Annotated in this window: 52 protein-coding genes; 29 read left to right on the top strand and 23 right to left on the bottom strand. The window is 40.5% G+C overall.

Going from position 1 to position 51,474, the window contains the following annotated elements:
- From W7W_RS0110805 to W7W_RS23790, 4 genes are all read left to right on the top strand, one after another.
- Positions 1 to 1,203 (top strand): Lcl C-terminal domain-containing protein (locus W7W_RS0110805; RefSeq protein ID WP_010663780.1); only part of this gene is annotated, 1,203 nt, incomplete at its 5' end.
- Positions 1,204 to 1,447: 244 nt separating this feature from the next.
- Positions 1,448 to 3,022 carry a carboxylesterase/lipase family protein gene (locus W7W_RS0110800; RefSeq protein ID WP_010663779.1) on the top strand — a complete coding sequence of 525 codons (1,575 nt, stop codon included), beginning with the start codon at positions 1,448 to 1,450 and terminating at the stop codon, positions 3,020 to 3,022.
- Positions 3,023 to 3,055: 33 nt separating this feature from the next.
- Entirely contained in the window at positions 3,056 to 3,382 is a 327-nt protein-coding gene (locus W7W_RS0110795) for a DMT family transporter (protein ID WP_010663778.1), read from the top strand.
- 3 nt (positions 3,383 to 3,385) lie between these two features.
- A complete protein-coding gene (locus W7W_RS23790) occupies positions 3,386 to 4,039 on the top strand; it encodes a GNAT family N-acetyltransferase (protein WP_010663777.1) in 654 nt (217 codons plus the stop codon).
- A gap of 127 nt (positions 4,040 to 4,166) precedes the next feature.
- On the opposite strand, the gene rsgA is transcribed toward W7W_RS23790, so the two are convergent.
- The 3 genes from rsgA to W7W_RS0110775 all read right to left on the bottom strand — a co-directional run bounded on the left by rsgA (position 4,167) and on the right by W7W_RS0110775 (position 7,894).
- Positions 4,167 to 5,222 (bottom strand): ribosome small subunit-dependent GTPase A, encoded by a 1,056-nt coding sequence (gene rsgA / locus W7W_RS0110785; protein WP_010663776.1) that lies wholly within the window; start codon positions 5,220 to 5,222, stop codon positions 4,167 to 4,169.
- A gap of 288 nt (positions 5,223 to 5,510) precedes the next feature.
- A complete protein-coding gene (locus W7W_RS0110780; protein WP_010663775.1) occupies positions 5,511 to 6,593 on the bottom strand; it encodes an SGNH/GDSL hydrolase family protein in 1,083 nt (360 codons plus the stop codon).
- Positions 6,594 to 6,700: 107 nt separating this feature from the next.
- A complete protein-coding gene (locus tag W7W_RS0110775) occupies positions 6,701 to 7,894 on the bottom strand; it encodes a M24 family metallopeptidase (RefSeq protein WP_010663774.1) in 1,194 nt (397 codons plus the stop codon).
- A gap of 227 nt (positions 7,895 to 8,121) precedes the next feature.
- On the opposite strand from W7W_RS0110775, the gene W7W_RS0110770 reads away from it, so the two are divergent.
- Positions 8,122 to 8,565: a GNAT family N-acetyltransferase gene (locus W7W_RS0110770; protein ID WP_010663773.1), complete on the top strand. Its 444-nt coding sequence runs from the start codon at positions 8,122 to 8,124 to the stop codon at positions 8,563 to 8,565.
- Between the two features lie 38 nt (positions 8,566 to 8,603).
- Positions 8,604 to 9,128 (top strand): macro domain-containing protein, encoded by a 525-nt coding sequence (locus tag W7W_RS0110765; RefSeq protein WP_010663772.1) that lies wholly within the window; start codon positions 8,604 to 8,606, stop codon positions 9,126 to 9,128.
- A gap of 68 nt (positions 9,129 to 9,196) precedes the next feature.
- Here the strand turns inward: W7W_RS0110765 and W7W_RS23500 are convergent, their stop codons facing one another.
- Together W7W_RS23500 and W7W_RS0110755 are read right to left on the bottom strand one after the other, a co-directional pair.
- On the bottom strand, positions 9,197 to 9,478 hold the full coding sequence (locus tag W7W_RS23500; RefSeq protein ID WP_157202468.1) for a T9SS type A sorting domain-containing protein: 282 nt from the start codon (positions 9,476 to 9,478) through the stop codon (positions 9,197 to 9,199).
- 187 nt (positions 9,479 to 9,665) lie between these two features.
- Entirely contained in the window at positions 9,666 to 12,170 is a 2,505-nt protein-coding gene (locus W7W_RS0110755) for a glycoside hydrolase family 9 protein (protein WP_010663770.1), read from the bottom strand.
- Between the two features lie 64 nt (positions 12,171 to 12,234).
- On the opposite strand from W7W_RS0110755, the gene W7W_RS23495 reads away from it, so the two are divergent.
- Positions 12,235 to 12,405 carry a hypothetical protein gene (locus W7W_RS23495; protein WP_157202467.1) on the top strand — a complete coding sequence of 57 codons (171 nt, stop codon included), beginning with the start codon at positions 12,235 to 12,237 and terminating at the stop codon, positions 12,403 to 12,405.
- A 74-nt stretch (positions 12,406 to 12,479) separates the two neighbouring features.
- Entirely contained in the window at positions 12,480 to 12,764 is a 285-nt protein-coding gene (locus W7W_RS0110745; RefSeq protein WP_010663769.1) for a hypothetical protein, read from the top strand.
- Positions 12,765 to 12,810: 46 nt separating this feature from the next.
- Here the strand turns inward: W7W_RS0110745 and W7W_RS0110740 are convergent, their stop codons facing one another.
- Together W7W_RS0110740 and W7W_RS24060 are read right to left on the bottom strand one after the other, a co-directional pair.
- Entirely contained in the window at positions 12,811 to 13,359 is a 549-nt protein-coding gene (locus W7W_RS0110740) for a CIA30 family protein (RefSeq protein ID WP_010663768.1), read from the bottom strand.
- A 1-nt stretch (position 13,360) separates the two neighbouring features.
- Positions 13,361 to 13,540, bottom strand: coding sequence for a Lacal_2735 family protein (locus W7W_RS24060; protein ID WP_010663767.1), 180 nt, complete (start codon positions 13,538 to 13,540; stop codon positions 13,361 to 13,363).
- A 341-nt stretch (positions 13,541 to 13,881) separates the two neighbouring features.
- On the opposite strand from W7W_RS24060, the gene W7W_RS0110730 reads away from it, so the two are divergent.
- From W7W_RS0110730 to W7W_RS0110690, 9 genes are all read left to right on the top strand, one after another.
- The gene (locus W7W_RS0110730) at positions 13,882 to 14,889 is read left to right on the top strand and encodes a metal-dependent hydrolase (RefSeq protein ID WP_010663766.1); all 1,008 of its coding nucleotides are present in this window, start codon (positions 13,882 to 13,884) and stop codon (positions 14,887 to 14,889) included.
- 43 nt (positions 14,890 to 14,932) lie between these two features.
- On the top strand, positions 14,933 to 15,874 hold the full coding sequence (locus W7W_RS0110725) for a sensor histidine kinase (RefSeq protein ID WP_010663765.1): 942 nt from the start codon (positions 14,933 to 14,935) through the stop codon (positions 15,872 to 15,874).
- Positions 15,871 to 16,503, top strand: a complete 633-nt coding sequence (locus tag W7W_RS0110720; protein WP_010663764.1) for a response regulator transcription factor — start codon at positions 15,871 to 15,873, stop codon at positions 16,501 to 16,503. Before W7W_RS0110725 ends, W7W_RS0110720 begins: the two co-directional genes overlap by 4 nt.
- Before the next feature lie 108 nt (positions 16,504 to 16,611).
- Positions 16,612 to 17,433 carry an ATP-binding cassette domain-containing protein gene (locus W7W_RS0110715; protein ID WP_010663763.1) on the top strand — a complete coding sequence of 274 codons (822 nt, stop codon included), beginning with the start codon at positions 16,612 to 16,614 and terminating at the stop codon, positions 17,431 to 17,433.
- Between the two features lie 16 nt (positions 17,434 to 17,449).
- Positions 17,450 to 18,178 carry a GTP-binding protein gene (locus W7W_RS0110710; protein WP_234408975.1) on the top strand — a complete coding sequence of 243 codons (729 nt, stop codon included), beginning with the start codon at positions 17,450 to 17,452 and terminating at the stop codon, positions 18,176 to 18,178.
- Between the two features lie 10 nt (positions 18,179 to 18,188).
- Entirely contained in the window at positions 18,189 to 18,866 is a 678-nt protein-coding gene (locus tag W7W_RS0110705) for a (Fe-S)-binding protein (RefSeq protein ID WP_051536320.1), read from the top strand.
- A gap of 11 nt (positions 18,867 to 18,877) precedes the next feature.
- Positions 18,878 to 19,903 (top strand): inorganic phosphate transporter, encoded by a 1,026-nt coding sequence (locus W7W_RS0110700; RefSeq protein ID WP_010663760.1) that lies wholly within the window; start codon positions 18,878 to 18,880, stop codon positions 19,901 to 19,903.
- Positions 19,904 to 19,987: 84 nt separating this feature from the next.
- Positions 19,988 to 20,497, top strand: a complete 510-nt coding sequence (locus W7W_RS0110695) for an RNA polymerase sigma factor (protein WP_010663759.1) — start codon at positions 19,988 to 19,990, stop codon at positions 20,495 to 20,497.
- A gap of 1 nt (position 20,498) precedes the next feature.
- Positions 20,499 to 21,098: a hypothetical protein gene (locus W7W_RS0110690; RefSeq protein WP_010663758.1), complete on the top strand. Its 600-nt coding sequence runs from the start codon at positions 20,499 to 20,501 to the stop codon at positions 21,096 to 21,098.
- A 431-nt stretch (positions 21,099 to 21,529) separates the two neighbouring features.
- Here the strand turns inward: W7W_RS0110690 and W7W_RS0110685 are convergent, their stop codons facing one another.
- Both W7W_RS0110685 and W7W_RS0110680 read right to left on the bottom strand, forming a co-directional pair.
- Positions 21,530 to 21,979 carry a hypothetical protein gene (locus W7W_RS0110685; protein WP_010663757.1) on the bottom strand — a complete coding sequence of 150 codons (450 nt, stop codon included), beginning with the start codon at positions 21,977 to 21,979 and terminating at the stop codon, positions 21,530 to 21,532.
- 85 nt (positions 21,980 to 22,064) lie between these two features.
- Positions 22,065 to 23,255 carry an App1 family protein gene (locus tag W7W_RS0110680; RefSeq protein WP_010663756.1) on the bottom strand — a complete coding sequence of 397 codons (1,191 nt, stop codon included), beginning with the start codon at positions 23,253 to 23,255 and terminating at the stop codon, positions 22,065 to 22,067.
- Between the two features lie 83 nt (positions 23,256 to 23,338).
- Between W7W_RS0110680 and W7W_RS0110675 the strand changes: the two genes are divergently transcribed.
- From W7W_RS0110675 to W7W_RS0110660, 4 genes are all read left to right on the top strand, one after another.
- Positions 23,339 to 24,262: a diacylglycerol/lipid kinase family protein gene (locus W7W_RS0110675; protein WP_010663755.1), complete on the top strand. Its 924-nt coding sequence runs from the start codon at positions 23,339 to 23,341 to the stop codon at positions 24,260 to 24,262.
- Positions 24,263 to 24,471: 209 nt separating this feature from the next.
- Positions 24,472 to 25,488 carry a sodium:calcium antiporter gene (locus tag W7W_RS0110670; protein ID WP_010663754.1) on the top strand — a complete coding sequence of 339 codons (1,017 nt, stop codon included), beginning with the start codon at positions 24,472 to 24,474 and terminating at the stop codon, positions 25,486 to 25,488.
- Between the two features lie 46 nt (positions 25,489 to 25,534).
- Positions 25,535 to 26,326, top strand: a complete 792-nt coding sequence (gene otsB / locus W7W_RS0110665; protein ID WP_010663753.1) for a trehalose-phosphatase — start codon at positions 25,535 to 25,537, stop codon at positions 26,324 to 26,326.
- A 68-nt stretch (positions 26,327 to 26,394) separates the two neighbouring features.
- Positions 26,395 to 26,592, top strand: a complete 198-nt coding sequence (locus W7W_RS0110660; protein ID WP_010663752.1) for a hypothetical protein — start codon at positions 26,395 to 26,397, stop codon at positions 26,590 to 26,592.
- A gap of 491 nt (positions 26,593 to 27,083) precedes the next feature.
- Here the strand turns inward: W7W_RS0110660 and W7W_RS0110650 are convergent, their stop codons facing one another.
- The 5 genes from W7W_RS0110650 to W7W_RS0110625 all read right to left on the bottom strand — a co-directional run bounded on the left by W7W_RS0110650 (position 27,084) and on the right by W7W_RS0110625 (position 33,843).
- Positions 27,084 to 28,601, bottom strand: a complete 1,518-nt coding sequence (locus tag W7W_RS0110650; protein ID WP_010663751.1) for an AbgT family transporter — start codon at positions 28,599 to 28,601, stop codon at positions 27,084 to 27,086.
- Between the two features lie 184 nt (positions 28,602 to 28,785).
- A complete protein-coding gene (menB, locus tag W7W_RS0110645) occupies positions 28,786 to 29,604 on the bottom strand; it encodes a 1,4-dihydroxy-2-naphthoyl-CoA synthase (RefSeq protein ID WP_010663750.1) in 819 nt (272 codons plus the stop codon).
- Between the two features lie 332 nt (positions 29,605 to 29,936).
- On the bottom strand, positions 29,937 to 31,625 hold the full coding sequence (menD, locus tag W7W_RS0110640; protein ID WP_010663749.1) for a 2-succinyl-5-enolpyruvyl-6-hydroxy-3-cyclohexene-1-carboxylic-acid synthase: 1,689 nt from the start codon (positions 31,623 to 31,625) through the stop codon (positions 29,937 to 29,939).
- Complete coding sequence (locus tag W7W_RS0110635; protein ID WP_010663748.1) at positions 31,603 to 32,775, bottom strand: chorismate-binding protein; 1,173 nt, start codon at positions 32,773 to 32,775, stop codon at positions 31,603 to 31,605. Before W7W_RS0110635 ends, menD begins: the two co-directional genes overlap by 23 nt.
- A gap of 225 nt (positions 32,776 to 33,000) precedes the next feature.
- On the bottom strand, positions 33,001 to 33,843 hold the full coding sequence (locus W7W_RS0110625) for a hypothetical protein (RefSeq protein ID WP_010663747.1): 843 nt from the start codon (positions 33,841 to 33,843) through the stop codon (positions 33,001 to 33,003).
- Between the two features lie 141 nt (positions 33,844 to 33,984).
- On the opposite strand from W7W_RS0110625, the gene W7W_RS0110620 reads away from it, so the two are divergent.
- Entirely contained in the window at positions 33,985 to 35,283 is a 1,299-nt protein-coding gene (locus W7W_RS0110620; protein WP_148660940.1) for a YncE family protein, read from the top strand.
- A gap of 72 nt (positions 35,284 to 35,355) precedes the next feature.
- Here the strand turns inward: W7W_RS0110620 and W7W_RS0110615 are convergent, their stop codons facing one another.
- The 5 genes from W7W_RS0110615 to W7W_RS0110595 form a co-directional block, all read right to left on the bottom strand.
- On the bottom strand, positions 35,356 to 35,649 hold the full coding sequence (locus tag W7W_RS0110615; RefSeq protein WP_010663745.1) for a hypothetical protein: 294 nt from the start codon (positions 35,647 to 35,649) through the stop codon (positions 35,356 to 35,358).
- 153 nt (positions 35,650 to 35,802) lie between these two features.
- A complete protein-coding gene (locus W7W_RS0110610; protein WP_010663744.1) occupies positions 35,803 to 36,399 on the bottom strand; it encodes a fibronectin type III domain-containing protein in 597 nt (198 codons plus the stop codon).
- A 236-nt stretch (positions 36,400 to 36,635) separates the two neighbouring features.
- Positions 36,636 to 37,412, bottom strand: a complete 777-nt coding sequence (locus W7W_RS22055) for an ion transporter (RefSeq protein WP_010663743.1) — start codon at positions 37,410 to 37,412, stop codon at positions 36,636 to 36,638.
- A 3-nt stretch (positions 37,413 to 37,415) separates the two neighbouring features.
- Positions 37,416 to 38,669 (bottom strand): hypothetical protein, encoded by a 1,254-nt coding sequence (locus tag W7W_RS23785; protein ID WP_010663742.1) that lies wholly within the window; start codon positions 38,667 to 38,669, stop codon positions 37,416 to 37,418.
- A gap of 19 nt (positions 38,670 to 38,688) precedes the next feature.
- Entirely contained in the window at positions 38,689 to 39,861 is a 1,173-nt protein-coding gene (locus W7W_RS0110595; RefSeq protein WP_010663741.1) for an IS4 family transposase, read from the bottom strand.
- 199 nt (positions 39,862 to 40,060) lie between these two features.
- On the opposite strand from W7W_RS0110595, the gene W7W_RS0110590 reads away from it, so the two are divergent.
- On the top strand, positions 40,061 to 40,543 hold the full coding sequence (locus W7W_RS0110590; RefSeq protein ID WP_010663740.1) for a hypothetical protein: 483 nt from the start codon (positions 40,061 to 40,063) through the stop codon (positions 40,541 to 40,543).
- Between the two features lie 101 nt (positions 40,544 to 40,644).
- Here the strand turns inward: W7W_RS0110590 and ltrA are convergent, their stop codons facing one another.
- A complete protein-coding gene (ltrA, locus tag W7W_RS0110585) occupies positions 40,645 to 41,961 on the bottom strand; it encodes a group II intron reverse transcriptase/maturase (RefSeq protein ID WP_010663739.1) in 1,317 nt (438 codons plus the stop codon).
- Between the two features lie 782 nt (positions 41,962 to 42,743).
- Here ltrA and W7W_RS0110570 point away from each other — a divergent pair.
- The gene (locus W7W_RS0110570) at positions 42,744 to 43,316 is read left to right on the top strand and encodes a hypothetical protein (protein ID WP_010663738.1); all 573 of its coding nucleotides are present in this window, start codon (positions 42,744 to 42,746) and stop codon (positions 43,314 to 43,316) included.
- On the top strand, positions 43,313 to 43,786 hold the full coding sequence (locus tag W7W_RS0110565) for a hypothetical protein (RefSeq protein WP_010663737.1): 474 nt from the start codon (positions 43,313 to 43,315) through the stop codon (positions 43,784 to 43,786). Before W7W_RS0110570 ends, W7W_RS0110565 begins: the two co-directional genes overlap by 4 nt.
- Positions 43,787 to 44,136: 350 nt before the next feature.
- Here the strand turns inward: W7W_RS0110565 and W7W_RS0110555 are convergent, their stop codons facing one another.
- Positions 44,137 to 45,273, bottom strand: coding sequence for an IS91 family transposase (locus W7W_RS0110555; RefSeq protein ID WP_010663736.1), 1,137 nt, complete (start codon positions 45,271 to 45,273; stop codon positions 44,137 to 44,139).
- A gap of 1 nt (position 45,274) precedes the next feature.
- Positions 45,275 to 46,153, bottom strand: a complete 879-nt coding sequence (locus W7W_RS0110550; protein ID WP_010663735.1) for a tyrosine-type recombinase/integrase — start codon at positions 46,151 to 46,153, stop codon at positions 45,275 to 45,277.
- Positions 46,154 to 46,408: 255 nt separating this feature from the next.
- Between W7W_RS0110550 and W7W_RS0110545 the strand changes: the two genes are divergently transcribed.
- The 4 genes from W7W_RS0110545 to W7W_RS0110530 all read left to right on the top strand — a co-directional run bounded on the left by W7W_RS0110545 (position 46,409) and on the right by W7W_RS0110530 (position 50,785).
- Complete coding sequence (locus W7W_RS0110545) at positions 46,409 to 47,155, top strand: hypothetical protein (protein ID WP_010663734.1); 747 nt, start codon at positions 46,409 to 46,411, stop codon at positions 47,153 to 47,155.
- Positions 47,156 to 47,266: 111 nt separating this feature from the next.
- The gene (locus W7W_RS22045) at positions 47,267 to 47,806 is read left to right on the top strand and encodes a helix-turn-helix domain-containing protein (protein WP_010663733.1); all 540 of its coding nucleotides are present in this window, start codon (positions 47,267 to 47,269) and stop codon (positions 47,804 to 47,806) included.
- Between the two features lie 226 nt (positions 47,807 to 48,032).
- Positions 48,033 to 49,052 (top strand): glycoside hydrolase 5 family protein, encoded by a 1,020-nt coding sequence (locus tag W7W_RS22040; RefSeq protein ID WP_010663732.1) that lies wholly within the window; start codon positions 48,033 to 48,035, stop codon positions 49,050 to 49,052.
- 38 nt (positions 49,053 to 49,090) lie between these two features.
- Positions 49,091 to 50,785 carry a DUF4980 domain-containing protein gene (locus W7W_RS0110530; RefSeq protein WP_010663731.1) on the top strand — a complete coding sequence of 565 codons (1,695 nt, stop codon included), beginning with the start codon at positions 49,091 to 49,093 and terminating at the stop codon, positions 50,783 to 50,785.
- Positions 50,786 to 51,125: 340 nt separating this feature from the next.
- On the opposite strand, the gene W7W_RS23165 is transcribed toward W7W_RS0110530, so the two are convergent.
- Positions 51,126 to 51,287: an ORF6N domain-containing protein gene (locus W7W_RS23165; RefSeq protein ID WP_010663730.1), complete on the bottom strand. Its 162-nt coding sequence runs from the start codon at positions 51,285 to 51,287 to the stop codon at positions 51,126 to 51,128.
- Positions 51,288 to 51,474: the final 187 nt, after the last annotated feature.

Below are 51,474 nucleotides of genomic sequence, written 5' to 3'. Positions count from 1 at the left end.
GCCGGTACCCCCGGGCTGGGAAAATTTCTTACTTTTACATTACGTGGGAGGCCGAGGGCTTACGCTCAAACCTTAACTTTTCCTATTGTGGGTACAAACCAAACGAAGTTTTATAACAATCGAGTGGAAATTGAAGCGCCAGGTCCTAATGATCCATTTTACGGTCAGGATGCAACATACGCCGATTCCGGCACAAGTTATACCGATAATGGTGACGGAACAATTACTGATAACATTACTGGATTGATGTGGGTTAAAGCACGTGGTTCAAAAATGACGTGGGACGAAGCGGTAGCAGGTGCAAGCAAAAACAACACTGCCGGTTATGACGACTGGCGTATGCCAAGCATTCAGGAATTGTATTCCCTGTTTCTGTTTAGCGGCCAAAATGGCTCCAGCGTTTATTCAACAGAGGGCTATACTCCGTATATTGACACTGCTTTTTTTGAATTCGAATATGGCAGTGGTATTGGCAGAGAAAGGGTAATGGAATGTCAGGACTGGTCGGGAACGGAATACGTGAGTACAACGCAACACAATCAGCCAACCGTATTTGGTGTTAACTTTGCCGACGGACGTAGCAAAGGCTACAAAAAATACCTTCCACCTACCTGGACTGAACTGAACGATGCCCTTTATGTTCGCTATGTCCGTGGCAATGCTGAATATGGCAAGAACAATTTTATGAACAACAACGATGGCACCATTTCCGATTTGGCAACAGGACTAATGTGGTCAGAAGAGGACAGTAAAAAAGGCATGAATTGGAAAGAAGCGTTGGCTTGGGTTCAAGAAAAAAATTCTGAAAATTTCCTCGGCCATAACAACTGGCGACTTCCAAACATAAAAGAATTGCACAGCATAGTAGATTATACCTGTTCACCTGAGAAAACATCTTCTGCAGCAATACATACAGATTATTTTAAGTGTAGTACAATAATAAATGAAGCAAATCAGGAAGATTATCCTTATTACTGGACAGGAACAGTTTTAGTTGCTGGTGGACCAACCAGAGAAGCATGTTATATCCCATTTGGCAGAGCCATGGCAAAAATGGATGGTGTTTGGCAAGATGTTCATGGAGCCGGATCACAAAAATCAGATGTTATGATAGGCGACCCAGCCGACTACCCCAAAGGACACGGCCCTCAGGGTGATGCTGTACGCATATATAATTATGTGAGGTTAGTAAGAGATATTTAATAAACCAAGCTTATTCTGTTGAAAAGAATATTTATAGAATAACGAAAACCTCATGATTGATAAAAAAATAAACGGAGCAATAATATTACAACCATGATATCCAGAGCACACTGAGTATTTCGCTATACCTCTCTTATACGCTCAAGGTGATAAAGCGATAGTGCAACCTTACATCTCAAATAACACCATTATTTATTCTTCAGAAACCTGATAAACAAATATGAATTAAATATTATTACAGTCTATGAAACAACTAAAAACCCTTTTTTCCTGCTGCTTAATAGTATTAGGACTTTCCTTTTCAGGTTGTAACCAGAAAACAGACCAAAGCCGTGAACCAATTGCCAGAACCTCGTTTGGGGATGTATCCGGCACGTTTAGTGATAGTGTTTTTTCTTTTAAGGGAATACCCTATGCCAAAGCCGAAAGATTTATGCCACCACAAAATCCTGACTCCTGGGATGAAGTTCTTAAATGTGAAGATTTTGGTCCCGTAGCCAAACAAAAAGTGGCCTGGATTCCCGACTCGACGATGGACGAAAAAAAATTATTTAACGTCAATGTCTGGACACAAGGAATAAATGATAACGAAAAACGTCCGGTAATGATATGGTTACACGGCGGAGGATTCCATGTAGGCAGCAGCAACGACCCCATGACCTACGGACAAGCTTTAGCAAAAAAAGGGGATGTTGTTATGGTATCTGTAAATCACAGATTAAATATCCTTGGCTTTCTTGATTTGTCGGTTTATGGTAATAAGTATGCTCAATCAGCGAATGCAGGCATGTTGGATATTGTAAAAGCCCTTGAATGGGTGAAAAATAATATAGAGAACTTTGGTGGAAATCCTTCCGATGTAACCATCGTGGGAGAGTCAGGAGGCGGTGGTAAAGTTGGCACTCTCATGTGTATGCCGGCTGCAAAAGGGTTATTTCACAAAGCAATTATTCAAAGTGGAACCCTGCTCAATACAATGACAAAAGAAAAGTCACAAATACTGGGTAGTGAAGTTCTGGAAAATTTAGGAATTACTGCAGATAATATTAACAATCTGGATACCATCAGTTATACAAGCCTGGTAAAAGCAGGAAATGAAGCAATCAAAAAAATATCCGGACCGAGAAAACCAGGATCACCAACAATGTTTGGTTTTGCCCCCTCTGTTGATGGAGACGTGTTACTCCAACAGCCTTTCAGTCCGGGATTTGCAGATATTTCAAAAAACATTCCTTTAATGATGGGTACAACATTGAATGAACTGATACCTGTAGCTTATGCTGAAAAGGACCTGACAATGGAACAGGCAAAAGAACGATTAGCTGAAAAATATGGTAACAAAACCGAACATTTCATCGAATTGTTTGCAAAAACATATCCGGAATATACACCACAGGATCTTCTTTCTCTTGATACTGTTTTCAGACCATATACCATAATAACTGCTGATGCAAGAGCAAACCATGCAAACGCACCGGTTTATACTTACTTTTTGGCATGGAAAAGTCCTGTTGACAATGCAACCAAGGGCTCATTTCACGGGTTGGATATTCCACTGGCATTCAACAATGTTGATCTGAGGCCTGACTGGACCGGAAATTCAGAAGAAGCATGGGAGTTAGCTGACAAAATGAGTTCTGCCTGGCTTAACTTTGCAAAAACAGGCAATCCCAATGTGAAAGGTGTGCTGCCAACCTGGGATCCTTATACCCCGAAAAATGGTGCTACAATGTATTTTGACAATGAATGCAGAATTGTCAATAACCACGATCGTGAATTAATGGATTTCATTAAAACACCGGCCATCAAGCGAAATTAAGGCCAGATACAACAACAAATATCCCCCCTGAAAATGAATTGGGTAATACTTACTATAGCAGGATTTTTCGAAGTAGCCTTTGCATTCTGTTTGGGAAAAGCCAAAGAATCCACCGGCAATGAGATGTATTTATGGTATGCAGGATTTTTTGTAGCCCTGAGCTTGAGTATGGGACTACTAATAAAAGCAACCCAGACGTTGCCAATCGGAACAGCCTATGCCGTATGGACAGGAATTGGTGCAGTTGGAACCGTTTTGGTCGGAATTTTTGTATTTAAAGAACCCACAACCTTTTTACGATTGTTTTTTTTAACAACGCTGATTCTGTCATTAGTGGGTTTGAAAGCTGTTTCAAATTAATAAATGAAATACACGAATGCTCTTACAAGTCTGGGGGCAGTCTGGATGAATAATACACTCTATTTCCACCCACCTCAGACCCGGCATGGTCTCTATCCTTATCCCGACGATATGCGTCACGGTTTGTATTCTGTCACCAAAAGCTTGGCGGGTGCTCTGGCGCTCTTGTATTTCGAAGAACAATATGAAGATGATGTATTCAGTGCCCTGATTACGGACTATGTTCAGACACTTGCTAATCATGCCGGCTGGCAAGAGGTTACTTTCTCTCATACGCTTAATATGGTTACCGGAACCATTGGTTGCGAAGATGACGAGCATTTATTCAGCACACTTATCCTCGCCGAAACGGCAAAAGATGCGATCAATAACATTGCCAGGCTCGGCGACGCCCCTCCCTGGGGAAAACTGAATGATAAAGCCCTTTATATTCATTCATTAGTAGTTTCTGAAAAGTACACAGGGAGAGGCATTGGAAAGAAAATACTTCAACCCATTGAAGCGGATGCACGGCAAACAGGATACAAATATCTGAGACTCGACTCGGATTCAAAAAACCCAAAACTTTGTTATTACTACGAAAAACAAGGCTTCGAAAAAGTGGGAATAAAGTCTTTACCCCTTTCAACCTACAATCTTTATCAAAAAAAGCTATAAAACAAACGTCGGAGAATAAAAGACAATACATTATCAATCTCACTCCTTTACATTCAATGATAGAATATAATACAATTCTGGCAGCAGCGAACATCAAATCCCGCTACTGCCAAAAAATCAGTCATCATCAATACTTTGATGATTTCTTTTTCACTTCCTTCACCATTTTAGCAAATGTTTTTCCCTGCCTTCTTTTTTCATACACCGAAGTAGTAAAATGTCGGGCTTCCTTCCGCAATTTGAGGTAATTTTCATAAACACCTCTGTCGAGCAGCCCCTGCTCCACTGCTTCAATTACGGCACAACCTTCTTCGTAAAGATGCTGACAGTCTTTAAATCTGCATTTCCCTTCGAAACGGGAGAAATCCATCACTTCATTCAGTGAAGCGGTATCATCATTGGTTACCCCAAAAACTTTAATTCCAGGAGTATCGATCAAAATCCCACCGCCTTCCATCAGCACCATTTCGCGACGTGTGGAAGTGTGGCGCCCCTTGCCGGTAGATGAACTAATTGTGGCAGTTTTGAACACCTCCTTCCCGCATAAAGCATTTATGAGGGTACTTTTCCCAACCCCGCTGGACCCGGTAAATACAACTGTTTCTCCGGACTGAATATTTGCACGAAGGGCTTCAATACTATCAGAATCATGAATGCTGGTGTAAAGCACAGGCACTTTACCTGCAATATGTGTCAGCCCCTTTTCAACCTTTTCCTTGTCAAATGCCAAATCGGATTTGGTAAGGATCAACGCCGGCTGAACCTTCTCACCGGTAAGCTGAAGCATAAAACGTTCAATTCTTCTCACGTTGAAATTATCATCAAGACTCTGAACAATAAAGGCTTTATCAACATATGCGGCAATAGGCTGTTTTTCCGAAACAGCTCCGCTTTTCAGCCGAAAAAGTGTTTTTGCCCGGGGTAAGAGATCCATAATCAACCCCTTTCCTTCATCAACTGGCTGAAACAACACCCAGTCGCCGGTGCATGGGTATTCTGAAGAATCTCGCCCAAACAGCATATTCCCCGTTAATTCGCAGGAAAAAAATCCCCGCTCTGAAACTACTTCATAGCGGGTTTTATGCGTGACAGAAATACGTCCGTGAAGAAAGTTTTTAAATTCAGAAGCCTCCTTTTGTTCTTGCAAAGCCGGAGTCCATCCATAATATTGCAGATTATTCATGATGTTTAAATAAAAAATGGTTTCAACCTGGTTCCCGTTATTTCCAGATAAGAAAATAACTGAAAAAGTAAATACATAACAATAACTCCGACAGGAAAATGCCTGAGTTTTCAGAGGAATAACCTATAGTCAAGGCTACAGGTTATTTACTTCACCAAATCCATTTTTGTTTTAAACATACATATCAGATTACATCTACAAAGGTAAATAATTCAGACAAAAACATAAAGGAATCTTTTTCATGCCACTAAATCTGAATAACCTATTTCCATTGTAAAACCCCAAAACTTACCACTTCATAAGGTCTCTTAGATAAACTGATAGTTCCTGAGCAATTTCAGTATGTTGGGTTAAATCGGGATGATCATCGCAACCATTGTTGTAACTTCTGGAAAAGAAAAAAGTATGAACATTTGAATCCCCCTGATCATGCAAAGAGTTGCGAACAGAAGTGAGATAGTTCTTTAATACAGCGGTCAGTTCCTCATTGCCCATAGGACTTGTAAGCAATACTATTTCAGCATCAGGATAGTGCATCCTGAGAGTTTGAACAAATTCCACATAACGGGAACAAAACGCCGTGGAATCCTGAATACCATCATTCTGGCCCAAAGCCACCGTCACCACATCAGGCTGGTAACGCGAGAAGTCCCACTGGTATTTGTTATCGCGCATATTCAACTTATCATAAACATCGGGCATCACAATATCCATATCACAGCAACTGTGCATCAATCCGATTCCGGAAACTGATGACAACATCCACTGAGTATCGAGCATCCGTGCAGTGACGGGGCCATAGCTCATATAAGCATTATGCTGGTCATGCCATTCACCTTCACCACATGGAATCTCAGAAACATCGCTTCCTGTTCCGCAGGTAATGGAATTGCCATAAAATTCAATTTTTCGTTCAGGTAGAGCTTCCGGCTCTATCAACTTTTCACAATGGAGTCCAACAAATTCCAGATATCCAATCCCTGATTCTGTACTCTTACTGATGACAAGATGATGCAGCCCCTCTCCCATAGCATCTATCTTTATCACATTGTTTTTCCCCGTTAACTTTATCCGCCGAACCGGCTGATTATCGACTTGCAGGGAAACATAATTATGATTACTTCCAGACAACACCTCATCATTGAGTTCTATCAGGCAGGAATCTCCTTCGAAACGGGCCTGTATATAAACTCCGGGGGCCCAGAATCGGGGAAACTCAGGATTGGAAAAATCGATCCGCCCCGTATATTGAAAATGGGGATGGTCTGCTGAAAAGAATTTTGCTTGAGAATGGGAACAACTTCCCAGGATGGGAGCAACCAACACCAACGTTAAAACCAATATCAAAGAATCAAAACTGTAAGTTTTCATAGCTGTAGTATCAAAAATAAACCTTCAAAACAAGCAAAAATTTGAAAATTACAGTCTCTTTAAATACTTCAAAAGCCTCTACAAATCAATCAATCTCTGATATTTTCTTACTCAACCATGATCAACCCCGGATGATCTCCTGTGATGCAACGCCCCCCATCGGGTGTAACAACAAAAGTATTTTCTATCCCTACCATCCCCACACCTTCGATTCCTTTTTTGGGCTCCACGGCAAATACCATATTTTCTTCCAGCGGATCTTTGAACCCTTTGGCCAGCACAGGAAGTTCGTCCACAGTGAGGCCAATGCCGTGCCCCAGAAACTTCACGTAACGATCGCCAAAACCCATAAAATTCTCTTTGAAATCCGGGCTGAGACCATCCATTATGGTTTCATAGATATTTTCCGGAATATTGCCGGGTTTCAACATCGAAGCCACCTGGTGTTGAATATCTACACACTGTTTATGAATGTTCTGAACATCTTCCGGGAGCGGCTTCCCAAACATATAGGTCATGGTTTTATCCGAGTGATAACCATTCACCCCCATTCCCATATCCACAAATACCAGATCACCCTTCTGAAGTTTTCGCTTTCTGCTGCCCAGGCCCGGAACAGCGGCATTCAATCCGCGATTTCCTCCTGGGCCGTCGAAATTGGTGGGATACAACGAACTCTCCCCAAACCCCAGTTGGGCAACCACAATTTCTGTATCAAACATGGAAAAACGGGCGGTCCCCTGATGCCCTTCCAGGACCATCAGCCGGTAAAGTTCACCGGAGAGATCAGCCTCAGTCATTCCTTCTTTCAGAATATTGGGAACCAGATTTTCAAGCACCCGCTGGTGAATGGCTCCCGCTTTTTCCATAAAACTCAATTCCAAATCACTCTTCACAGCTCTGGTCATTGACACCTGCAAATCGAGGGACTGAAACCGTTCAAAAGGAAAATGTTTGCGAATGCGGTTAAACATTGCCAGAGGCACAAATTCTGCCTCCAGATATACCTCTTTGGGAGTCTGAGGGTAAACAGCAGCAGCATCCCTGTAGCTACCCATGAGGCGGATATCAGGAAATTCTGATTCTTTGGATGTCCGCTCAAAACTCTTTCTAACCCATAAAGTAGCCTCCCCGTCCCGGGGAATAATCAACATCCCGTCGGGCATTGATCCTGTGAAATACAAAAGATTGATTTTACTAAAGATAATTCCCATCTCCCATTCCGGATTTTGGGCATTCATTATTTCACGAAAACGAACAAGTCGCCGATTGAGCTCTGAAGCGGGGATAATAGATTCCATAAAAATATTTTTTGATAATGCTGTTCCCAAATTAAACTATATGGGATGGCATATAAATACGATTCATTTTATCATTCAATTAGCCAAAATTAAAGAAAAACGATAAATTAGGAGTGTTTCCTTATCTTTAATTGTGGTTTTAGAACATAGAAGGAAGATTCCCAATTCCTCCATTACGAATAATCTGCTGTTGGTTGGTGTTTGATTTGAATAAAAAACATACAATAATGAAAATAGAAAAAATCCCCAGCAACAAGAAGCAACACATTGACTTACTGCTCTTAGCAGACGAGTCTGAAGATATGATAGACCGATATCTGGAAAGGGGCGATATGTTTGCATTATACGACCAGGATTTAAAGACAGTTTGTGTTGTTGCAGCAATTGACGAAGCAACCTGCGAACTGAAAAATATAGCAACCTATGAAAAGTATCAGAGGAAAGGATATGCAAAAGCGTTGATAAACTTCATCTCACATTACTACAAAGACAGCTTTGAAACGATGCTTGTCGGAACAGGGGATACTCCGGCAATCCTGTCGTTTTATGAAAGTTGCGGATTTGAAAAGTCTCACATTATTGTAAATTTTTTTACTGATAATTATGACCATCCAATGTTTGAAGACGAGGTACAGCTTATTGATATGGTCTATTTGAAGAAAATATTATAGCAAAATAAAAGATTTCTAAGAACTAAAAGCACAAGACAATGAAAAAGACAATTGCCAACACAACGATCGAAATCGGCCGGGGAGACATCGCCTCCCAACCGGATATGCAAGCCATTGTCAATGCAGCAAACGCACAGTTATTGAATGGAGGAGGTGTGGCAGGAGCCATTCACCGGGCTGCCGGTCCCGGACTGGAAAAAGAGTGCAAACCCATGGGCCCCATTCAACCGGGAGAAGCGGTAATTTCGGGGGGACACAATCTTCCGAATAAATACGTTATTCACTGCCTGGGCCCCGTTTACGGAAAGGACAAACCTGAGGATAAATTGCTGGCTGATTGTTACAGAAATGCATTGCAGCTGGCGGATAAAAAAGAAATTGAATCCATCGCATTTCCGGCTATTTCGACCGGTATTTTTGGTTACCCCACCAAAGATGCAGCCAGGGTGGCGCTCGAAACGATTATCAATACCATTCCGGGACTCAAATATTTGAAAACTGTTCGGATAGTCCTGTTTGGCCGGGAAGATTTTGAAATATGGAAAAATGCATTGGACGAATAAAAACTAAAAAAGGGCCGCCCGGTTCAAACCGGTGCAGCCCTTTTATTCACACACAATCAAAAAACTTCTTACTTTCTTAATTTTTTTACCTGTCCAACTATAGTACCATTGGCCAGTTGAATAAAGTATATCCCTGAGGGCAGAGCATCAAAGGACACCCGTGAATAATCTCTGAAGCTTCCACCGGCTTCTCTATTTCCGTTGGTATCATAAACCCTGTAAGTTGTTTCAGAACCTTCAAATTCAGCTATCTCTGATATTTGCAGCTCATCTCCCACAGGATTGGGCCAGGCATTGTAATAACGGGAAGTATCCTGAGCAGACCCAAAAACAGGTGTAGAATCGCTCACCACTACCAGAACAGAACAATACGCAAAAATAACATTTTTAACCGATGTACGACAATCCTGGCTGCATGAGGAAGAAAATATTTTATGAAATACGTTCTTTTTTAGACAGACGTAAATAAACCGGTAAAAAAACAAAACCCCGTCAAAACAAGAGGCCTTGACGGGGGAGCTTAACATCCTTACAGAATTACTCTTGCAACAACTCCTGCACTGCATTGGCCAGATAAATATACGCCCCGCCAACAGTAATAACATATTCATTCTCCCCCCACAAGAATGGCCAGTCTTCTTTGTTTTCCGGGAAATCGGGATCAAGAATCAATACCCCAGGTACAATACCCCCGGGAATGTAGGAAAAATCGGCCCGGTTCATTCCATAAGCCACCTTTTTTGTATGGAGTCCAACACCTGACACAAAAGAAATATCAGAATCGGGGTGACAGCCCAATATATAATTCAACGCCTTGAAAACATATTCTCTATCCATAACATCAGGAAATGCTTTGTAAAGCATATAATTGGTAATTCCAAAGCCAACAATAGTTCCGTTTCCGGCCCATCCGCCTTCGGTGATTGGCACGCCAAATGGATTTTGTTGCTGAAGAACCTGCAGTTCCTTAACGTAAGTTTCAGTTCTCTGTCTCACTTTAGCAACAAAAGCATCATCCATATAGTCGAGTGCCGGCAAAAGCGTAGAAGCAAGAAAAGCAAAACCTTTACTCACTTCGGGCCACAGCTCCTCTATTCTTTGAGCATATTTATCATTGCCTGTAGCAATCAAAAGTTGGGTTGCTGCGCGAAGTTCTTCAAGAATCATAGGGCCACCGGTTGTATTTCCCACATAGAAAATATCCGGTTCTTTGGACTGTTCAAGATTCCAAACCCCGATGGCAGTTTCGAGACACTCCTGAGCAAATTCGGGATTATACGTTTTCAAGGCCCTTGAAGATGCAGCCAGAGCCGCAGCACTACCATAATTAAGTGGAGTGGACTTGCTGGTAAATGCCCAGCGGTCATCAAAGGTTCCACTGTAAGGATAATCTAATTCCATGCTGTCCAGGGCAGGGTTGAAAATAAGATTATCGGTCATTGTAAGACCATCGCCCAAATGAGTATATTGCGACAAATCGGAAACAATAATCCCGGGAATGGCGTGTCCCACAGCCCGATGTTGGGCCAGCAGTCCGATGGCACCATGTTCAATCTGCTGAAGAATGTCATTTTTACCATCCGAATGATGCAAGTCCACATAGCGGTTTTCCTGTTCGACGAGCGTTTCATCGCGGTATATCTGAAAATCTTCCCAGGCACTAACAAGGTGCAAAACAGTATAATATTGCGACTGTGTCCGAATATCATAATCACCTGCATCATACCAGCCCCCCACATTTAATCCGGGAATATGCTCCCCCGGTTGATACTGAGTATTGGTTGTTGGCCCCTGGGCATACAAATCGAAATGCTCATGGTTGACGGGAGCCTGAAGGGCATCATCCAGATGCGAAGCCCCATGCCATACACGATAAGCCTCATTCACCAGCACATGATCCATTTGTACGGGAATAAAAACATCCAGAGTCGGATGCCAGATGTTATCATAAACATTTTCCCCTATTCGCAACGGGCGACTCTCCCACTCCCCATACCTGACTGTATAAATGCCAGGCTCTTTAACCTCTGAAAAATCAAAAGTCCCGTACTTATAGCGCTGATAAAAGCCCCAGCGGGCCACCTCCCCGTTATAAACGCTGGTTTTCCTTCCATTTTCATCAATCTTGTACAATGAAGCTTCGGTAAGAAAATCAGCATTCTTGTCAAGTTCTATCACAGCCTTTTTCTGTTGAGACGGATGATATCCTACCTGCGAAAAACTGATTACCGGGTCACGCATCCAGTTTTCCACTCCCGAAACATCCATTTTCCATTCAATTACTCTCCCGGTTTTTCCTGAAGGGATGATGCTTCGCAACACCAACCAGCCATTCTGGGCTTTGTTCCGGCCATCAAAAAACATCAGTTCATTCTCCGATTCAATGGCAATTCTGCGAAAGTCATCTTCAGGGGCAAATACCATTTTATGCCCTGTAGCAAGTGCTTCCGGCTCTATTTGTCCCAAGTCATTTTTTATGGTAGGCCCTGAAGGATAATGAGGAATAATCCCCGGCGTCCCATCCATCAGATAAGTCTTTTCGAAATAGGCTGAAGGCAGAAACTCCAGGTTGAATCCCGCTTTTCCTTCCAGATACTCAGGCAAAGGTTTGTCAAGGTGAACACTGATAATGATGTCATCGCCCGAAGGTTCTGTTTGAATCATATAACCAAAATCAGGATACTCAAGCCAGGCTTTCACTATGTTATTGACCAGGTCAACCTCTTTTCGGTTAAATTTGGGAATGGGATCCCACTGTTCGGGGGTACGATTCAACCGTACATCCCCATTGGTAACAGTTCGTTTGCCATGGTGAATAATTTCAATGCCACTCATTTTGGAATCACTGAAATTCTCATTGTACCAGTTGGTAAACATCAGCACATTGACTCCCGGCATTTCGTAGTAGGCAGAATCATTCAATTCCATATTGTTCTGTTCTGCCCTGGTGTTTATAAAAAAAGAACTCAAAAGAGTTACAATCAAAAAATTCCGGAGCATGGAGGGCAGGCGGCTATTGTTTGTTGTGGTCAATTTGGTCATAGCTTCTGATTTTTTGTTTATCCAAATATAACGAATTATTTTTATCCCAAATCATAGATCCTTAATGCCAACAACCATTTCTTTGGCCGGTTTAGCCCTGTTCATTTTCCCCCTGGGATTTATTTTGTGGGAGGAAATCTCCGCCCCATTGGGTGAGATCAATCCGTTTATGATTGTTTTTATGGTAATGTATGGAGATATCCCCGCACTGATTGAAACGCTTATTTTTATTTAGTATATCCCCGCTCCAAAACCAAATTTATTTTTCCTTTACTGACCGTCATCCTCTACCTCCTTCTGCTTCCGTTCATGTGGAGCATCCATTCACAAAAAGAGAAACTGCTCCTTGCCAGACATGAAGAGACAATCGAAGAAATTGCAACAGCCCTGCTTCAGGATAAGACAGGAACCATAGAGGCCAATGAGATACTTCAAAAGAAAGCAATTCACCTATCGGTAAATTGCATTCCAAAAGAAAATGAACATGTTCTCTTTCTTTTCGGAGGAATGGTCAACAATTGCTATAGAATTGCCTCATCGATTACCGGAAGTCAGCCCTCTGAAACCTGCAATGCGCTGTCATTGGAAACGTAGTAAAGCAATCTCAATATTTTAACCAAACACCAAATAATAATAACAATTACCGATAAAACTTAATCCAATCCAAAACAAGCACAAACTCTCCCACTTGTTTATCTGAAATTAAAACCCCCATTTGGGTAATATCATTTGATTTCAGTGCAGGCTTGTTTTTAAGCGTATTCCCTCTGAAAGTGGCTTCAAAGTCCTCAAATGGTATTTTAAATTCTTCCCACTCCTCATCTGAAGTCTTAATTTTGAATTGATATGCATACCCATCACCTTCTTCATGCGTTCTGAAACGGATTCCATACACTTTCCCGTCTCCTTTAGCCCGAACAACAACACCCTTAAAATTGTATTTCAAATCAGAAAATTCTATAGAAGTTCGAGCCGAAGCAAAACCACCATTATTGGCCAAAGAAACCTTTCCCTTAAAGGTCATAAAACCTCCAGGGTTGTGATGGATTTGGCTCTCTGATAAGCCGCCCATTACGCCATCATTAACAATCTGCCAATTCCCTGAGTTTTCAGGTGAATCGAAGTCGAATAATGTAGTCTCTCCATTTGTCAATATAAGTCCCATAATTACTACAAGTAAAATTTTCATATCATCCACATTGGTCGGCTTTCAGTAGCTCAATATCCCTCAAAACTAGATTCGCTTCAGCGGTCTTCTCATCACTGGCTTTACGGTTAATCGTCGATAATTTATAGGCTTCATTTAGCAACCGCTGGTATTTCTTATTCAATACTTCAATTTTTGATTTTCTCTTGAACAAATTAAACATAGTATGGAGTTTAAAAAAGTTATTATTCCGTTAACACATACAAAACACCGCATTCTCACCAGTCGCTTCGTTGTTACATCTGCTAGAAAAACATCAGTGCAATTAACAAAAAAACAGATTGTCTAATATTTATCTGTCAGTCATTAAACAAACACCGCAATGTAAAGGTTTATTTGATGAAGCAAATAATAATAGATCGTTAGATTATTAGAAATTAGAGGTTGAACAAATCGTATAACATTGACAATATGAATTTTACAAAAACCCTCATTTCAATTTAAAGATTTAACTTCCAATATTTTGAAATAATTTCACGGACTATTGAAATAAAAACATACACTATGGATTTAGTCACTCAAACGGCCCTTGGAGCTGCGGTAGGAGAAGTTGTTCTGGGTAGAAAAGCAGGAAATAAAGCCATCATGTGGGGTGCGGTTGGAGGGCTAATTCCCGATTTGGATGTATTGGTCTCACCTTTCTTCAGTGAAGTAGACGGACTATTTGTCCATCGAGGTTTCAGCCATAGCTTAATTTTTGCTTTTCTTATAGCGCCCCTGCTGGGATGGCTGATCCATCGTATCCATCAAAAGAAAATGAACATCAGTTGGCGGGAATGGACCGGGTTGATATTCTGGGCTGTCTTTACGCATCCTCTATTAGACTATTTCACCACTTATGGTACAGGTGCTTTACTTCCTTTTCACAACTACAGAGTTGAATTCTCTACCATTGCCATTGTAGATATTTTCTATACTTTGCCATTTGTATTGGTGCTTCTGGTCATTCCGTTCCTCAATCGGACTGCTCTAATCAGGAGAAAGCTCATATTGGGTATGTTTTCAATCACTTCACTCTATTTGGCAGGAACCGTTGTGAACAAACAACATGTAAATAATGTATTTGAAAAAGCTTTTTCCCAAAATCAAATATCTTATGACCGATATAGAACGTCTCCGTTGCCGTTAACCAACTTTCTCTGGATGGGACTTGCAGAAAATGATTCGGGGTTTCACATCGCACTGTATTCAAATTTTGATGATCACATACCTGATGATTTTATTTTTGTTCCCCGCAACAGAGCGTTGCTGGATGAATATTCAGGCAACGAGGAATTAAACCAGTTAATTCAATTTACCAAAGGCTATTACCATGTAAACAGAGACCATAACGGACTCTGGTTGGCAGACCTTCGCTTTGGAAAAATGGGCATAAATGAAGACAGCCAATTTGTATTTAAATTCTATCTGAAAAACAAGAGTGGAAACCTGAAAATACAACAATCAAGAGAGCCCGGGTCCATTGAAGAAAATGTCTTGTCAAACTATATAGATAGAATAAAGGGGACATAAAATCCGGAAAAATCCATAATATTGCAATAGAAAACGCATTGTTATGATTATTCAGATAGCCCTGATCTCCTCAGTCATCCTTCAGTTTGGCGCCTTTTTCAATACGCTGAAATTAATTCGGCGTACCAAATTCAATGTTTCCTGGATCACCATCTCCATTGCCTTTTTCCTGATGGCCGTCAGACGGCTAAGCGAATTTGCCATGTTTGCGAACAATGACTCGCCCGCGACTACAGATTACTTCGACAGCTGGATGGCAGTTCTCATCTCCCTTTTGATGTTTGTGGCATCCTTCTACATTCGCCGTATTTTCAATCTGCAATCACAAATAGACAATATGCGCAAAGAAAATGAAGCGCGCGTACTATCAGCCATCATTGCTACCGAAGAAAAAGAGCGTAAGTCGTTCGCCCGGGAATTACACGACGGACTGGGCCCAGTATTGTCGTCCGTAAAAATGGCATTCTCGGCTATCGACCTCAAAGCAACAGGAGCAAAAAACCGGCAAATCATTGAAAAAACGGAATTTTCTGTTGATCATGCCATTCTTACAGTCAGGGAAATATCCAATCATCTGAGTCCTCACCTGCTCGAGAAATTTGGCCTGAAAAAAGCCATCCAGACCTTTTATGAAGCCATCTCTCAGCCGGAAAAACCCATAATAAAATTCTTTTCCGATCCCGACCATATAGAAATCCCTTACAATATTGAAGTCATACTCTACCGCATCATCAGTGAGCTTATCAACAACACGCTGAAACATGCAAAAGCGTACAACATTGAAATATCCCTTTTCATCTATTCCGGACAATTGGATTTGCATTATTCCGATGACGGAAAAGGTTATGAGCCATCCGCGATCCAAAATAAAAAGGGCACCGGCTTGTCTAATATTCACTCAAGAATCAAGTCCCTGGGGGGGAAAATGGAAATTCACACCAAAAGTAACCGGGGATTCTTCCTCAAAACCAACATTCCGTTATGAAAATTTTTATCGTTGACGACCATCAGCTTTTTCGTGAAGGACTAAAATTTCTGCTCTCGGGTTGGGATTTGGTGGAAGACATTTTTGAAGCAGAAGACGGAGACCGTTTTCTAAAAGACCTTGATTCTTGCCAACCAGATGTAATTTTGATGGATATTGAGATGCCAGGAGCTAATGGCATTGATGCAACCGCTGCGTGTCTCGAAAAATATCCCGATATGAAAGTCATTGCCCTATCCATGTATGGCAATGAGAATTATTACACCGGAATGATTGATGCCGGAGCCAAAGGTTTTTTGCTAAAAAACTCCCGTTTTGAAGATGTGCAACGCGCCATAACAGAGGTAATCAGCGGCAATAACTATTTCTCGCCCGAGATACTTAATGGCATTGTTCGCAACCTCAACAAAAGAAAGAACGACCCAAAAAACAGTGAACTTACATCACGCGAGATTGAAGTATTGTACAATATATGCAAAGGTCTGTCGAATCAGGAAATTGCAAACAATCTCAATCTCAGCAAGCGAACAGTGGACAAACACCGTGAAAACATTCTGCTGAAAACTCAATCGGGAAATACCGCTCAAATGGTGGTATATGCCATAAAAAACAAGCTTTTCGAAATTTGATTTCTTCTCGATACGTTTTAAGACGTATCTGAGAATTACGACTTAGGACTGTTTTACAACTTCAACAAAGGCCGCAATTTTGTTCTGTAATTTTTATTCACAATAATTATGGTCAAAATTGAGTGCATCTCCCTGATCGGCGGAATTGATAAATCCGGAAATCCGGAAAACATCACCTCTCTGGACATCCGAAAGGGTGAAATCATTGGCATCGTTGGCCCAACAGGGAGTGGAAAAAGTCAGCTGATCGCAGATATTGAGCAATTATCCCAAAAAGACAGTTCTACCCGACGTCAGATTCTGGTCAACGGGAAGGTTCCCTCCCCTGCCCTGCGGAACGATCCCCGGCAAAAAATGGTAGCTCAGTTGTCGCAAAACATGAATTTTCTTGCAGACATGGAAGTCAGGGATTTTCTGCGTCTTCATGCCCGATGCAGAGGGAAAGACCAGATTTCTACAGATGAGATTATACAAAAAGCCAACCAGCTCACCGGAGAGCCGATCAAACCTAACGACAACCTGACGATCCTGAGTGGCGGCCAAACACGTGCACTCATGGTGGCCGATGTAGCGGTCATCAGTGAGTCTCCCATCGTACTCATCGATGAGATAGAAAACGCGGGGATAAAAAAGCATGAGGCCCTGGAATTGCTCTCCGGACATAACAAACTGATAATGATTGTAACCCATGACCCGGTGATGGCTCTCAGCGCAAAAAAACGAATCATTATGAAAAACGGAGGCATGAGCACCCTTTTGGAAGCAACACCTGAAGAAAACATAGTTTCAGAGCAGCTCACCGGTATTGATGCAACCATTCTTCAGTTACGAGAATTGCTGCGTAATGGAAAACACATCAGGGAAACTGACCTCCATAACTTACCGCAAAGCCTGTTGTGCAAAGAAGAAAATGCATCCCTCACCTTATAATTACTGAACAGATCAAATGAGCAATCAACAAAATATCAACTCTCTGCCATTGATAATCATCGCCGGAACTCCCGGGGCAGGGAAAACTTCTATACTGGTACACACCATCAGAATTTTAAAATCAGCCAACAGACGTCCGGCACTGGTTAAAATCGATTGTCTTGCCACGGACGACGACATTCGCTTTGCAAAATTGGGTCTACCTGTGCTGGTAGGTTTGTCGCGCGATATGTGTCCCGACCATTACTCGATTTACAATTTGGACGAAATGAAGGAATTTGCACAAAAAAATCATGCGGACTCACTGATTATGGAAACCGCCGGTTTGTGTCACCGGTGTGCTCCATACACCGAAAACTGTCTGGGAGTATGTGTCATTGATTCCACCAGCGGGCCCAATAATCCAGGCAAAGCAGGTCCGTTCCTCAGCTGCGCCGATATTGTGGTAGTTACCAAGGGCGACATGATTTCGCAGGCCGAACGGGAGATATTCCGCGAAAGAATTCTGGAAGCCAACCCCAGGTGTTATATTGTTGACGTGAATGGACTCAACGGGCAGGGAGCTGCAGAGCTGGCTCAGAAATTCCAGTCCTTCAAAGCAGGTTCTTCCGGAGAGGACAAGCTTCGACACAATGCTCCCTTTGCGGTTTGTACCCTTTGTATCGGAGAACAACGAGTTGATAAAAAATTCCATCGCGGTCTGTTAAGAAACATGAACGGTTGTGAACAGTATGTTGGAGAATAAATCAGATATCATGTTGGAGAGAATCAAAAACCTGCTCCCGGGATTCAATTGCGGAAATTGTGGCTACACCCAATGCGATGATTTTGCCAGATCCCTTATCAATAAAACCGAAAATCCTTCGCAATGTCCGGTTCTGTTAAGACCAAGCTATTCCGCTGACAAAAAGGCCATAGAAGAGATGCTCAGTAAAGAACCGGCATTTCATCCGGTAAAAATAATTTCCGGTGTTATTGATCACTACCTTGCAGACATAATACTGCATCCTCTAAAGAATGAGAAAAGCTGCCGTGAAACGCTGCTTCCATTCTCATCTGTCAAAGTAGAACCGGACGATGTAATTCGTTACCGCCCCCTGGGATGCCCCATAACACACATCGCCAGAGTTATAGACACAGAACACAATCTGATTACCATTGTAATAATCGGACCCCAAACCACCAGAAGTACCGATGCCACAGAAATTTTAGATCTGGGAATTTGTATGGTACTGGCTTTTCAGGGAACTTATGAAGGAAGATCGCTGAAAGTGGGTGAAACCATCCGTTTTCTGCCTCATCACTGCATGATGCAAAAAGTACATAGCGGCGTGGTGGTGAATCTCGAAAACGGAAATGTTCGCATTGAAATCATTGACCTCAAAGTATGGAGCATGCCGGAGAAATCCGGTTACATCAACAGACACAACTAAATTCAAAAACTATGCTTATTCCTTTTTTGATTCCATTTGTTATAGCTATGTTTCTGGCCATCAACATGGGCGGCAGTGGCACTGCTCCTTCTTTCTCGGCAGCATATGGAGCTAACCTCATCCGCAAAGCCGCAGTTCCCGGCTTGTTTGGCATCATGGTTTTTCTGGGAGCTATCATCGGTGGCCAGGAGACCGCTAAAACCATGGGAAAGGGACTGTTGGCCGAAGAAATGATGACCTTTACAATAGTGTCAATCATCCTTGCATCAGTAGCCATTGCCCTGCTCATTGCTAACCTGTTCGGCATTCCACAATCCACAAGTCAGGCAACTGTGCTTGCTGTTGTAGCCCCTGCAGTCTATTTCGACTCCCTCAACACCAACAAATTGTTTTTCGAAATCATTCCCACCTGGCTCATCATGCCATTCATCGCTTTCTTTCTGGCATTGTTGATCGGTAAATATATCTACAAACCCATTCGCCGAAAAGGCTATACCATATCCAAAAAGGTTAATGACAATTTCCTGTTAAAGGGGCTTATCGTATTCATGTCGATGTATGTGGCCTTCTCCATCGGCACCAACAATGTAGCCAATGCAGCCGGTCCCATAGCTATCATGTCAGTTAATGAATTAAACATCAGCGACGCTCACTTTCTGCAGGTTCTGATTCTGGCCACTCTTATTATCGCCCCCAGTTTTGGAATAGGAAGTTCTGTTTTTGGTCATAAGATCCTCCGAAACACAGGAAAGGAGATTGTACTGTTTGGACGCATTGAAGCCGTCTTTATTGCGTTTATTTCTGCAACGCTGCTTCTTTTAGCATCAGTAGTCAAAGGCATTCCCACTTCTTTAGTTCAACTAAATGTGGGAGCCATTCTTGGCATTGGCGTGGCCAAACTGGGATTTAAAAATATCTTTAGAAAAACTGAAGTCAACCGTTTTTTCATCATGTGGCTGATCGCTCCGCTAATCTCTTTTTTCATTTCTTTACTGCTTGTTTACCTGGCGGATATTCAAGGCATTATTTATCTGTGACTCCTTATTCCCAAAAAAATAATTCCTGATGTGACATTTTTGTTTTACTTGCGAATATATAGGTAAACAAAAAACATTGTCGCCTTGAAAACATCACAAAGACAGGAAAAAGAATTTGCTTCCTTTCTGGAAAAATACAAAAGGCTGATATCAAAAGTATCAGGAATTTATTGTCACAATCCGGAGGAACGCAAAGACCTGATTCAGGAAATCATCATTCAACTGTGGAGAGCTTATCCCAAATATGACAAAAAATTCTCTCCGGCTACCTGGACCTATCGCATCGCCTTCAATGTAAGCATCTCACACTTAAGGAAAAGAACCTCTCGAAGCAGAATTCGGGAAGCTTACAAAAACGAGATGGAATGGCTCGATTTTGCCCCCCCTCCCCATGATGAAAGACTGGAGAAACTTTACCATTTCATCGATCTGTTGAAACCTATGGACAAAGCCATCATCATGCTTTACTTGGAAGAGTACGCAAACAAGGAGATCGCCAGAATAACCGGGCTTTCTGTCAGCAACATTTCCACACGCAAACTGAGAATTAAAGAGACACTCAGAACCTATTTTGAAAAGGAAAAAACACACTAAAATGGAATTCAAAGAACTTAGTCAGATATGGCAAAATGCCGACACCCAACAAGACAATGCCATACAAATCAACCATCAGCTTATCAGGGAAGTCGGGTTCAGAAAAATCAGATCGAATCTGGGAGAAATAAAGTGGACATCGGTAACCGAGATCGTGATAGAATTGATCTTTTCTTTCTTCCTGGTCGCTTTTTATGTGAACCATCTCACTATGCCTGCCTTTTTTATTCCGACAGCCATGCTGTTCGGCCTCATGATCTTCAACCTGGTATTCGAATCTTACCGGCTGCATCTCTATTACAGCATTCGCAACGAACTGCCCTTGCTTGACACCCAAAAAAAACTGACACGCATAAAAAAGCTGGAAATATTTGACACTTACAGTCTGCTGGCCATCATTCCGGTATTTTCATTGCCAATGATTATCGTGCTGGCCAAAGGGCTTGTCAACTGGAACCTTTACCAATACGGCACCGACTGGATGATTGGCTTTTTTATCGGAAGCATCGTTGCTGCTGCGGTACTGGTAATTTTGCTTCGTCTTTTTCCCAATAAAAAACTGAGAGAAGCCATGGCTTTTGTGGAATCATTGCAGGAGTAACTTACTCACAATCTGAATATTGAAATTTACAAAAAACAATATCGCCCTTCACATTTCCTGCAACCCTTTGCTTATAAATATGCATCTCATCCTTAGAGATAAAAATCCTCTAAAAGTGAGATGTCTGATCTAAACCTGCCTTATACATAAAACAGGTTAAGCACAAACAGGCTGAAAGCTGAAAACCTGAGTGCAATAAACCTGGGAATAGAGTCATCCCCTTCCCCTCTCTTTATTGGCCGCAATGCGACCAATAAAGAGAGGGGAAGATTGTTTTATTACAATTTTACTGGGGCGTTGCCCCAGCCTATTGCTTAAAGACCTTCGGCCTTTTAAAAACACAACAACATCACTTTGTCAAAACAACATTATATATTCCTTAAAAAGGAAAAAGCGCTGCTTTTAGGAGGACTGCTTAATTCCCAAATAAACTATTCAAAGAAAGTCTCAATTTCCTTCTGAACAGCTTTAAAATTCTCTTCAATTTTTGCCCTGGCTTTTTTCCATTCTTCTTCGGTTTTATCATCCAGTTCCTGCAGTTTGTTTTCCAGATTATCGGCTTCCTGCTCAAGGTCATGCAGTTTGTTTTTCAGGGTATTTTCGTCCGCACTTCCTGCAATTTTCTGCTTGAGGTCTTCGGCTTTCCGATTTATGTCATCCAAAACCTCGTTGGCCGAAGATCTAAAGTCGTCCTTTTCAGCTTTAAACAAATCTGAAATGGCAGCACCCACTTCGTTTAACTCCTCTTGGAGGTCCTCATAATTCTCTTCAACGGCATCGGATACCTTCTTCTCATCCTGTTTCTTTTGGGTTGAATTACATGACAGGAATCCCAACCCCATTGTTGCAACAACGGCAAAAAGGAACAATTTTTTAGTCATAACGTTAGTTTTTAAGGTTAAAATGTAATATTAATTATCCTTATACAAACCCTCCCGCAATCAAAAAGTTCATATAATTAATTAATTAATTATCAGCAATTACCTGTTCATTCCCACTATAAAAAGAATCGGTAAAAGAAAAATTGTGGTCCTCCTCCAACTGCCTGGCAATGTCGGGCATGGATGAGGGTGCAATAAAACCATTCATCAGGGCATGACGGGCCGCGTCTTCGGTATTATCAATCAGCAACATGGGGATATTTAATTTTTCCATTTCACGTGCGATTTCTAATGTTTGCCTGTTTTTATGGGCCTTCCCGATGCAGCGAATATAGACTGCTTTTACCCTTCCCGGGCATTCTCTGGCAGCTTGCAGATAAAGCGAAGGATCCCTCTGGCCACTGTCGCCAATCAAAACAAAATCCAACTTAGAAAAAAAAGAAAATAAAAAGCGTATTTTTTCCAGTTTGTGTTCATGATTTCCGCCTCCTGATTTCCAAAATTGAAAAATACTGTGTTCAAGCTCCTGCAACATTAAGGGACCAGCAGGAATGTTCCGAAATTCAAAAAAGTCAACAAGCAAATCATATAGATTCCATTCACTACTGGAAACATAAAAAACCGGATTAAAATGCCGCTGTCCATCGATACCTTTACGAAGCGCTCTGTAAAAAGCGCCCACGCCTTCAAACGGAACACGCGTACGGGCATTCTTAAAAAGCATGAGTTTCAGTTTCTTTAATGTTTTGGTAGAATGCGATACCATAACAGTATCATCGATATCAGAAACAACACCAAATGAGAGCTTCTCCGACACCACCAATACCTGTCCTTCGGCATTTATTTCACCCTGGTCCTCAACCACCTCATCCAACAATTCAAAGTGTACCTCCTCAAAATGATTATCCGGTGAAATCGGCTCATCGAACCTGAAAGAACAATGAAAGATTCCCAATTCATTGGTCTCTACAATTTCATACTTTCCAAGAAAACTTACTTTAACCCTCACTCCGCCAATTTCATCACTCACATAACGCTTAAACATGGCCAGCATATTACTCCTTAACGATTGTCCCGGTCTGGGTTTTTCGAGTCCTTTATCCTCCATCACGTTGCCGGAAATAAAAACATCCCGGCCATTGCTAAACCCCATATAAGGTTCAATAGTGGGAATGCCTAACCAGCAAAGACGCTTTTTTATCAACAAGCGGGCACGTCTGAAAGGGCTACCGGCCTTTCTAAGGATGTAACGGAAAGTTTTGGTTATTATGGGCATATGAAGATTTGTTTTTTTATATTTAAAGAATAGTAAGAGATAATTGTTTACTCAAAGTTAACTATTACCTTCAATGAAACGACATGAGCAGTTCTGAAAATCGAAATATTCTATTCATCATCAACCCAATTTCAGGAAGCAATCAAAAGAATGATGTACAAGGAGGAATTACCCGGTTTTGTAAAAATCATTCCCTTCCAGCCTCCTTTTTGGAAACAACAGGAAAGAATGATGAGGAAAGAATAACTGAAGCCATTGACAAAAAATCTCCGGAGACAGTTGTGGCCGTAGGAGGAGATGGGACCGTAAATCTGGTGGCATCAGTCCTTTTAAATACCAAAATAAAATTGGGTATCATTCCCACTGGTTCCGCCAACGGAATGGCATTTGAACTAAATATCCCCACCAATTTCGATCAGGCTTTGTCTGTCATTGCGCGGGATGCCTCCCGTATCATAGATCTCCTGAAAATCAATAAAAAGCATTTGGCAATTCATTTAAGCGACTTGGGCATGAATGCACGAATTATCAAACGTTTCGATCAGGAGAAAATAAGAGGTCTTTATGGGTATGCACGCCAATTTTTTAAGGAATTAAAATCACCGTCACATTTTAAATGCATTGTTGATTGCGAAGGAAAAAAAAGACGAAAATACAAAGCGGTAATGCTGGTCATGACCAATACTCACTTCTTTGGAACCGGAGCGGTGGTAAATCCAACAGGTAAAATTGACGACGGAAAATTTGAAATAGTAGTAATTAAACCATACCCCTGGTACTATATATTCCATATGTTTTTGGCTTTTTTCACAGGTAACATTCATCGCCTCAGACACATCCGAACGATCTCGTGCCGACACGCAAAAATAAAAATACAACCTGCTCAGGATCTTCAGGTAGATGGTGAACCGGTAGGAGAACTCAAACAGTTGGAAGTTGAAGCACTCCCCTCGGCCATCAATATTATTTACAACCACCAGGAAAATCATTTCTTTGTGAAAACTTAATTTTTTTAAGCACCTAACCTGAACTATTCATAAATTATCTATTACAATGTCCAACTACCGGCTAAATACAGGCGTCCTCAATAAAATTGACTTGAAAATAAATTTTTATTCCCTTCATCAATTTTCGTTGCGGTTGTCCGAATTTATTGGCATTTGAACATCTCATGACGAAAACTTATGAATAGACCAGGCTAAAAATTACTTGTTCCATGGAATTACAGACTTCCATTGTTCTCTTTATTGTTTCCACCATCATCATTGGAATAGCAGGAACTATGCTTGCAAAAGAGGCTGACCGTCTGGCAGATATTACAGGATTAGGAGAAGCCTTATTTGGAGCTGTTTTTCTGGGAGGCATAACCTCTCTTCCCGGAATTATCACATCCGTTGTAGCGGCTTACAACGGGCATCCTCAGCTCGCCATCAGCAATGCCATAGGCGGAATTGCTGCTCAAACCCTGTTTCTGTCGATTGCAGACATCTCTTATCGAAAAATAAACCTGGAACACGCTGCAGCATCATTTGCCAATCTCATGCAGGGCGTTTTACTGTTGGGACTACTTGCACTTATCCTTTTAGGGATTTCAGGGCCTGACACTACTTTTTTTCATATCCATCCCATCTCTTTTCTATTGATTCTTTTTTATATTCTGGGCACCAAAATGATTAGTAAAGCCAAAGATTACCCGATGTGGCTTCCCAGAATGACAAGGCAGACAGTTGAGGACGTTCCCGACAAAGAAAACATTCAACCCAGATATCCATATCTTATTTACATTAAGTTTATTGTCCTGGCTGCAATCGTGACGGTTGCCGGATATTTTGTAGCACGCACAGGTATGGTAATTTCCGATAAAACAAATCTTTCCGAAGGGTTTGTTGGCATGTTACTTACGGCCATTGCCACCTCATTACCCGAACTGGTGGTATCCATTGCTGCAGTACGGCAGAAAGCCCTAACCCTTGCAGTGGGTAATATTATCGGGGGCAACAGCTTCGACATTCTCTTTGTAGCATTTGCCGACATAGCTTACAACGACGGCAGCATTCTACATGCAGTATCTCAAAATCAGATATTCATTATTTCATTGACAATGCTACTGACTGCGACTCTAATCCTGGGTTTACTTCACCGCGAAAAGCAGGGAATCGGAAAAATTGGCTGGGAAAGCCTTCTTATTATTGTATTTTATCTGGCCGGCAACCTTTGGTTGTTTTTTGCATAAATTTTTTATATTTGAGAGAATCATAAAACTGAAACAATAAAATACCATGACACAGACAAATCCAAAGCCGGTTTTTGGCGACCAAAATGATTTTTTCGAAGAAGTAAAAAGCAGAAAACCTGCCCTGTTTTTAGACTATGACGGAACACTGACCCCAATTGTCAGTCGCCCGGAAGATGCCCAAATTAGCGGTGAAATGAAAGAGCTGCTGTCTCAACTGGCAGAAAAATACACTGTTGCTGTGATTACCGGCCGCGATATGGATGATGTAAAAAAACTCGTAGGGCTTAACAATCTGGTTTATGCCGGAAGTCACGGATTCAGAATTTCCGGACCCGACGGACTTTACAAAGAGCATGAAAAATCTTCCGTTTTACTTCCTGAACTGAACATCATAGAAAAAGAATTGATGGAGCTTCAGAAGAAATACAAGGGAGTTCAGATTGACCGGAAACGTTATGCCATCGGTGTTCATTACCGAAATGCCAAAGATGAAGAAATTGAGGATATTCTTACAGATTTCGAAGAGGTATTGACCAAAAACCCCGGATACAAGAAAGGAACCGGCAAAAAAATAGTGGAAATAAAGCCTGATTTGGACTGGCACAAAGGAAAAGCAGTGTTGTGGATTTTACAAGAACTGGGTCTGGCGGCAGACGATTCCGTTATTCCGATTTACATAGGTGACGATGACACTGATGAAGATGCTTTCGAAGCCCTGGAAACTGATGGGATTGGCATCGGCATTATGGTTGAGCACAATGGTAATCCAACACACGCTTCCTATACCCTGAATGATGTGGATGAAGTCGCAGAGTTATTTAAGAAGCTATTGTAGTTTATCAGGCAGCAGTTGGAGAGGCAGAAGGCAGAAGTAAAACAATTTTCTAATATCCTGAGAAAGAAATGCAAAAAGTCCGTTATTCATTATTGATTTTCGGTACCATTATTCTGATTGCCGATGTGGCCTCGGTTAATTTCAACAACCTCAGTTCATCCGGGAACTGGCTCAATTATCTTATTTTTATTGCGATGACCGCAACTTTAGTTTCTATAATTCAGTCGATTCGTTCAGCAAAAAAATCGGAAAACAAGAATTCCTGAAGTTTATCCAAAAATATCACCTACGGGCCTCCCCCGGTTACCAGAATCCGGGGTTCTTTTTTACTTTTTCCTGATTAATAAAGCGTAATAGTCACCGTCAATCATGAGTAAAAACGGAGCCTGAAGAGCTCCCATGTCTATAACAAGATAACATTTTCCTTAACCCGACGCCGAAGGTGAAGTACAGCCATTGTCATAAAAAAGGTGCAAGAGGCTTGAAGTTTCAACCAATTGCACCATTTCTTTAACACCCTTATCAGTTATAGCAATGTTCTTATATACCTTTTCATCAGTATAAAATTTGTTTTAAGTTATTGGCCTGATGGAACTCACATGTCAGAATATTATACATGATCTTTTGTGGTTTCCTTGCCATGCTCGTTTCATTGATGTCCGGTTATTAATTGAGATTGCTTCCCGCCTCGTTCCCCGCGGTCGCGATGACGGGCCTTTGCCGGGTGTTGAGGTTGGCAGGGGTTGACCTCCGGGCTCTATCCACCATAATAGATAGGTCCCTCAATACCCAAAGGAATATCGAGCCAAATCCAAATTATAAACGTTACTATCCTTACCACGGCAAAAACAATTGCAAAAGGAAGCATCGTTGAAATAATGGTTCCCAGACCGATGTTCTTCACATATTTCTGCGCAAATGTAATCACCAGAGGGAAATATGGAAGTAACGGAGTAAGAATATTTGAATAAGAGTCTCCAATACGGTAGGCCGCCTGGGTTGTTTCGGGACTGTACCCCATCAGCATCAGCATAGGTACAAAAATAGGGGCCAGAATCGCCCACTTGGCCGATGCACTTCCTATCATAAGGTTAACCAGAGAGGAAACAAGAATAAAGGCCACCAGTAAGGGAGTTCCCGTAAAACCAATATCCTGCAATCCATCAGCCCCGGTAATGGCCACTATCAGTCCCAGATTTGACCAGTTGAAGAAAGCCACAAACTGGGCTGCCACAAACGCCAGCACAATATATCCGCCCATGGTGGACATGGATTCGGCCGTCATATTGGCCACATCCTTGTCTCCTTTTATAGATTTGGTTATCAATCCATAAACCAATCCGGCAATAAAGAAAAGGATAAACATCAGGGGCACAATGGAGTTGTAAAACGGTTCCAAACCACCATCCTCAGCACGAAACAATGCATTTTCAGGAACAATTCCCCAAACCAGGAGGCCAAGAAACACCACCATCGTAAGCAATGTCCACTTCAGCCCCTTTCTTTCTATGGGGGATATTTCATTATTTACTACCTCATCGGTATCTTCGGTATATTTCCCAAGGCGTGGAATGATAATACGCTCGGTCACCCAGGTTCCGGCCAGTCCCACAAAAGGAACAGAAGCAGCCATCAGGAAGTAATTGGACAGCGGATTAACCGTATAGCCCGATTCTATAATCTGAGCTGCCGGCTGGGTAAATGAGGCAATCAAAGGATCCAGTCCCGTGGGCAGGAAATTGGCGCCAAACCCACCGGAAACACCGGCAAACGCGGCGGCCAGACCAGCAATCGGATGGCGGCCCATACTGTGAAAAATGGCCGCTCCCAAAGGAATCAATACCACATAACCGGCATCTGCAGCAATGGAACTGATCATACCGGCCACCACAATGGAGAAAGTGATGAGCGATTTGGGTACCTTACTCACAAACATCCGGAGTCCAACGGATATCAAACCGCTGCGCTCTGCAACACCAATTCCCAGCATCACCACCAGAACCAATCCGAGCGGCGGAAATTCGGCAAAGACATCCACCATGGAAGTCATAATTCGCCTCACACCATCGGCACTCAGAAGGTTCACTGCTTTTACTTCCTCTCCGCTGGCCGGATGTGTAGCACTCACCCCCAAAGAGCCAAAAATCCATGAGAGCAGCAGCACTAATCCCATGAGCATGGCAAACAAAGTAACGGGTTGAGGTAGTTTGTTTCCGGCAACTTCAACCTTATCAAGTAGTCTTTTGAAGAAACCTTCTTTTTTCTTTTCTGACATAGTTAATCGTTAATTGGATAATTAGAATAAATTTAAACCAACTCAGACATACAAGAAATCAGATCATCTACATTCAATTCATTGACAACACCTTACAATCAGTGGTAATCTGAAAAATCTTAACAAATCATAGCACACAACCTTATATGCCTTAAATGGTTATCAAAATTGGAATTGTATATTCTTAAGGAAACTTAGGAAACTGCTTAAAATCAGGATCACGTTTCTCCAAAAATGCTTTACGTCCCTCCTGAGCTTCCTCCATAAGGTAGAACATCAGTGTAGCATCACCTGCCATTTCCATGATGCCTGTCTGTCCGTCAAGCTCGGCGTTCAGTCCGCGTTTGATCATTCGCAATGCCATAGGACTGCGTTGTAACATTATTTTGCACCATTCCATGGTCTCCTCTTCCAGCCATTCATGTGAAACAACTTTATTGACAAGTCCCATTTTCTCAGCCTCTTCGGCAGAATATTGCTTACACAGGAACCAGATTTCCCGCGCTTTCTTTTGTCCCACATGACGAGCCAGATAGGAAGAACCAAAACCGGCATCAAAACTGCCAACCTTAGGCCCGCTTTGTCCGAAAATAGCTTTATCACTAGCTACAGTCAAGTCACAAACCACGTGCAAAACATGGCCCCCACCAATTGCATAACCATTGACCATAGCCACTACCGGCTTGGGTAAGGAGCGAATCCGCTTGTGTAGATCCAGCACATTCAGACGTGGAACTCCGTCCTCATCCATATATCCGCCATGCCCTTTCACATTTTGGTCACCACCCGAACAAAAAGCCTTGTCTCCCTCTCCTGTGAGCACCACTACACCAATATCCTGACGTTCACGGCAAATATCGAAAGCATCAATCATCTCTTTCACCGTCTGAGGACGAAAAGCGTTGTAAACACGGGGACGGTTGATGGTCACCTTTCCCACACCGTCGCAAAACTCAAACCTGATGTCTTCGTATTCTTTAATGGTTGTCCAGTTATACTTCATGGTATTATCTTTAGATTGTTATATTTTAGTTATTTAGTTTCTGTCCATAAAGTACCACTTGCGTCGTTACGCTTGCCGCCAAAATACTCATTTACGATTAGTAAACTCCGTTTTTGTCGGCTTCGCAAGCCTAGCAATTGGCACTTTCTAACCAGAAACAGCTCTAAAAACAGAATTTGCTTAGTTTATGAACAGGCACTATTTAGACTTAAGAATTTGAACCACAACTTGTCCCGCACTCTTCAGGATTAAGTATATCAGAACACTTAAGATTCAGATATACAACACATTCAACTTCTGCCTTCTGCCTCCAACTCTTCTGCCTTACCAAATCACCTCCCCGTCAAATGACTGAAATACTTTCTCAATATTTCCCCATTCTCTTGTCCCGGCGTAAAGATCTCCAACAAAGCCGGCTCGCCCTTATCGCTCCAAAAGTGATCTAAAATTTGATCCAGTTCGTTACTGTTACCTGCAGCATAATATTGCAAACCAAAAGTTTCTGCGATGCCACGACATTGATGATTGGAACGGGCTTCAAAATACGGTTCCAGCTCTTCTGTTTTAGACGGGCCGGGAATAAAACGAAAAATGCCTCCACCCCCATTATTGACCACAATTACTCGGAAGGAAGAAGGCAAATACTGATGCCACAAACCATTGGTATCGTATATAAATCCCAGATCGCCCGAAATCAGGGTCACTGACTGATCGGCTCCATAGGCGGCCCCTGCAGCAGTACTCACACATCCGTCAATACCACTGGTACCCCGGTTGCTAAAAAAGGTACAGGTTCTGTCCCATTCAAACAACTGTCCGTAACGCACAGGAGTGCTGTTAGACAAATGTATCTGCTGGTGGCCCGGCATCTTTCGGGAGATCTGATCGAATACCTTCAAATCACACCACGGGAGACTTTCCAGATACTCATGATGTCTGACCTTCACACGTTGCTCAGCATCTTTAAAAATATCTGCATAATCTGATGACAACGATTGCATCCGGGTAACCAGTTTCCCAAGCGTCTCAACGGCATCACCGGGAATCTGACGGCTCAGACATTGATAGGTATCGATTAAAATATCCTGATTAGAGAAGTGCCAATGGGCTTTGGGAGGATATTTCCTCAGCCGTTGCTTCAGCTTCTTGGAAAGAACCGGAATATCAAGCGTAATCAGCATATCGGGCGTAAATGCGGGGTCTTCCGGATTAAAACCTTCGAGAATGCGATCCGTATTTCCGAAAGTTCCAGATTCCGGTACATTAGAGAGGCTTTCTGTAACCACCACAACACCTTTTTCAACGAGGCCGGCAACCAATCTCCTTAAATCATCGCCAGGGACAATAGCCCCCAACAGGAGCATGACTTTCCGATATTGAGACAACTCATGATACAGATCATCCAACAATGCTTCATTTACAGACAATTCTAAGGTAACAGGAACAATGGATGGTTGAGGTAAAGTTCCGGCATCAATGGATTCATAAAGGGGTTCACGAAATGGGACATTGATGTGCACCGATCCTCTCACTGCACCGAGGGCATTTTTGAAAGCCTCATTAAGTCTGCGATCTACCAGCCATCGGTCATCCGACGACAAATCCCCCACAGGCATTTGGCATTCGTAATGCACAAAATTGCTAAAAATCCCCTGCTGACGAATGGTCTGTCCATCTGCCTGATCTACATATTCCGGAGGCCTGTCCGCCGTAATAGCGATGAGCGGAATTTGCTGATAATATGCTTCCGAAATGGCCGGAGTATAATTCAATGCTGCCGTTCCACTGGTACAGATCAACGCTACCGGTTGCTTGGTTTCCCGAGCCAGTCCCAAAGCAAAATAGGCTGCCGAGCGCTCGTCAACAATGGTTAGACAGTTGAATTTTTTACTGGCAGGAAAAGAAATAATAAAAGGAGCATTGCGCGATCCCGGAGAAATGATGACATGCCGGACACCATGAGTGTAACAATGCTCAATAATATGATGAACCACCGTTTTATCGGAGATGGATTGACTCATTACTATAATTTTGTTTGACTGAATGCAGCACCGACAGAAGTGTGCGGGCCTTTAACCTTGTTTCTTCCCATTCGTTGGCTTCTTTCGAATCCCTTGTAATCCCACCTCCAAGGTACAAAACAGCTTTGTTTTCACCCAATTTCATGGAACGAATGTTTACAAAAAACCTGAAATCTCCTTTTCCGACAGGCCCCAGAAAACCGCTGTAAAAGCCGCGATCAAACTTCTCGGCCTCTTCAATAAGCCTGATGGCAATATCTTTGGGGTAACCTCCAACAGCCGGAGTAGGATGCAAGGATTGCAAAAAAAGACCAACAGCATCTTCCAGTTTACAGGCTTCAAATTCGTAAGAAGTCTTCAGATGAATCATGGAACCGGCTCTTACCGGCTCAGGACCGTTTTTTTGATAGGTGGAAATGCCGTATTTTTTTAGTACCTCATCCACAAAAACCGAAACCAATCCCTGCTCTTCCAGTTCTTTCATATTCCAGTCTTCACTGTGAAGTTCACTTTTGCGTGTAGCCGCCAATGCCACAGTTTTCAATTGATGGTTTTCTTTTTCCAGAAAAGTCTCCGGGCTTGCCCCCATCCATCGTCCCACCAGAGGATGATCGAAGAAATAAACAAAAGCGTTGGGATAAGACCGGCAAAGCTGACTAAATACCTGAGGCAATATATGTTCAGGAACCTCAGATACCTCAAGCTGACGTGCCAAAACTACTTTATCGACCACATGAGCATTCAGGGCTTCCCTGATGACAGAAAAAGACTGGCCATAGGCCTGGCGAATTTCCTCACGCTCCTGGGGCAATCGAAAAGATTTATCTTCCCGAATCTCCCGTTCAAAATTCTCTGACTCTACCTCAACCCTCGATATCCCGGATACCGGCCAAAGCGCAAAAGCACTTTTGGACATCTTAAAAGGAGCAATTATAAATGCATCTTCAAACGCCTCCGGAGTAAATTCTGAAACGCTGAAAGACTGCACTTTACCCACCTGAAAGCTATACGCCTGTTTATCTCCCGGCAATCTGTAAGCCACAAAAGACTTTCCTGATGTCAGGTACTCTCCCAACATCTTCCGGGCACTTACTATGTGATCTGTTTCTCTCAATTCCTGGTTTTTGAAAAGAAACACAAAGATAGCCAAAAAGGTTGATTTTTTTTGGGAGGGGATTTTGGGTTTTTAGATCCGTTTATAAATCGGAACAAAAGCAGAAGACTAAATTGATTTTAGAGCCTTTTAGGGTATATCAGGTCATCCAATCCCTGATTACCATTTTGTGGCTGCCTCAAAAATATTGGGCAGCCACTTCATCCATGATATTTTAATATCAGACTTTTCGACTAATAAGATTGTATTCTTCCCCACCTGCTAAAAATAAAGGTGAATGATTAAATCTCCACTGGCATAAGGTTCAAATGTGAAACCATTCGCTCCTGAATCAACAATAACGTTATCAGATTCACTCTCATGCTTGCGCTCAGTCATTTTCGAATAGTTAAGTCCTAATCCAAACTCCCCACCTAAGGACATTTTAGGGGCAAAAAACCACTCCACTCCAATAAAGCCAGAACCATTTAAGCCAAATGTATTCCCCCCTTTTTCAGTAAAATTGTCTTCAGCCATTGACTCATCCACATATTCCACTTTCCCCGTAAAAAACCCATTATCATACTGGTATAATAAGCCATAATATGGCCTTGAAAAGATACCCGCTTCATAACCGTAATAACCTCTTAAGCGACTTTTAATCGGACGATAAAATTCCTGCCCAACAGAAAGGCCAATAGACAAAGCAGACTGCTTAATATAATTATCTTGCCGCATTTCAGTCCCAGAGCCTAACTTATCTTTTTCTGAGGTAAAACCAAATAATAACTTAATACGGTATGCACTATTATCTTTGTTGTAATATTTAAAGAAAATCGTTCCCGGATTTTGAGCTGTAAAGGCAAACCCTGGGGCTTCTTCATCTATATAAAATGAACCAGAACTATTGTAATTTTCATAACGATAGATATTATCCCCAAATAAACCGCCAAAATAATTTAAAAAAGGTGTTGCACTAATACTGACAGACCAGTCTCCTTTTTCTGGAAAATAGTAAAATCCCCTTTTTGAATATAGATTGAAACGAGTTGAATCAGTTTGTGAATAAACTGATGATCCTACAACTACAATCAGCATACCAAGAATAAAAATTCTTTTCATCATCTGTTAGAATTTAATTTTAAGCTTTTAAATTTGAGTACGAATATCAGAATATTTTTGTTAATTTTACAAAAGATATTCTTTTTTATCTTAAATATGGACAAATTTATGAATTGTAAACTGCCCAAGTTAATATTAGTGAGTATGGCCTTAACACTACTCTCTTTATTCAGCTGTGAGGAGGACAAAGACTTCATTGCCTTAAGTGAAAACATTAAGCTTAGCTTAATAAATAACAATGAGAACGTTGAGGCCCGTTGGAGTTTAGCGAAACTTCCACAATTTACAGAATACCGTTTAATTCGTTCATTGGATAAAAATGATTACAAGAATAGTGGTGGTTATTACCAGTCTTCCCAAGTTGTGTACACATCAAACAACTTTTATGACCATCAACACATCGATATGCAAGCCAGCAAGCTTGGAATGAATTATTACTGGGTTGAAGCCAGATGCTCTCATCCTTGTGGATATGAGCAAGTTGTCAAAAGCAATATCGACTCCATAAATATTGGGAACTATACGGCGTTTAACAGCTTTCCGAGAAGTGTTATACACAATAGCGATGAGGATCTCCTGGGTTTCATCGACGATTCAGGGCAATTTACATTATATAACTATACACTAAAAAAAATTATTGGTAAAATCGACGTATCGTACAATGACTGTTATCCGGCATTCGGTAAATTTGGTAACAATTGGGAGTTATACATTCCTGCGCCAAACGGGATGATTCGCATATATGATGCTCCTTCCATGACTTTGAAGGAAACAATTCAAATCAACAATTACCAGTATATCTATTGTATTGTGCCTGACAATGAAGGCCGACTTTATGTGAATTGCCGCGGAGAAGGTGATATCTACAAGGTAGATCGGGCAACTGGCATTTCCACCTTTTTCATTGAAAAATATGGCTATGAGAACTTTCACATGAGCTTAAGCCCTCACAGCAAGCGACTTATTCATAAAGAAGATGAGAGTTATTCCCGCATCTATTCCTATCAAATAAATGATAATGGTGATTATGCTGCTACTTCAAATAGCTATTATTATTCGGGGTACTCGTATCCTGCTTCTATTCCGGAGTCATTCTCCGGCATTGTCTATATTCTTCCGGAACCCAAGGCCCTTATATCACATTCGATGACAGCATGGAATGTTAATCTTCCTGCTGCGCAAGACATTGCGTTCAAGGACAATCAAAACTATAAGTACTTAGCCCCTTTTAATGCCCAATATATCATTGAGTACGATGCTTATGATAAGCAACGCCATATCGATACCCCTGGGTATCCCATATATGTATTTTCAGATGAAAATAAACTCATTGTATTATTCTCAGATAAAAACACCAATTACGATGAGGCTGAGTACAATGTTCACACGAAAGGGTATTCAACAAATACTCCTTTTGGAATCGCAGTAATTAATGTGAATTAAGGATTGAAAAAAACCAATTAATCATTTAAAAATAAATAAAACGGACTTGCCTTTGGTCTCTATGTCCCCAATCTAATTAAGACTCTCGTAATCAAACATGTAAATCGCTCTCATCGTTTTCACACCAGCATAGATTATATTTCCACCTGAACTAAATTCAACATCAGAAAAAGAATCAGATCCACAAGGAAGAGAACCAATATAATTCATCGAAACATCAGCACTATATACTGCGCCGGATGAAGAAGTAACCAGATAATTATTTGAGGGTGCAATTTTAAATATATCAGCCTTCAGCGGGTAATCGCCATGTTGCCAGTCATCCTTATGTTGTATGATATTTCCAAAATAACTTCTCGCGAACAATAGACAAACTTTGATAATCGAATTTTATTATCCGGTTTCCTGACTTAATATTAAATTATTGAACCATCTGCCGGCATCTCAAGCTGATCAGCACTACAAAAAAGCCATCTCCAATAGAAATGAAGATGGCCTGAAAATAAAAATCATCCTATTCTATTCCTGCAAAAAATAATTTGTACCATCCAATGTTAAAATGGTATTATCAGAGTTAAAGGAATACTCGTAATAATAATAAAAGCCACCTCCATTTTCATTTAAAAGTTTAAATGCAAATTCAGAAGCACCCGCACTCCAAATAATATCACTTTCATCACCGTCGTAAATATACTTTCCGGTTCCATCACCATTCAACACATAAGACTCAACAAGGGTACTATAATTATACTCCCAGGTTCCAACAAATTCCTGACGCACAGCCTCTGTTGTGATATTTATACTTCCTTCTCCGATGATTGTCTCTTGTTCCAGAGAAGATCCGGCTTCAATCAGAACGGTGTATTCTGTATCGGCCAACAAATTATCAAAAGTTATACTCGTTTCATTACTGACCATAGTACTTTGCTCCCATACATCAGGAGTAATCATAACGTCATAATAAAGTGCATCTTCCAATGGTTCCCAATTTATGGTAAAGCCATTGGACGCAACTACATCTTCTGAAATTTCAATGTTAACCCTTGTGGTCTCATCATCGCTACAACCACTCACCAAAAAAGTGGAAATAACGAGAGCTAGAATTAATTTTCTCATAATTACTCTCTGTTTTAAAATTAAATTATATTAACAAACAAAAGTAATATTTTACAAAAACGCAAAATCGCTTCAGTTTTTCCTATTTCCACCTCGAATTAAATCAAACGACCAACAGATTGAAGCAGAAAATTAATTCCGGCATCTTGGGATAGGCTACACTGCTATAATCCGACTCATAAATAAGTATCGTCCAGCCAGTTCAGTAACACATAAGAGCATCCACAATAGATTAATTATCCCTTATTCCTCAAATAATTATCCAATTTATCTTCCAGTTTATCAATCTTTTGAGAAATATCATCCGTATTATCACTCAACATGGCCTCAACAAAAATCGAGTTGACAAGCGATAGTCCAAATATTCCACCAGTTACCAAAATGAAAACGAAATATAATTTTGAAAAGAATGAAACAGTACCATCAGTATTTGCTGTTATTTGTTCGGGTATTTCATACCATCCCTCTACTGTAAATATTTTAAAAATTGAATAGAACGAAGTCAAAGGATTTGAGAAATGCTCTGGAGCTATGTTTTGAAATAAATAGGTTGAAAAAATCCCAATAATAAAAATATAAATACAAAAACCTAAGATTATGACAACTGAGGTTTTTAAAGCTCTTTGAACACCTTTTATCAAGTCTGTAATTCCTGGTACAAACTTCAAGAATCTAAATGACTTAAATACCCTGAGCACCCTAAAAATCAAAAAGAAACTGAGGCTTGACAGTGACAGGTCGAAAATCCAAGAAATCAGAGCTGGAATTGAAAGTAACACCAGTAAACAATCAAGCTTGTTCCAGTTTGAAGAAAAATAACCACCTATTTTAAACTCCATTATCTTAACAACCATCTCAATCACGAAGATGACTGTAATCACATTATCAATGGTTGTGATAAATTTAGTTTGGGCCGGTGATAAATTATCAAACGCACCCAATAGTATGGTGATGGAGTTTAAGATTATAACTCCAAGAATGAAGTTTTCATTAAGGAAAAAACGCTTAAACATAAATTACTTAATTGCTTTTAAAATCCTATCTTCTTTTATCAATACGTCACGCATTAACAATTTGTATGGAAACTGTTCCTTGTTTGAGCTTTTAAACCCCTCCAGAATATTATAAAGCGAAGATGCCTGTATCAGAGATAAATTAAGTTCATATTCAAGCTCACATTCATTGATAAATTCATCGGAGAATTCCGGTGCAATCAATAATGATTTAACGACTTTCATTCCATTCTTTTCTGCCATATCGAAATATGCTTTAAGTTGCCGTTTGACTGAACTAAATTTATTATATCCATTTTCTTTAACGGACTTGCACTCAACAATTATAACTTCATTTTTTCCAATATTAATGATTATATCTGCTTTGTCATTTTTGGTGTTCATTTGTTTTCTGAGACTTTCGTCAACATTTAGGCCTAGTTTTTGGAGAATAGTTTTTGTTAAATCTTCAAATTTAACACCTATTTCTGCGTCAGATATTTGAATGCCGTTTTCTTTAAGCTCATTTAATCTCCGAAATGCAATATTCTCATAGTTTTCTAAATACAGGTTCTCAGTATCCATATATGAATCTAAAATATTGCTTATCAAATCCCCTCTTTGCTTTATCTCTCTTCTTTCGCAGAAATCTTTGAGCATGTCCTCCTGGAAAATTTCAAGAATATCTCTTGGCTTTAAATTGTATTCCAATAAATAGGAAATATCCATTACATTTTCATCTTGAAGCTCAAAATGAGACCGAATTACGTCATTTGATTTAGGAACATTTTTTTTCAAATCAACGAGTAGATTTTCATAACCATCCATGGAAATTGAAACCTTTTCTTCTTTCTCCATTTCGTTGAAATAATCAATCAAATTTTCAATTTTTTCCTCTACTGTAACTCCTTTTGTTGGATTTGGGATATTGAAACTTTTCTCATTTAACTCATTTATGAACTTCTTGATATCATTTAAATATGTTCCTTCCTTATGTATTTCATTTTCAAGAATATTAGTAAGGGAGATTCCTTTATTAATTATTGAATCAATTTTTGTATTAAGGGGCTGTCTCCAATCAATATTGTGCTTTTTGCATACCAGATTGATTTGTGGCTCTCTCAGTTGCTTTAATATTCTTCTAAAGTGCTTGTCTGCGATTGACTTACCTCTAATTTCTCTTAAAAGTTTGACAACTTCTTGTGCAACATAAACAGTATTTGTCTTTTTGGAATAAAAAATTACCCCAATGTTTTTTAAATCATTAATTACTTTCACTAGTGTCTATTAAAAAATGTTAATCAAATTTCAAGCCCAAATAGAGTTGGCAATCGTTATCATCATTGGTCATATTTACCATAGGAGCCAAGAGGTCTTGGATGGGATCCTTTACCAGAAGGGAATTGCCAAGGATACGCATGACCTCAACAACAGGTCTGTCCAGTTTGAGGTCGTGTTCAATAATAGCGACGAGGCAGTACGTGATGATGGCGACATGTATCTGTATCCGGACTGCATTTTCAGATTCCCCCCAAAAGGATTTGACCCGAAGATGCTGCTTGATCCATTTGAAGAAAAGTTCGACCTGCCATCTGTAGCGGTAAAGAAGGGCAATTTCATTTGCTTTGAGATAGAAGTTGTTGGTGTAGTAGGTGAAGGATCTTCCAAGGTCAGGGGCATAAAATACGATGCGCCTGAGCGAAACCGGATAATTTCCACTATTTCGCTTACCTGTGAATCTAACCGTTTGGTCTCGCAAGACATTGTCAGTTCCTCCAAGCATGTCTTCTCCTTCCGTGATTTCATAGTCAGGTCGGGACTTCTCCCTTATGATGAAGAAAGCTCCAGCCTGCTCAATTGCGTAAAGTCTGGAAAGGTCAAAGTATCCTCTATCAAACACATAGCAAACCTGTTGCTCGTAAATGAACCAGTCCATGGACTTGGTATCATGCGCATTCGCATGACTGATTCTGTAGAAGACCGGTATTTCAGTGGCAATATCAATCTGTGTATGAATCTTGATACCGGACTTTGTGCTTCTGAACTTTGCCCATCTAAAGACCGACATGCACAAGTCAATGGTGGTAGAATCAATGGCATAGAACCTACCGTGGAGTTCAAATTCTTTGGTGGTACGTTTAGCTTGGGCAATAGAGGCAATGTAAAAAGCATACTTCTCAAAGATCCCAGAGTCTCTGAGGCTGTTAACTTTGGAAAGAACACTTCTATTGATTGGAACCTTTCCAAAACCCAAGTGAAAAGATCTTTTAGCATGAGCGATAGTGACATCTGTGAGTTCTCTAAGACTTTGACAACCAATGAGCTGACCGTACATTATGACCAGCATGTGACTCCAGTAGGATGGTGACATTCCGGCAGTTCTGTCTTTATGTTTTATTACCAGTCGTTCGAAGTAGCGTTTCGGAAGAAACTGCACAATCTGTGCGAAAACATACTTGCCTATGTTCATACCTGTTCCAATTTGTCCCTAAATATAAAGGAACAAATTTTAAAAGGGCGACAAGGTTTTTAGAGAATAAACCGCTATCAATTAAATAGATACAATGCATTTTAACAAATATTAATAGACACTAGTGACATTTGGCAGAGACAGTCTTTCGATATAGACCGAAAGTTTTTGTCATTTTGATTTTATAAACGACTATTAAATGGATAAGAAGAAAGAATTAAGAAAATTACTAATAATACCTTTGCTGGCATGTAGTTTCCTTGTACTTGGACAGAATAAAGACTCAAAGAAAGCAAATTCAAGGATTGAGCAAGCGTTTTCATTAATGCAACAAGGAGATTATGAGAGGAGTCGTGATATTTCAGAAGACATCCTTAAAAATGATAGCACCTTCTGTTTTGGTTACGTTTTACTTGGAATTACTTACGCAAACTATGCAACCGATTCAACTCTTAGACATAATACTGTTGAAAGAAACTTGATATACTGTTTAGCGATTGATATGTTTGAAAAAGCTATTGCTACTAATGAGGACTGCACCCCTCAAGCGAACCGTGAAATTAAGATATTCTCTTCCTATCTATTATCTAAAGAAGAAATATTCATTGGGAATGTGGAAGGAGAAGTAGTTATGGTTAATGGCTGGATAAATCGTAAGACAACATTTCGTTATAAAGACTAAAAATCAAACGTTTGCCAATCGAGTAGACTGCCGCTAGGTCAATGACCTAGCGGAGAGCCTCTCACACCACCATACGTACGGGTCTCGTATACGGCGGTTCTTTAAACCATGGGAAACAGTTGATTCAATTCCGTATTTTTGGAAATTGTCTTAAACATTGTAGCCAAAGAAATGTATCCCCGTTTAATTAGACGAGCTTTGGTGATGGTGGTGCCCAATATCGGGCTCTGGGCAATAGCCCACCCTCCCATCCGACTGCGGCTCCAGGCATAGGCATCGCGCTGGGGAACACCTAAACGGATTAGGTTTTTCCTTTTCCGTTCAAGCTTTTTCCAGTGATGCCAAATACAGTACCTCAGTCGGTTGCGCAACCAGCCGTCCAATTCCGCCAATTTTCCTTTGATATTGGCATATTTGAATGCATTTAGCCAACCTCGCTGAACCTCATGCAGTTTCTTTATGCGTTCATCAAAGCTCATTGGCGTGGTTTTACGGGTTATTTCCTTCAACTTTGCTTTGAAAGTCTTCCACCTTTTACGGGTTACGACTAATTGGTATTTGCCTTTGACTCCTTTTTGAAAAACAGGGACAAAGCCATACCCCAAAATCTGAAAATGGACAGGTCGCCGTATGCCGCTTTTCTCCCGGTTAATGGGGAGTTTCAGCTTGTCCCGAAGATAGATGTAAATCCGGTTGCCCGCGTCTCTTGCTTCTGATTTCGTTTTGCAATAGATGCTGAAATCGTCCGCATAGCGGACAAAGCGAAGTCCCAAACGCTCCATTTCTGTGTCCAATTCATGCAACATGATATTGGACAGCAGCGGGCTTATCGGGCTTCCTTGTGGTACACCTATCCGACGTTTGATGAGTTTACCATCTTTCTCAAGAGGGGCCCTCAACCATCGCCGGATAAGGCGCATCGTGGCTTTGCATTTTATCTTTCGATAAAGCAACTGCAACAACAGCACATGATCTACCTTGTCGAAAAACTGTTTGAGGTCAATTTCGACGATATATTGATAGTCGGAATTGATGTAGTGCAGCGATTTACTTACGGCCTGTTGTGTGTTCCGCAAAGGGCGGAAACCATAGCTGTAGGTCGAAAACGCTTGTTCGTAGCGAGGCATAATTACACGTAGCACTGCCTGCTGCAACATCCGGTCAACGGCTGTGGGGATGCCCAGAAGGCGCATCTTGCCCCCTCCCTTGGGTATCTCTTTACCTCTGATCGGTTGTGCATGATAGTTGCCAGTGCGAATCTGTTCGGTCAGGGTGGAACGATGCTTGTGAAGATAGGCTTCCAATTCGCTTACCTTCATACCGTCCACTCCTCCGGCTCCTTTGTTACGTACTACTTCCTTGCAGGCCATCGACAGATTGGCCGCTTGCAGGATTTTCTCAATCAGTTTTTCTTCCATTCTCTTTGCTGTTTCCTGTTACGTTTTCGACGGGCTGGAAAGCTTTTAACTTAGACCTCCCGGACAAATTTGTAACGGTTTAAAGTTCCGTCCTTCGGTGTTCACTTCTTGTGTCGGGAAACCCAGCTAATACAGTTCACTCGCAGGCCGCAATTTTCCTTCCGGTTAATACTGTGAAACGGTAGCATCCTCACCTACTATGACTTCTGCTGACTGCTCCACATGTCCAGCTCGTGGACGTGGAGCTATCCCCTGGTAAGAGCTTTATCCTTTAGTCTATTCCTGTCGCATCTACACAATTGTTCTTTTGGTGTTCTTTGGGCTTTACAATGATGTGCTTGCTCACCCGAACAGTCATGCCTCATATGCGCCTTACAGAATATGCTAATCCTGTAATACCTGTCCGTCAGTACAGACTTTTGCCGGTTGGCTTCCTTCACTGCATACCTCGCGGTAAACCAGCTTGCCACTTGCTAATGCTTCAAGGCGTCACCCTCGCGCATAAGGGACTTACACCCCCTGGATAAAATTACCTCCACACTCTATGGCTCCTTGAAAAAGATTTGTATTTTTAAACTTTTTCTGGAACTTCGAGGTGGGTGCACTGCTGCTCATGCAGGGCACACACACATGGTATAGTGCATGCGGGTTTCATCGGGTTGCGAAGGTTCGTGGCTCGTTAAAAAAGCCGGTGTAAACTGATACGTTTTCGCTTCGAACTCCCGCACGACACCATACCATAAACCGTTGTGCTTAATATTACAAGAGAGAACCAACAGACTATGAATAAACTGATTCATATTATAATATTTTTAATTCCGATTCAATTAATAGCTCAGATTAATTTTGACAAGATAAAAAGCAAAGACTTTTATTCAACACAGATTGATACTACAAATGAAAAAGTCCTGTTTGTGGAGATGAAATATGCAATTATCATTTTTAAGCAAAGTGATTTATATTCAATCATCAAAAACACAGATGATTCATCTGAAATAGGCTCTTTTAGGTATTTTGAAAAGTATGATAACTTATTGAAACTTCTTCAATCTAATAAACAGAAAATAAAATTAACTGACTACTGGTTTGATTATAGTGATGAAGACAGAAAGAAAATGTTTGGAAGAATAAATTATTTAAATCCAGACAAGAAACCACTTGGAGAGCTGATTTATATAGGAGGTGATTTAATCCATGACGGAAAAGTAATGATAATTGAAAAGAAAAATCAAGAATTAGTAACCAAGAAAATGAAAATTAAACGTGTGAACGGACTATATGGAACCAGATACGTAGAGTTTAGATTACCCAATAAAAAATCATTTTGGAGAATTATAACTAGACTTGGAGAATGAATATGAAAAGGTACCTTTCTATAAAATATTCAGTGTTAATATTGATTTTAAGTTTAAACGCATTTAGTGCTTTAGGTCAAGAAAAATTGAAAATTATAGGATTATACGGTAAATGTCAATCTGGATATTTTGCATGTGAACAGCTTGAAATAAAATCAGACTCAACTTTTGAATACGGTATTTTTTATGATGTGGGAGGTTGGAAAATATGGACTGGTTCTTGGGTCTTATCGAATGATACACTCATTTTGAACACATTTAAACAACCTCAAACGGAATCAGATTCCATTACAATAAGTTTAGCCAATGGATATTTCTATTATACAGACTTTCTGACTGATTTAAATATGCGTTGGAATGGCAAGAAAATCTATACTTGGGACAGTCAAAACAAGGAAATTAGTAGAAAGAGATTTCTAAGAAAAACGAACATTAAGAATAAAAAATTTACAATTGATAAAAAATACTAAGCACAACACTTAGCCTCCGACCAAGCGTTGCTTGCATACGCTTGATATTGGAGGCTATTGTTGAACTAAACAATCTTCAGAATGCCTCACAATAAAAACTATAAAACAATGATTTACCTATAGTGTTTTCAATCGGTCTCCGGGGAGGTGTTTAATGATAATCTGACTCCTTTTATCTCGTTCTTTGACATATATTTTTGCAATTAACCACACTTTCGATGCTGTTTTAAGTCTACCGTCCTGTTTTAACCTTGCCACTTTAGTATTTTTCGGGGCATAGTGATAAGCCAGGGCATACCTTTCCCATTTGCACTACCGGAGTGCATTCATTATTGGCATACGAAATACATTTAAGCGCACCGATTTTCTGGTGGTGCCCGTTCTTTTGGAAAGCTCTCCAGCAGCAATAGCTCTCCGCCACATTCGCGGCATTGCAATACCGAACGCTCTCCAAAGCGCAACGCCAGCACCTCGGCACGGGACAACCTCGGCCTTATATCATAAACCGCCAGCAATTGCTCTCTGATCTTTTCAATTGCTTCCTGTTTATTACGATTGCTAAGAAAGCCCAGGTGGCGAATGCGTCGAAAGTGAGGCGGTACAATATGCTCCAGGAAAAGTTCCAGAAATTCTACACCGGTAAGCGTTATTATTTCCTTTCGATAGCCAGCTTTGCGGTTAAGCCAGCTAAAGGTAACATGAGTATCGGTTACTTTCAGGATACGGTGATTAGAAATGGCTACCCGGTGGCTGTATCTTCCCAGGTATTCAACCACACTTTCCGGACTGCCAAAAGCCTGCTTGGCATAGACTACCCAGGGCTCCTTTATCAGGTCGCGGGGAACATGTTTTTTTATTTTCCCTTCCCTTTTCAGGCGGCGAAGCTTGCTGACAAACCGGGCACTGAATACCGGGGAGAGTTGCTTCACATCAAACAAAAAGTCACCGTCTTGTTTGGTAGTTTTCCACTCTCCTTGTTTGTCTATGCCTCCGGCCGGAACAATCATATGCACATGTGGATGGAAACCCAGTTGTTGATCCCAGGTATGCAAAACAGCAATGGCTCCCGGCCTTGCTCCCAGCAGTTTTGGATCCCTGGCAAAAACACAGAGGGTTTCCCACGACTTCTCGAACAGCAGGTTATACATCACTTTCCGGTTGAAGCGAAACAACTCCAGCAAATCATGTGGCACCGTAAATACCACATGGTAATATTTGACCGGAAGTAATTCCTGTTTACGGTCTTCTATCCAAAGTTCCTTATCGATGCCCTGACAACGCGGACAATGACGGTTCCTACAGCTGTGCAACACGTAATGTATACTACCACAATCACCACAGGCCAGAGCCGAACCACCCAATTTAGAGGTGCGACACACTGATAATGCCTGCAATACCTTTAATTGATGAGAAGTAAGCCCTCTTTTTTGCAACAAGGAAGGCAGGAACTGATCTATGGCACCACCCAGATCCTCATTATGGCTCATACTAATACAGTTTTTCCATAGGACTAAATCCTCTCTGGGGAACGGACTTGGCGATATGCAAATACATCAGTGTTGTACGTAATTCAGCATGTCCCATTTGGTATTGGATACTCAGAATATCCAGGCCCATTTCCAATAAGTGGGTAGCATAGCTGTGTCGTAAGGTGTGAATACAAACCTTTTTAGAAATTTCAGTTTTATTTATGGCTGACCGAAATGCGTGGCGTATGCCACTTCTGCTGATCTTTTCGCCTCGTATCTTGCCATTAAACAGCCATTCTCTGGGGCGTGATGTCTCCAAATAGGATTTCAACCCTTTTAAAACCAGTCCTGAAACAGGCACATAGCGGTCTTTCTTAAATTTACTTTCACGAATATGAACCTGATGCCGGTCAAAATCAACATCGCTAATCTTCAGGTTTATAGCTTCGCTGATACGCAGACCACAGTCATAAATAAGGGCGAAAAGCACACGGTGTTTTAATAATTTTGAGGCTTTCATTATTCGTTTGATCTCCTGCTGTGAGAACACTTCCGGAAGCGCTCTGCTCTGCGCTATGGTCGGCAGACTCAGGTACAAGTCCTCATTTTTAAACATGCTGAACATAGAGCGAAGACCATACACCAGATGTTTAAAAGAACTCATGCTGGGCGGTTCATTTTGACGCAGGTAAAATAAATACTCCTCCAGTTGATCCTGAGACAGATCTAATGGAGAACAATGAAAGTGCAATACCAACTTGGAAATTTGCATCAGATAATTACTGGTACATGATTCAGACTTTCCCGAAATGGTGTACTTTCGAAGAAACTGGGTACTCACTGTTTCAAACTCAGGTACTGCTTCGCAGGCCTGTTCTAAATACGATTTTCGACTCATAACTAAATTGTTTTTAATTGTTTGAGGCCGAAAAATCGGTTTATTTAAGAAGATTTCTTAGTTTTATGATGATAAGCTCCCGTTGAAAACGGGTTTAGTTCAACGGAGCTATATACGCCAGCCGTGGCATCCACAGCATATTGAGGGTTTTGTATTTTCCAAAACCATGCGTTCAAGCTGATAAAGTCACAGCGGGTCTGAAAGCCACGGGCCAGGCGCATATAGCCGGGTTGGCAAACATTAAAAAACAGAACAATGAAATATGATATTAGAGTTGTTGCATTCATAGATATTTTAGGTTTCAAAAATGCAGTAGATAAGAGTTTAAAAGATGATAATGAGTTTAATCGTATTAAAACAGCACTGACTGACCTTAACGAATTCTTTATAACACCAAAAAATAAATACCAAATCGAAGCTGATAGAGCTTTGAATGCTGATACGCAAATTATTCAAGTTTCGGATAGCTTGGTTATTTCTCGTTTAATACAAGAGCAAGGTGGAATTCATTATATGTTATCAGACTGTGCTTTTGCAATCCATTTATTGATAGCGAATGGTTTTTTATGTAGAGGCTCAATTAAAGCAGGTTACTTGCACCATACAGAAACGACAATGTTTGGAGAAGCCTTTATTAGAGCTTATCAATCAGAATCAGAGGAGAAACTACCTGTAGTGAAATTTGAAAAAGAGTTATTTGATGTCGTTAAGCTATTTCCAGGACCAGCTAATAAAGGTTATGAAGATTGGGAAATCGATTTTATAAAAAAGAATTGTAAAAAATTAAATGATGACGAGTATTATCTAGACTATTTCACAGACTATGACGACTTAGTAGGTGGTGGAGAAGGAACTGCTTCAATTCACTATCAAAAACTGAGAGAAATCATAACAAAAGGACTTGAACTACCCGAAGTGTCAAGTGCTTATAAGAAATTTAAGTGGGCTTCTGAACAATTTGACTTAAGTGCTGAAAGATTCGCATTGGATAAAATAAATTAAACTCTATTTTCAAACACATCTAAAGAAATTCGTGAAATAACAATTCAGTTCTCCTCCGACTTATTCCACAAAGGGTTTTTAAATAAGAATCAAACCAAAAGTATTCGTAGAATGCTAGATCAAGCACAGAAAGGCTTATGCTTTCCAATGTCTGGTATAATGAAGGTATACTCTATGCTAGATGGTCTGACTTCTGAAAAAGATGGCTTCTATTCTTTCATCAAGTTTTTGTCTATTTTGTACGAACTGTCTTTATGCGAACAAGCATATACACTCTCAAGCACTTCCTTTGCAAAAATCAATATGCAGTCTGATAGCAGGAGAGTGTTAAAGGTGCAACAATATATTAGTAATCATTATAAAGAAGAAATTCGACTAAATATGCTTGCGGACTTGATAACTATGACACCTGCTGCTTTTAGTCGCTTCTTTAAAATTCGAACAGGTAAAAATCTTTCCGATTATATTATAGATATTAGGCTTGGCTTTGCATCTAAACTTTTGGTGGATACAACTATGTCTATAGCCGAAATCTGTTATGATTGTGGCTTTAATAATCTCTCCAATTTCAATCGGATATTTAAAAAAAAGAAGGAGTGTTCACCTAAAGAATTTAGAGGATATTATCAGAAAAATAAAAAAATTGTATAATACAACTCTATACTCAGCATACACCTTCATCTTTAGCACTAGACAAAAAACTAGCGACAGCTAAGTATATTATAGTATCATAATCTACTGTATATTCCTAATTTATAATAACACTCCTAAATAATAATATAGAGTACTACTGATTGATAAAATAGTATTTGTTATGATTGCACATCATAAATATCTTTGCTTAAATAATACGATAAATATTATCTAAGCCTATATCATGAAAAAAGTATTATTATTTATCCTTATTAATCTATTCCTCATAGCCTGTGGGAAACAAGAAGTGAGTAAATCCAACAATTACGTAACACAAAGAGAAGGTCAATTCTTCATAGGAGAACAACCCTATTATTTTATTGGCACAAATTTTTGGTATGGTGCTATACTCGGCTCCGAAGGACAAGGGGGAAATCGTAGTCGTTTGCATAAGGAACTCAATTTTATGAAAAAAAATGGCATCAACAATCTCCGTATATTAGTAGGTGCAGATGGTCTTGCTGGACAAGTCGTGAAAGTGATGCCCACTTTGCAACAAGCCCCAGGAATATATAACGACACTATTTTTGATGGTCTTGACTATCTACTGTCCGAAATGGGTAAAAGAGACATGTACGCTGTCCTATATCTTAACAATAGTTGGGAGTGGAGTGGCGGATATGGACAATATCTAGAATGGGCAGACAAAGGAAATGTGCCAGAGAAAGGGGTAGATGACTGGCCTGTATTTGTAGAGCATGTGGCCAAATATGCAGGATGTGACGAATGCAAAACTCTATTCCTAAACCATGTGAAACATGTAATGCAACGAACAAATAGATATACAGAAAAAAAATATAGTGATGATACTGCTATCATGTCGTGGCAGGTTGGAAACGAGCCACGCGCCTTCAGCGATGAGGGAAAACCTCTAATGGCAGCATGGGTAAAAGAAACAACAGCACTGATGCGCTCTTTAGCTCCCAATCATTTAATCTCTATTGGTTCGGAAGGTTTGTGGGGCACAGAAATGGATATGGATTTGTTTGAGCAAATGCATGCTGACCCTAACGTTGATTATTTAACAATGCATATTTGGCCAAAGAATTGGAGTTGGATTGATATCAATAATATTCCAGCCTCTGTTGATATTGGTATTGAAAAAAATTATACTCCATACAAAGGGCATTCTGCGGCAGATGATTTCAAGGCTTTTGCTGATAAGGGAAATATCCTCATGAATAATGACATTCAACCAAAGTAATCATGAATTAATAGTTAAACAATAAATTTAATAGCCAAATGAAAAAACAAACTCATATTATTAAACTGAAATTTTGTATTTCAATATTTCTTCTGCATTTTCTCCCCTTCAGTTTCAACAATGTGGTTGCTGGAGAACACACCAAAGAATCTGGAGAACTCACTATTAAAATAGAGAAACGTTATCTTAATTTACCCATCTCAGAAACAAGCCAATCTGATAAGATGACATTAAGTTTGGATGGTAAAATGCTTACTTGGTTTAAAATTAAACTAGCGAAAGAAGAACCCAATTATTGGATGCATTACGATGTCTCTAATTTTTTAGGTAAAACTATTACTCTTTCATACGAAGGTGATGTAGAGAGCCTAAATAAAATATATCAAGATGATAAATTTGTGGGACAGGACAAGATTTATCAGGAGGAATTTCGACCTCAGTTTCACTTTTCAACTATGCGTGGCTGGATAAATGATCCAAATGGATTGGTTTATTATGATGGCGAATATCACCTTTTTTATCAACATAATCCCTATGATGTAGATTGGGGAAATTTGAATTGGGGGCATGCTGTCAGTAGAGATTTAGTGAACTGGGAGGAATTGCCTACGGCTTTGCAAATTGATGAATTAGGCGAGATGTATTCAGGTTCAGCAGTTGTTGATTATGATAATACTTCGGGGCTTGGCAAGAAGGATAAACCAGCGATGCTTGCATTTTACACTGTACAATGTAGTGATGGACAGACACAATGTATGGCATATAGCTTGGATAAAGGTAGAACATGGACAAAATATAAGAACAATCCAATATTGGACACCAAAATGAAAGGTGGTACATGGCACAATCGTGATCCCAAAGTATTTTGGTATGAGGCAGATAAACATTGGGTTATGGTGTTGCATGAAAAAGATGGTCATTCCATTTATACTTCAGACAATATGTTGAATTGGGAGTACCAAAGTCATACTTCAGGCTTTTGGGAATGTCCAGAATTGTTTGAACTACCTATTGACGGCAACAAGGACAATACAAAATGGGTGATGAGTGGAGCTTCGGGTACTTACATGATTGGTTCGTTCGATGGCAAAACGTTCACGCCAGAGACTGGAAAACATTACTATGCATCTGGCTATTTGTATGCACCACAGACATTTAATAATATACCAGCAGAAGACGGTCGTCGAATTCAGGTTTCTTGGGCATCTATCCGACATGAGAACATGCCTTTTACTGGACATATGTTATTACCTGTAGAGTTATCGCTTCGTACAACAAAGGATGGTGTTCGTATGGTTTGTATACCAGTCAACGAAACAAAGGAGCTGTTCACACCATTACTGAATGAACAGTTACTCACGATGCAGGAAGCTAACGAAAAATTGAATATATTGCTGCCTTCCGTAGATTGTCTTCGTGTAAAAGGGAAAATACGTCTTTCACATCCCACTAATGCCGGCATGATATTGGACGGTCAGAAGATACTTGATTACGATATGAATTTTAATCGCATAAATGGAACCTTCTATTCACCCCAGAATTTTACAAGCATGGAATTGGATTTTGATTTATACATAGATCGCACTTCCATTGAAGGTTTCATTGACGACGGTCTTTATTCTTTTATTATAGAACGTAAGGGCGAAGGTGCAGAGAAAGGTATTAGTTTTTGGGGATTGCAAGATTTAACTGTAGAGGAATTAACAGTTTATTCCGTAAAATCAATTTGGTAGCACCTACTTGTCTACTTGCTTGTAAACAGTAATTGATCTCATATTGTAAAGCCGAACGAGGTATCAGAAATAAAGCAATTACAAGAATTAGAGAACCTAGAAATATTATTGGAGGCTGTAATGAAAGAAGATTCTAAAACATTTGAAGTCTTACCCAAAAGGGGATCGAGGAAAGAACACTCTCCTAGTTTGAATCTTACAGGAATCTATGATGAAGTTGGCAATGTTCAAAATTATGTTTAACAGAATATAATTTAAACAGTTACTTAGGCGAACTAGATAATTACTTTTAATTTTGCGGTCGAAATTTTCGATCGCAAAATTTCCAAATCATTTTCATCTAGAGCAAAATAGATCTTTCAGTAAATTTGTAAGGATTATTCTTTCCCGTTTTGTTGATACGTTTAGTTTCAGCACTATAAAGTTCAGCGACATCATTGTCCAAGATAGCCTGCTTACCTTGAACTAAGATTATTTTTCCTATATTACTTTGCAGTTCCATATCAATTCAACGTTTTTAGGTGAATGCTCTTTTACTATATTATTGGATATCGGCTCATCACCCCAATAGCATATATATATATGTGAATTACTGGTTATCTATCAATTAAGTCATGTTTTATTATCACTAGTGTCTATTAAAAAATGTTAATCAAATTTCAAGCCCAAATAGAGTTGGCAATCGTTAT

Origin of the sequence: Marinilabilia salmonicolor JCM 21150 (assembly GCF_000259075.1) — a bacterium.
GTDB classification, from domain to species: Bacteria; Bacteroidota; Bacteroidia; order Bacteroidales; family Marinilabiliaceae; genus Marinilabilia; species Marinilabilia salmonicolor.
The sequence above is the reverse complement of the archived record's forward strand: the minus strand, read 5'-3'. Positions and strand labels throughout refer to the sequence as shown.

Coding starts and splice junctions, on each gene's coding strand:
- W7W_RS0110685 (WP_010663757.1), bottom strand. CDS start 21,979: ATGACTAAAAAATTGTTCCTTTTTGCCGTTGTTGCAACAATGGGGTTG.
- ltrA (WP_010663739.1), bottom strand. CDS start 41,961: ATGGAAGAAAAACTGATTGAGAAAATCCTGCAAGCGGCCAATCTGTCG.
- W7W_RS0110775 (WP_010663774.1), bottom strand. CDS start 7,894: ATGGAATCTATTATCCCCGCTTCAGAGCTCAATCGGCGACTTGTTCGT.
- W7W_RS0110625 (WP_010663747.1), bottom strand. CDS start 33,843: ATGATGAAAAGAATTTTTATTCTTGGTATGCTGATTGTAGTTGTAGGA.
- W7W_RS0110780 (WP_010663775.1), bottom strand. CDS start 6,593: ATGAAAACTTACAGTTTTGATTCTTTGATATTGGTTTTAACGTTGGTG.
- W7W_RS0110755 (WP_010663770.1), bottom strand. CDS start 12,170: ATGACCAAATTGACCACAACAAACAATAGCCGCCTGCCCTCCATGCTC.
- W7W_RS0110550 (WP_010663735.1), bottom strand. CDS start 46,153: ATGAGTCGAAAATCGTATTTAGAACAGGCCTGCGAAGCAGTACCTGAG.
- W7W_RS23495 (WP_157202467.1), top strand. CDS start 12,235: ATGCCAACAACCATTTCTTTGGCCGGTTTAGCCCTGTTCATTTTCCCC.
- W7W_RS24060 (WP_010663767.1), bottom strand. CDS start 13,540: ATGTTTAATTTGTTCAAGAGAAAATCAAAAATTGAAGTATTGAATAAG.
- W7W_RS0110595 (WP_010663741.1), bottom strand. CDS start 39,861: ATGAACATAGGCAAGTATGTTTTCGCACAGATTGTGCAGTTTCTTCCG.
- W7W_RS23790 (WP_010663777.1), top strand. CDS start 3,386: ATGAAATACACGAATGCTCTTACAAGTCTGGGGGCAGTCTGGATGAAT.
- W7W_RS0110620 (WP_148660940.1), top strand. CDS start 33,985: ATGGCCTTAACACTACTCTCTTTATTCAGCTGTGAGGAGGACAAAGAC.
- W7W_RS0110675 (WP_010663755.1), top strand. CDS start 23,339: ATGAGCAGTTCTGAAAATCGAAATATTCTATTCATCATCAACCCAATT.
- W7W_RS0110680 (WP_010663756.1), bottom strand. CDS start 23,255: ATGCCCATAATAACCAAAACTTTCCGTTACATCCTTAGAAAGGCCGGT.
- otsB (WP_010663753.1), top strand. CDS start 25,535: ATGACACAGACAAATCCAAAGCCGGTTTTTGGCGACCAAAATGATTTT.
- W7W_RS0110650 (WP_010663751.1), bottom strand. CDS start 28,601: ATGTCAGAAAAGAAAAAAGAAGGTTTCTTCAAAAGACTACTTGATAAG.
- W7W_RS22045 (WP_010663733.1), top strand. CDS start 47,267: ATGCTAGATCAAGCACAGAAAGGCTTATGCTTTCCAATGTCTGGTATA.
- W7W_RS0110565 (WP_010663737.1), top strand. CDS start 43,313: ATGAATATGAAAAGGTACCTTTCTATAAAATATTCAGTGTTAATATTG.
- W7W_RS0110670 (WP_010663754.1), top strand. CDS start 24,472: ATGGAATTACAGACTTCCATTGTTCTCTTTATTGTTTCCACCATCATC.
- W7W_RS0110720 (WP_010663764.1), top strand. CDS start 15,871: ATGAAAATTTTTATCGTTGACGACCATCAGCTTTTTCGTGAAGGACTA.
- W7W_RS22055 (WP_010663743.1), bottom strand. CDS start 37,412: ATGTTTAAGCGTTTTTTCCTTAATGAAAACTTCATTCTTGGAGTTATA.
- W7W_RS0110660 (WP_010663752.1), top strand. CDS start 26,395: ATGCAAAAAGTCCGTTATTCATTATTGATTTTCGGTACCATTATTCTG.
- W7W_RS22040 (WP_010663732.1), top strand. CDS start 48,033: ATGAAAAAAGTATTATTATTTATCCTTATTAATCTATTCCTCATAGCC.
- menD (WP_010663749.1), bottom strand. CDS start 31,625: ATGAGTCAATCCATCTCCGATAAAACGGTGGTTCATCATATTATTGAG.
- W7W_RS0110700 (WP_010663760.1), top strand. CDS start 18,878: ATGCTTATTCCTTTTTTGATTCCATTTGTTATAGCTATGTTTCTGGCC.
- W7W_RS0110765 (WP_010663772.1), top strand. CDS start 8,604: ATGAAAAAGACAATTGCCAACACAACGATCGAAATCGGCCGGGGAGAC.
- W7W_RS0110590 (WP_010663740.1), top strand. CDS start 40,061: ATGGATAAGAAGAAAGAATTAAGAAAATTACTAATAATACCTTTGCTG.
- W7W_RS0110770 (WP_010663773.1), top strand. CDS start 8,122: ATGAAAATAGAAAAAATCCCCAGCAACAAGAAGCAACACATTGACTTA.
- menB (WP_010663750.1), bottom strand. CDS start 29,604: ATGAAGTATAACTGGACAACCATTAAAGAATACGAAGACATCAGGTTT.
- W7W_RS0110705 (WP_051536320.1), top strand. CDS start 18,189: ATGTTGGAGAGAATCAAAAACCTGCTCCCGGGATTCAATTGCGGAAAT.
- W7W_RS23165 (WP_010663730.1), bottom strand. CDS start 51,287: ATGGAACTGCAAAGTAATATAGGAAAAATAATCTTAGTTCAAGGTAAG.
- W7W_RS0110710 (WP_234408975.1), top strand. CDS start 17,450: ATGAGCAATCAACAAAATATCAACTCTCTGCCATTGATAATCATCGCC.
- W7W_RS0110800 (WP_010663779.1), top strand. CDS start 1,448: ATGAAACAACTAAAAACCCTTTTTTCCTGCTGCTTAATAGTATTAGGA.
- W7W_RS0110610 (WP_010663744.1), bottom strand. CDS start 36,399: ATGAGAAAATTAATTCTAGCTCTCGTTATTTCCACTTTTTTGGTGAGT.
- W7W_RS0110730 (WP_010663766.1), top strand. CDS start 13,882: ATGGATTTAGTCACTCAAACGGCCCTTGGAGCTGCGGTAGGAGAAGTT.
- rsgA (WP_010663776.1), bottom strand. CDS start 5,222: ATGAATAATCTGCAATATTATGGATGGACTCCGGCTTTGCAAGAACAA.
- W7W_RS0110795 (WP_010663778.1), top strand. CDS start 3,056: ATGAATTGGGTAATACTTACTATAGCAGGATTTTTCGAAGTAGCCTTT.
- W7W_RS0110690 (WP_010663758.1), top strand. CDS start 20,499: ATGGAATTCAAAGAACTTAGTCAGATATGGCAAAATGCCGACACCCAA.
- W7W_RS0110545 (WP_010663734.1), top strand. CDS start 46,409: ATGAAATATGATATTAGAGTTGTTGCATTCATAGATATTTTAGGTTTC.
- W7W_RS0110715 (WP_010663763.1), top strand. CDS start 16,612: ATGGTCAAAATTGAGTGCATCTCCCTGATCGGCGGAATTGATAAATCC.
- W7W_RS0110570 (WP_010663738.1), top strand. CDS start 42,744: ATGAATAAACTGATTCATATTATAATATTTTTAATTCCGATTCAATTA.
- W7W_RS0110555 (WP_010663736.1), bottom strand. CDS start 45,273: ATGAGCCATAATGAGGATCTGGGTGGTGCCATAGATCAGTTCCTGCCT.
- W7W_RS0110740 (WP_010663768.1), bottom strand. CDS start 13,359: ATGAAAATTTTACTTGTAGTAATTATGGGACTTATATTGACAAATGGA.
- W7W_RS0110530 (WP_010663731.1), top strand. CDS start 49,091: ATGAAAAAACAAACTCATATTATTAAACTGAAATTTTGTATTTCAATA.
- W7W_RS0110725 (WP_010663765.1), top strand. CDS start 14,933: ATGATTATTCAGATAGCCCTGATCTCCTCAGTCATCCTTCAGTTTGGC.
- W7W_RS0110745 (WP_010663769.1), top strand. CDS start 12,480: ATGTGGAGCATCCATTCACAAAAAGAGAAACTGCTCCTTGCCAGACAT.